Origin of the sequence: Sinorhizobium sp. KGO-5 (assembly GCF_036245905.1) — a bacterium.
GTDB classification, from domain to species: Bacteria; Pseudomonadota; Alphaproteobacteria; order Rhizobiales; family Rhizobiaceae; genus Sinorhizobium; species Sinorhizobium meliloti_A.
In genome coordinates this window covers 57,672-115,342 of the sequence record NZ_BDIZ01000008.1, presented here as the reverse complement: position 1 = coordinate 115,342, position 57,671 = coordinate 57,672, and the positions used below count along the sequence as shown (strand labels likewise).

42 protein-coding genes (2 of these 42 cut by a window edge) are annotated in these 57,671 nt (G+C 64.2%); 14 read left to right on the top strand and 28 right to left on the bottom strand.

Going from position 1 to position 57,671, the window contains the following annotated elements; genetic code table 11:
* On the bottom strand, positions 1–480 hold the 5' portion of the coding sequence (locus BHD07_RS25785) for a beta-ketoacyl-ACP reductase (RefSeq protein ID WP_018097420.1). It extends 246 nt beyond the left edge of the window; only the first 480 of its 726 coding nucleotides appear in the window; the start codon lies at positions 478–480; the stop codon falls past the left edge of the window.
* A gap of 117 nt (positions 481–597) precedes the next feature.
* The gene (locus BHD07_RS25780) at positions 598–1,779 is read right to left on the bottom strand and encodes an acetyl-CoA C-acetyltransferase (RefSeq protein WP_100672683.1); all 1,182 of its coding nucleotides are present in this window, start codon (positions 1,777–1,779) and stop codon (positions 598–600) included.
* A gap of 222 nt (positions 1,780–2,001) precedes the next feature.
* Here BHD07_RS25780 and phaR point away from each other — a divergent pair, with 222 nt between their 5' ends.
* A complete protein-coding gene (gene phaR, locus BHD07_RS25775) occupies positions 2,002–2,580 on the top strand; it encodes a polyhydroxyalkanoate synthesis repressor PhaR (RefSeq protein WP_003535770.1) in 579 nt (192 codons plus the stop codon).
* A gap of 177 nt (positions 2,581–2,757) precedes the next feature.
* Here the strand turns inward: phaR and rpmF are convergent, their stop codons facing one another.
* The 3 genes from rpmF to mtgA all read right to left on the bottom strand — a co-directional run bounded on the left by rpmF (position 2,758) and on the right by mtgA (position 4,569).
* Positions 2,758–2,943, bottom strand: coding sequence for a 50S ribosomal protein L32 (gene rpmF, locus BHD07_RS25770; RefSeq protein ID WP_003535764.1), 186 nt, complete (start codon positions 2,941–2,943; stop codon positions 2,758–2,760).
* A gap of 162 nt (positions 2,944–3,105) precedes the next feature.
* A complete protein-coding gene (locus BHD07_RS25765) occupies positions 3,106–3,750 on the bottom strand; it encodes a glutathione S-transferase family protein (protein ID WP_338283702.1) in 645 nt (214 codons plus the stop codon).
* A gap of 72 nt (positions 3,751–3,822) precedes the next feature.
* Positions 3,823–4,569, bottom strand: a complete 747-nt coding sequence (gene mtgA / locus BHD07_RS25760) for a monofunctional biosynthetic peptidoglycan transglycosylase (protein ID WP_375341885.1) — start codon at positions 4,567–4,569, stop codon at positions 3,823–3,825.
* 191 nt (positions 4,570–4,760) lie between these two features.
* Here mtgA and BHD07_RS25755 point away from each other — a divergent pair, with 191 nt between their 5' ends.
* The 3 genes from BHD07_RS25755 (at position 4,761) to BHD07_RS25745 (ending at position 7,492) form a co-directional block, all read left to right on the top strand.
* Complete coding sequence (locus BHD07_RS25755; RefSeq protein WP_100672680.1) at positions 4,761–5,675, top strand: polyprenyl synthetase family protein; 915 nt, start codon at positions 4,761–4,763, stop codon at positions 5,673–5,675.
* Positions 5,676–5,679: 4 nt separating this feature from the next.
* Positions 5,680–6,735 carry a histidinol-phosphate transaminase gene (gene hisC, locus BHD07_RS25750; protein WP_100672679.1) on the top strand — a complete coding sequence of 352 codons (1,056 nt, stop codon included), beginning with the start codon at positions 5,680–5,682 and terminating at the stop codon, positions 6,733–6,735.
* A gap of 115 nt (positions 6,736–6,850) precedes the next feature.
* A complete protein-coding gene (locus tag BHD07_RS25745) occupies positions 6,851–7,492 on the top strand; it encodes a LysE family translocator (RefSeq protein ID WP_338283700.1) in 642 nt (213 codons plus the stop codon).
* Positions 7,493–7,501: 9 nt separating this feature from the next.
* Here BHD07_RS25745 and ispG read toward each other — a convergent pair whose 3' ends face one another.
* The 3 genes from ispG to BHD07_RS25730 all read right to left on the bottom strand — a co-directional run bounded on the left by ispG (position 7,502) and on the right by BHD07_RS25730 (position 11,000).
* A complete protein-coding gene (gene ispG, locus BHD07_RS25740; RefSeq protein ID WP_338283698.1) occupies positions 7,502–8,755 on the bottom strand; it encodes a flavodoxin-dependent (E)-4-hydroxy-3-methylbut-2-enyl-diphosphate synthase in 1,254 nt (417 codons plus the stop codon).
* A 184-nt stretch (positions 8,756–8,939) separates the two neighbouring features.
* On the bottom strand, positions 8,940–10,130 hold the full coding sequence (locus BHD07_RS25735) for an MFS transporter (protein WP_198516757.1): 1,191 nt from the start codon (positions 10,128–10,130) through the stop codon (positions 8,940–8,942).
* A gap of 72 nt (positions 10,131–10,202) precedes the next feature.
* Positions 10,203–11,000 (bottom strand): DeoR/GlpR family DNA-binding transcription regulator, encoded by a 798-nt coding sequence (locus BHD07_RS25730; protein WP_198516756.1) that lies wholly within the window; start codon positions 10,998–11,000, stop codon positions 10,203–10,205.
* A 252-nt stretch (positions 11,001–11,252) separates the two neighbouring features.
* Between BHD07_RS25730 and BHD07_RS25725 the strand changes: the two genes are divergently transcribed.
* From BHD07_RS25725 to BHD07_RS25715, 3 genes are all read left to right on the top strand, one after another.
* Positions 11,253–12,026, top strand: a complete 774-nt coding sequence (locus tag BHD07_RS25725; protein ID WP_018097439.1) for an amino acid ABC transporter substrate-binding protein — start codon at positions 11,253–11,255, stop codon at positions 12,024–12,026.
* A gap of 145 nt (positions 12,027–12,171) precedes the next feature.
* On the top strand, positions 12,172–12,852 hold the full coding sequence (locus BHD07_RS25720) for an amino acid ABC transporter permease (RefSeq protein WP_003535752.1): 681 nt from the start codon (positions 12,172–12,174) through the stop codon (positions 12,850–12,852).
* Complete coding sequence (locus BHD07_RS25715; protein WP_100672677.1) at positions 12,849–13,610, top strand: amino acid ABC transporter ATP-binding protein; 762 nt, start codon at positions 12,849–12,851, stop codon at positions 13,608–13,610. The genes BHD07_RS25720 and BHD07_RS25715 overlap by 4 nt, the downstream gene beginning before the upstream one ends.
* Before the next feature lie 15 nt (positions 13,611–13,625).
* Here the strand turns inward: BHD07_RS25715 and pyc are convergent, their stop codons facing one another.
* A complete protein-coding gene (gene pyc / locus BHD07_RS25710) occupies positions 13,626–17,084 on the bottom strand; it encodes a pyruvate carboxylase (protein WP_100672676.1) in 3,459 nt (1,152 codons plus the stop codon).
* A gap of 131 nt (positions 17,085–17,215) precedes the next feature.
* Complete coding sequence (locus BHD07_RS25705; protein ID WP_003535227.1) at positions 17,216–17,956, bottom strand: helix-turn-helix transcriptional regulator; 741 nt, start codon at positions 17,954–17,956, stop codon at positions 17,216–17,218.
* A 378-nt stretch (positions 17,957–18,334) separates the two neighbouring features.
* Between BHD07_RS25705 and BHD07_RS25700 the strand changes: the two genes are divergently transcribed.
* Positions 18,335–20,092, top strand: a complete 1,758-nt coding sequence (locus BHD07_RS25700) for a glucan ABC transporter ATP-binding protein/ permease (RefSeq protein ID WP_018098745.1) — start codon at positions 18,335–18,337, stop codon at positions 20,090–20,092.
* Between the two features lie 193 nt (positions 20,093–20,285).
* On the opposite strand, the gene BHD07_RS25695 is transcribed toward BHD07_RS25700, so the two are convergent.
* The 3 genes from BHD07_RS25695 to BHD07_RS25685 all read right to left on the bottom strand — a co-directional run bounded on the left by BHD07_RS25695 (position 20,286) and on the right by BHD07_RS25685 (position 31,555).
* Complete coding sequence (locus BHD07_RS25695) at positions 20,286–21,443, bottom strand: OpgC family protein (protein WP_100672675.1); 1,158 nt, start codon at positions 21,441–21,443, stop codon at positions 20,286–20,288.
* A 287-nt stretch (positions 21,444–21,730) separates the two neighbouring features.
* Positions 21,731–30,229 carry a cyclic beta-(1,2)-glucan synthase gene (ndvB, locus tag BHD07_RS25690; protein ID WP_445190500.1) on the bottom strand — a complete coding sequence of 2,833 codons (8,499 nt, stop codon included), beginning with the start codon at positions 30,227–30,229 and terminating at the stop codon, positions 21,731–21,733.
* Between the two features lie 420 nt (positions 30,230–30,649).
* Complete coding sequence (locus BHD07_RS25685; RefSeq protein ID WP_018098742.1) at positions 30,650–31,555, bottom strand: LysR family transcriptional regulator; 906 nt, start codon at positions 31,553–31,555, stop codon at positions 30,650–30,652.
* Positions 31,556–31,668: 113 nt separating this feature from the next.
* On the opposite strand from BHD07_RS25685, the gene hglS reads away from it, so the two are divergent.
* Genes hglS through BHD07_RS25665 form a run of 4 tightly spaced genes read left to right on the top strand, consistent with a single transcriptional unit; the run spans position 31,669 to position 37,317 of the window.
* Entirely contained in the window at positions 31,669–33,069 is a 1,401-nt protein-coding gene (hglS, locus tag BHD07_RS25680) for a 2-oxoadipate dioxygenase/decarboxylase HglS (protein ID WP_338283690.1), read from the top strand.
* A 10-nt stretch (positions 33,070–33,079) separates the two neighbouring features.
* Positions 33,080–34,501 carry an FAD-binding oxidoreductase gene (locus tag BHD07_RS25675; RefSeq protein ID WP_338283689.1) on the top strand — a complete coding sequence of 474 codons (1,422 nt, stop codon included), beginning with the start codon at positions 33,080–33,082 and terminating at the stop codon, positions 34,499–34,501.
* Positions 34,502–34,535: 34 nt separating this feature from the next.
* Positions 34,536–36,068, top strand: coding sequence for an L-piperidine-6-carboxylate dehydrogenase (gene amaB / locus BHD07_RS25670; RefSeq protein ID WP_338283687.1), 1,533 nt, complete (start codon positions 34,536–34,538; stop codon positions 36,066–36,068).
* A 16-nt stretch (positions 36,069–36,084) separates the two neighbouring features.
* Positions 36,085–37,317, top strand: a complete 1,233-nt coding sequence (locus tag BHD07_RS25665; protein WP_338283685.1) for a pyridoxal phosphate-dependent aminotransferase — start codon at positions 36,085–36,087, stop codon at positions 37,315–37,317.
* 75 nt (positions 37,318–37,392) lie between these two features.
* On the opposite strand, the gene BHD07_RS25660 is transcribed toward BHD07_RS25665, so the two are convergent.
* Positions 37,393–37,941, bottom strand: coding sequence for a cupin domain-containing protein (locus tag BHD07_RS25660; RefSeq protein WP_018098737.1), 549 nt, complete (start codon positions 37,939–37,941; stop codon positions 37,393–37,395).
* A gap of 145 nt (positions 37,942–38,086) precedes the next feature.
* Between BHD07_RS25660 and BHD07_RS25655 the strand changes: the two genes are divergently transcribed.
* Positions 38,087–39,424, top strand: a complete 1,338-nt coding sequence (locus BHD07_RS25655) for an aspartate aminotransferase family protein (RefSeq protein WP_100672669.1) — start codon at positions 38,087–38,089, stop codon at positions 39,422–39,424.
* A 75-nt stretch (positions 39,425–39,499) separates the two neighbouring features.
* Here BHD07_RS25655 and BHD07_RS25650 read toward each other — a convergent pair whose 3' ends face one another.
* The 13 genes from BHD07_RS25650 to BHD07_RS25590 all read right to left on the bottom strand — a co-directional run bounded on the left by BHD07_RS25650 (position 39,500) and on the right by BHD07_RS25590 (position 55,492).
* Positions 39,500–40,771, bottom strand: coding sequence for a glycerate kinase type-2 family protein (locus BHD07_RS25650; RefSeq protein ID WP_338283682.1), 1,272 nt, complete (start codon positions 40,769–40,771; stop codon positions 39,500–39,502).
* A gap of 106 nt (positions 40,772–40,877) precedes the next feature.
* On the bottom strand, positions 40,878–42,533 hold the full coding sequence (locus BHD07_RS25645) for a GMC family oxidoreductase (RefSeq protein WP_324762540.1): 1,656 nt from the start codon (positions 42,531–42,533) through the stop codon (positions 40,878–40,880).
* Between the two features lie 237 nt (positions 42,534–42,770).
* Positions 42,771–43,544 (bottom strand): 3-ketoacyl-ACP reductase, encoded by a 774-nt coding sequence (locus BHD07_RS25640; protein WP_018098734.1) that lies wholly within the window; start codon positions 43,542–43,544, stop codon positions 42,771–42,773.
* Positions 43,541–45,061 (bottom strand): GMC family oxidoreductase, encoded by a 1,521-nt coding sequence (locus BHD07_RS25635; protein ID WP_338283680.1) that lies wholly within the window; start codon positions 45,059–45,061, stop codon positions 43,541–43,543. The genes BHD07_RS25640 and BHD07_RS25635 overlap by 4 nt, the downstream gene beginning before the upstream one ends.
* The gene (locus BHD07_RS25630; protein ID WP_100672663.1) at positions 45,058–46,170 is read right to left on the bottom strand and encodes an ABC transporter ATP-binding protein; all 1,113 of its coding nucleotides are present in this window, start codon (positions 46,168–46,170) and stop codon (positions 45,058–45,060) included. The genes BHD07_RS25635 and BHD07_RS25630 overlap by 4 nt, the downstream gene beginning before the upstream one ends.
* A 3-nt stretch (positions 46,171–46,173) precedes the next feature.
* Positions 46,174–47,055 carry a carbohydrate ABC transporter permease gene (locus tag BHD07_RS25625; protein ID WP_338283678.1) on the bottom strand — a complete coding sequence of 294 codons (882 nt, stop codon included), beginning with the start codon at positions 47,053–47,055 and terminating at the stop codon, positions 46,174–46,176.
* Complete coding sequence (locus BHD07_RS25620) at positions 47,055–47,933, bottom strand: carbohydrate ABC transporter permease (protein WP_018098730.1); 879 nt, start codon at positions 47,931–47,933, stop codon at positions 47,055–47,057. Before BHD07_RS25620 ends, BHD07_RS25625 begins: the two co-directional genes overlap by 1 nt.
* 211 nt (positions 47,934–48,144) lie before the next feature.
* Positions 48,145–49,389, bottom strand: a complete 1,245-nt coding sequence (locus tag BHD07_RS25615) for an ABC transporter substrate-binding protein (RefSeq protein ID WP_018098729.1) — start codon at positions 49,387–49,389, stop codon at positions 48,145–48,147.
* 159 nt (positions 49,390–49,548) lie between these two features.
* Positions 49,549–51,057 (bottom strand): aldehyde dehydrogenase family protein, encoded by a 1,509-nt coding sequence (locus BHD07_RS25610; RefSeq protein WP_338283676.1) that lies wholly within the window; start codon positions 51,055–51,057, stop codon positions 49,549–49,551.
* Positions 51,057–51,836 (bottom strand): enoyl-CoA hydratase/isomerase family protein, encoded by a 780-nt coding sequence (locus BHD07_RS25605; RefSeq protein WP_338283674.1) that lies wholly within the window; start codon positions 51,834–51,836, stop codon positions 51,057–51,059. The genes BHD07_RS25610 and BHD07_RS25605 overlap by 1 nt, the downstream gene beginning before the upstream one ends.
* Entirely contained in the window at positions 51,829–53,451 is a 1,623-nt protein-coding gene (locus BHD07_RS25600; RefSeq protein ID WP_338283672.1) for an acyl CoA:acetate/3-ketoacid CoA transferase, read from the bottom strand. Before BHD07_RS25600 ends, BHD07_RS25605 begins: the two co-directional genes overlap by 8 nt.
* Positions 53,451–54,452 carry a 1,5-anhydro-D-fructose reductase gene (locus tag BHD07_RS25595; RefSeq protein WP_338283670.1) on the bottom strand — a complete coding sequence of 334 codons (1,002 nt, stop codon included), beginning with the start codon at positions 54,450–54,452 and terminating at the stop codon, positions 53,451–53,453. The genes BHD07_RS25600 and BHD07_RS25595 overlap by 1 nt, the downstream gene beginning before the upstream one ends.
* Entirely contained in the window at positions 54,449–55,492 is a 1,044-nt protein-coding gene (locus BHD07_RS25590; RefSeq protein WP_338283669.1) for a LacI family DNA-binding transcriptional regulator, read from the bottom strand. Before BHD07_RS25590 ends, BHD07_RS25595 begins: the two co-directional genes overlap by 4 nt.
* A gap of 277 nt (positions 55,493–55,769) precedes the next feature.
* On the opposite strand from BHD07_RS25590, the gene BHD07_RS25585 reads away from it, so the two are divergent.
* Positions 55,770–56,939, top strand: a complete 1,170-nt coding sequence (locus BHD07_RS25585) for a dihydrodipicolinate synthase family protein (protein ID WP_338283667.1) — start codon at positions 55,770–55,772, stop codon at positions 56,937–56,939.
* 211 nt (positions 56,940–57,150) lie between these two features.
* On the opposite strand, the gene BHD07_RS25580 is transcribed toward BHD07_RS25585, so the two are convergent.
* Positions 57,151–57,671: the 3' portion of a M3 family metallopeptidase gene (locus BHD07_RS25580; protein WP_338283665.1), read on the bottom strand. 1,543 nt of this gene lie beyond the right edge of the window; only the last 521 of its 2,064 coding nucleotides appear in the window; its start codon lies beyond the right edge, outside the window — the gene reads right to left on this strand; its stop codon occupies positions 57,151–57,153.

Below are 57,671 nucleotides of genomic sequence, written 5' to 3'. Positions count from 1 at the left end.
GGCCTTGGTCAGGCCGAGATCGCCGGCCTTGGCGGCGGAATAGTTCACCTGGCCCATCTGCCCCTTCTGGCCGTTGATCGACGAGATGTTGACGATGCGCCCGAAACCGCGGTCGCGCATGCCCGACCAGACCGGATGCGTCATGTTGAACACGCCGGTGAGATTGGTGCCGATCACTTCGCCCCACTGTTCCGGCGTCATCTTGTGGAACATGGCGTCACGGGTGATGCCGGCATTGTTGACGAGGATGTCGACCGGTCCGAGGTCCGCCTCGACCCTGGCGATGCCATCGACGCAGGCCTGATAACTCGATACGTCCCATTTATAGACGGGAATGCCGCTTTCCTGCTCGAAGGCCTTGGCCCTCTCGTCATTTCCGGCATAGTTTGCGGCCACCTTGTAGCCCGCAGCCTTCAACGCCACGCAAATTGCGGCGCCAATGCCGCGGGATCCGCCCGTTACCAGTGCTACCCTGCTCATACTCGCCTCCCGCTCGGTTGATTCAAATTCGCAAAAGCACACCCCTGCAGCCCGGCGAGCCCGGGCCGCTGATCTCCATCGTCTGATCCGAAACTTGCCCGCATTGCAGGCGGCCGGTTACAGGCGTTCCACGCACATGGCGACGCCCATGCCGCCGCCGATGCACAGGGTGGCAAGCCCCTTGGAGACGCCGCGCCGCTTCATTTCGAAAAGAAGCGTGTTCAGCACGCGGGCACCGGATGCACCGATCGGATGGCCGATGGCGATCGCTCCGCCATTGACGTTGACGATCGAAGGATCCCAGCCGAGGTCCTTGTTGACGGCGCAGGCCTGAGCCGCGAAAGCCTCGTTCGCTTCCACGAGCTCGATGTCGGCGACCGACCAGCCGGCTTTTTCGAGGGCCTTGCGCGATGCGGGGATGGGGCCGGTGCCCATGATCTGCGGGTCGACGCCTGCCGTCGCCCAGGAGACGATGCGGGCAAGCGGCTGGATGCCGCGCCGGGTCGCCTCGGCCTCGGTCATCAAGAGCGCCGCGGCGGCGCCGTCGTTGAGACCCGAAGCATTGCCCGCGGTCACGGTACCTTCCTTGTCGAAGGCCGGGCGGAGCTTTGCGATCGAATCGAGCGTGGCACCGTGGCGGATGTACTCGTCCTGATCCACGGTTACGTCGCCCTTGCGCGTCTTCACGACGAAAGGCACGATCTCGTCGGCAAAACGCCCGGCCTTCTGAGCCGCTTCCGCCTTGTTCTGGGAGGCAAGCGCGAATTCGTCCTGTTCCTCGCGCGTCAGCTGCCATTTCCGCGCAACGTTCTCGGCGGTGATGCCCATGTGGTAGCCGTAGAAGGCATCCGTCAGGCCGTCCTTGATCATCGTGTCGATCATCTTGTAGTCGCCCATCTTCACGCCGCCGCGCAGGTGCGCGCAATGCGGCGCCATGGACATCGACTCCATGCCGCCAGCAACGATGACCTTCGCATCGCCGGTTGCGATCTGCTGCATGCCGAGCGCCACGGCGCGCAGGCCCGAGCCGCAAAGCTGGTTCATGCCCCAGGCGGTCTTTTCCTGCGGGAGGCCCGCCTTCATCGCCGCTTGCCGTGCAGGATTCTGCCCCTCGCCCGCCGGCAGCACCTGGCCGAGGATCACCTCGTCCACCTCGCCCGCTTCGACGCCCGCCCGCTCGAGCACCGCCTTGATGGCGGCCGCGCCCAGTTCGTGCGCGGGAGTGTTGCCGAAGGCGCCATTGAAGGAGCCGACGGCCGTGCGGGCCGCGCTGGCGATGACGATCGAGGGATTGCTCATGGGACGTTCCTCATATTTGCTTTGCCTGATGGAGGCAGACTGGCAAAGGGAGGAGCGCGAGTCAAACGGCTAGTTGCACTGCCGCAAAAGCTTCACGGTGACTTGTCGGCGCTTGTTCGCAGCTGCGTCGCCGCATTGCACAAAGAGATTGTCAGTGGCGCTCTTTTGCGGATACTCTGAAAAATACAATAAAGACGGGACCATGGGTAAGAGGAGACCCTGATGGGGAAAAACGAAGGCCAGATCGTCATCAAGAAATATGCGAACCGGCGCCTCTACAATACCGGTACGAGCACTTACGTGACCCTCGACGACCTGGCTGTCATGGTGAAGAGGGGCGAGGACTTCATCGTGCAGGATGCCAAGTCCGGCGAAGACATAACCCATTCCGTGCTGACGCAGATCATCTTCGAGCAGGAGTCGAAGACCGGCAACACGCTTCTGCCGATTTCCTTTCTCCGCCAGTTGATCTCCTTTTATGGCGACCAGATGCAGATGGTCGTACCGAGCTATCTCGAGCACTCGATGCAGGCCTTCACCGAACAGCAGGCGCAGATGCGCGAGCAGATCACCAAGGCCTTCGGCGACACGCCGATCGGCAAGAACCTGAAGGTGCCATTGCAGCTCGTCGAGGAACAGGTCCGGCGCAACACCGAAATGTTCCATCAGGCCATGCAGATGTTTTCGCCCTTCATGGCCGCCCCGCCGGCCAAGGAAACCAGGAAGGCCGAGGCGAAGGACATCGACGAACTGAAGGAACAGCTTCGCGCCCTTCAGACGAAACTGGACAATCTGGGCTGAACTTCCGCGATGCTTCTCCGTGATGGCAGGGGCTCCAGCCCCTCACCCCGCTTGCAGGGAGAAGGTGGGCGGCAGGCCAGATGAGAGGCGCGCTCGTCCAAGCCATCAGACATTCGCACCAAAAGAAAAAGGGCCGGCAATGCCGACCCTTCGAACTTCATCCGCAGGCGGAAACGCTTATGCGTTTTCCTTCGGCGTCAGGACCTGGCGGCCGCGATACATGCCGGTCTTCAGGTCGATATGATGCGGGCGGCGCAGTTCGCCGGAGTTCTTGTCTTCGATGTAGGTCGGAGCCTTGAGGGCGTCAGCGGAACGGCGCATGCCACGCTTGGACGGGCTCGTTTTTCTTTTCGGTACAGCCATTTCATTCTCCACTTATCGGGCAAAACACTGTTCAGCAGCCGAAAATGGCCGGGTCAAACAGATGTCGATCTCGGAATTTCGCGCGCTTATACATGTCGAACCGCACTTTGACCAGTCCCCGCGCGCAAATTTTCGACTCCCTTCGGGAAGCCTCGATCCGCTTCAGGCCTCGTCCTCCGGCACGATCCAGGGTTCGGCTCTTGCGGCCTCCTCCCACCTGCGGAAGGCCGGATGCGCCTTGACGGCATCCATATAGGCGAGCGTCGCCGGGTCCGTCACGAGCTCATAGGTCTCGAAACGGTTGACGACCGGAGCGAACATCGCGTCGGCCGCGGTGAACCGGCCGAAAAGGAACGGACCCCCTGATCGCTCGACCGACTCCCGCCAGATCGTCTCGATCCGCGCCACATCCTCGCTGACGCCATCCGGCAGAGCGATCGACTTTCTCGGCCGGCGGATATTCATCGGGCAGGCGCGCAGCGCCCGGAAGCCGGAGAGCATCTCCATCGAGTAGCTGCGCGCACGGGCACGATCCGCGCGCTCCTCCGGCCAGAGACCTGCATCCGGGAAAAGCTCCGCCGCGTATTCGATGATCGCGAGCGACTCCCAAACGCGGTTTTCGCCATGGTGGAGCACCGGAACGCGCCCTGTCGGCGAGATTTCGCGGAACCGCGGATTGCCGGTCGCGAAATCGAATGGAATAACGACGTCCTCGAACGGAATGCCGCAAGCCGTGAGCGCGAGCCAGGGGCGCATCGACCAGGACGAATAGTTCTTGTTGCCGACATAGAGGACGAGCTTGGTCATGATCTGTCTCCGCTGAAACCGAGGGCAGACTTGCCACATCGGCACCGGACAAACCAATGAATTGGTTTCATCTTAATCATAAAGGCAGGTGATGTAACCGCCGGAGCGGCTGGCACGGCGCTCGATCACGCCGGCGAGCCGCCTGAGACCGCGCCCGGGCTTTCCCGCATTGCGGTCGATCGGGTTGGGCAGCGAAACGGCGAGGAGAGCGGCCTGCCGGCGCGAAAGCTTCGCCGCCGAAACGCCGAAATGATGACGGGCGGCGGCCTCGATCCCGTAGATGCCCTCGCCCCATTCGGCGACGTTCAGGTAGATCTCCATCAGGCGCCGCTTGCTCCAGGCGAAATCGGCTGCGATCGCAAGCGGCAGTTCCATCGCCTTGCGCACGAAGGAACGGCCGTTCCAGAGGAACAGGTTCTTGACCGTCTGCATCGGGATCGTGCTGGCGCCACGCGTCTGTTCGCCGTCGAGCGCGTCCTCGACGACGCCACGCATCTGCGCCCAATCGATGCCGGCATGAGCGCAGAACTGCCCGTCCTCCGACATCATCACCGACTGGACGAGCACCGGCGCGATGTCGTCGAATTCCACCCACTGCCGGTCGTAGCCCCGCAGCAGCACGAGGTCGCGCAGCATCAGTGTCGAGACCGGGTGAATGAACTCCAGGAGATAGAGGACGATCAAGGCATAAGGCAGGATGAGAACGGAGAGGACGACGAGAACGAGCCGACGCCACCGCGAGCGCCACGTCCTGCGCGTGGCTGCCCGGCGACCGGCGGGCAACTCCGCCTCCTCGCGTTCTTCCGAAACGATCTCCACGCCCCGTCCGTCCACCTCTTTTCCGCCCGCCTCTTGTCCCATTCACCCTCTCATATGCGATGGCGAGCGAAAGTTGAACGGCCTTTCTCGCAAAAGGCAAGGCTCTGCAGCGCCGTCGTCCCGGGACCGGCCCTGTGCGCGCGACGCAAAACCCCGTTGAAAGCCGCTCCGCCGCATGTCAAAGAGCCTCTATGACAGACGAAAGATCATCCTTTCCGGCGCGCCTCAGGACCAACGCGGCCGCAGTCGAAGCGCTGCTCGAGACGTTGCTCGGCCCGGCCCCGGGCGCGGGCGAAATCGCCCGCCCGGAAAACCTGCTCGGCGCCATGCGCCATGGCGTGCTCAACGGCGGCAAGCGGCTGAGGCCTTTTCTCGTTGCCGAAAGCGCGGCCCTCCTCGGCGGCGATGCGGAAGCGGCGCTCAGAACAGGCGCCGCGCTCGAATGCATCCACTGCTACTCACTCGTCCATGACGACCTCCCGGCCATGGACGACGACGACATGCGCCGCGGAAAGCCGACGGTGCACGTCGCCTTCGACGAGGCGACGGCGATCCTCGCGGGCGACAGCCTGCTGACCTTCGCCTTCGACATCATCGCGGCGCCGGAAACGGCGCTTTCCGACCGCCAGAAGACGACGCTCGTGCTGGCGCTCGCGCGCGCGGCCGGGCATGGCGGCATGGCCGGCGGTCAGGCGCTCGACCTTGCCGCCGAAAAGAGTGCTCCCGACGAAGCCGGCATCGTCCTCTTGCAGTCGATGAAGACAGGGGCCCTCATCCGCTTCGCCTGCGAGGCGGGCGCAATCATCGCCGATGCGCCGGCAGAGGACCGCCGACGCCTGCGCGCCTTCGGAGAGAAGATCGGCCTCGCCTTTCAGCTCGCCGACGACCTTCTCGACCTCACCGCCGATGCAGCAATCGTCGGCAAGGCGACCGGCAAGGATGCGGCACGGGGGAAGGGTACGCTTGTCTCCCTGCACGGCCAGCCTTGGGCCGAGCGCCGGCTCGAAAACCTGGTGGCCGAGGCGGAAGGCCTGCTCAAACCCTACGGGCCAAGCTCGGCGATCCTTGCCGAAACCGCCCGCTTCATCGCCAATCGCAGGAACTGAGCTCATGAGCAAATTCTGGTCGCCGATCGTGGCCGCGCTGAAACCCTACGTTCCCGGTGAACAGCCGCGCATGGCCGATCTCGTCAAGCTCAACACCAATGAGAGCCCCTATGGGCCCTCGGAAAAGGCGCTGGAGGCGATCCGGGCGGCGGCGGACAAGGATCTCCGCCTCTATCCGGATCCCGTCGCTCTCGGGCTGCGGGAGACGATCGCCGCGCGCCACAAGGTATCGGTCGGGGAGGTCTTCGTCGGCAACGGTTCCGACGAGGTCCTGGCACACGCTTTCGCCGCGCTGCTGAAGCACGACAGGCCGCTGCTTTTCCCGGACATCTCCTACAGCTTCTACACGACCTATGCGGGCCTTTTCGGCATCGAGGCGGTGGAGGTGCCGCTCGACGCCGCATTCCGCATCGACATCGCCGATTATCGCCGTCCCTCGGGCGCGGTCATCCTGCCGAACCCGAACGCCCCGACCGGCATCGGCCTGCCGCTTGCCGATATCGAAAGGCTGGTGGCCGAGCATCCCGATCAGCCGGTGGTGATCGACGAGGCCTATATCGATTTCGGCGGCGCATCCGCAATCGCGCTCGTTCCGAAATACGACAATCTGCTCGTCGTTCAGACCTTCTCAAAGTCACGCGCGCTGGCCGGCCTGCGCGTCGGCTTCGCGATCGGCCAGCGCCCGCTGGTCGAGGCGCTGGAGCGCGTCAAGGACAGCTTCAACTCCTATCCGCTCGGACGCACCGCCCAGGCGGGTGCAACGGCTGCGATGAAAGACGAGGCATGGTTCGAGGCTACCCGCGGCAAGATCATCGCCTCGCGGGCGAAGCTGACGAGCCAACTCGAAAAGCGCGGCTTCGAGGTCCTGCCGTCGCAGGCAAACTTCGTCTTCGCCCGCCACCCCCGACATGCGGGCCAGACGCTGGCGGCGAAACTGCGCGAAAGGGCTGTGATCGTCCGCCATTTCGCCAAGCCCCGAATCGCGGATTTCCTGCGCATCACCATCGGCACCGACGCGGAATGCGCCAAGCTGGTCGCGGCACTCGACGAGATTCTGTAAGGCAGCACAGAATCGGGTGCTGCCGCAAAATGCTACAGGTGGCTACGGCCAAACCTCCCATTGGCATCAACGGAGACCTCGGCTACTGTCCCCGCAGGGACAATCGGACGCCGTCATGCTGGACCTTACGCCCTATCTGCCGCAGCTCCTCGTCGCCTGGACGGCCTATGTCATCGCCGTTGCCTCGCCGGGGCCCGCGGTTCTGGCGATCATCGCGACCTCGATCAGCCGGGGGAGAAGCGCAGGCCTCGCGCTCGCCTTCGGCGTGCTGAGCGGCAGCTACACCTGGGCGATGCTGACGGCTTCCGGCCTGTCGGCCCTTATCCGGACCTATGGCCAGGCGATCATCGTCCTGAAGATCGCCGGCGCCTGCTACCTGTTCTTGCTTGCCTATAATGCGCTCAGAGCGGCGATGCGGGGCGACGCCCGACCGTCCGCCCTTCGTGTGCCCCCGACTTCCTCGCTGAAGAAGCTTTACCTCAAAGGTCTCGGGATCCACCTGACCAATCCGAAGGCGATCTTCGCCTGGATGATGCTGGTTTCGCTCGGGATGCCGGAGGGAGCGCCGGTCGGCGTCACCGCCGCCTTCATCGTCGGCTGCATGCTGATCGGTCTCGTGACCTTCTGCGGCTTCGCGATCGTCTTTTCGCTCGCGCCGGTCCATCGGGCCTATCTGAAATCGCGGCGGATCATCGAGAGCCTGATGGCCGGCTTCTTCGCCTTTGCCGGCTTCAAGCTTTTGACGGCGCGGCTTTGATCCTCGATACTACTCCGCGGCCGCCTGGCCGTGGCCGAAGCGTTTCTCGATATAATCGGCGACGAGAAGCTGAAAGTCCTCGGCGATCTTCGGTCCGCGCAGCGTCAGCGCCTTCTGCCCGTCGATAAAGACAGGTGCGGCCGGCATTTCGCCGGTTCCAGGAAGCGAAATACCGATATCGGCATGCTTGCTCTCGCCGGGGCCGTTGACGATGCAGCCCATTACGGCGACCTTCAGCGCCTCGACGCCCGGATATTTCTCACGCCAGACCGGCATGCTCGCGCGGATATCCTCCTGGATCTTCTGGGCCAGTTCCTGGAACACGGTCGAGGTGGTGCGGCCGCAGCCCGGACAGGCCGCGACCACCGGAATGAACTGACGGAAGCCCATCACCTGCAGTAGCTCCTGCGCCACCTGCACCTCGCGCGTGCGGTCGCCGCCGGGTTCGGGCGTCAGGGAAATGCGGATGGTGTCGCCGATGCCCTGCTGCATCAGAATGCCGAGCGAGGCGGAAGAGGCGACGATGCCCTTGGTGCCCATGCCCGCCTCGGTGAGGCCGAGATGAAGCGCATGGTCGGAACGGGCGGCGAGCATCGCATAGACGGCGATCAGGTCCTGCACGCCCGAGACCTTGGCGGACAGGATGATGCGGTTGCGCGGCAGGCCCAGCTCCTCTGCAAGTTCCGCCGAGAGAAGCGCCGATTGCACGATCGTCTCGCGCATCACCTGCTGTGCCGTCAAAGGGGAGCCATTCGCCTGGTTCGCGTCCATCAGGCGCGTCAGCAGTTCCTGATCGAGCGAGCCCCAGTTCACCCCGATGCGCACCGGTTTGTCGTAGCGGATCGCCATCTCGATGATTTCGGCGAACTGCTTGTCCTTCTTGTCCTTGAAACCGACATTGCCGGGATTGATGCGGTATTTGGCAAGCGCCTCGGCACAGGCCGGATAATCGGCGAGCAGCTTGTGCCCGATATAATGAAAATCGCCGACGAGCGGCACGTCCATGCCGAGGCGCAGGAGCCGCTCGCGGATCTTCGGCACGGCCGCGGCGCTCTCGTCGCGATCGACCGTGATGCGCACCAGCTCCGAACCTGCCTTGTGGAGTGCGGCCACCTGCGCCACCGTCGCATCGATATCGGCCGTATCGGTGTTCGTCATCGACTGGACGACGACCGGAGCACCGCCACCGACGATCACGCCGCCGACATCGACGGCGACCGAGGCGCGGCGCGGCTGTGGCTCGAAATCGAAGGCAGAAGACATGAAGGCCTCTTCTTGGGTCCGTTGCTGCAGAGCGGAACGCGCACGGACCGCCCGATACTTTCACTTTTCAGGTGGCGAAGGAACGCCCGCTTGTCAACGGCAACATCACGCGCTGACGGCGAATTGATGGCAGCGGCTACGCGAGCAGTCGCTTGCGCCAGTCTGCGCCCCGCCCGAAGGACGATCACCCCTTGCCATGATCCGCATGAACGGCGTGATGCGAAAGCAGCAGCACCACGATGAACAGCACGGGGACACAGGCGAAGATGATCGCGAAGCCGCTGTGTTCCGCGATGAAGCCGATCAATGAGGGCGCAAACAGCATGCCGGAATAGCCCATGGTGGTCGCGACCGACAGCCCGATGCCCGGCTGCAGACCCGGCATATTGCCGGCGGCCGAAAAGGCGATCGGCACCATGTTGGAAATGCCGATGCCTGCAAGCGCAAAACCGAGGATCGCGAGAACGGCATTGGGAGCGAGACCGGCCAGCACCATGCCGAAGAGAGCGGTCACGGTGCAGATGCGCAGGGTCAGAGTGGCGCCGAGCCGGTCGCGCACGTGATCGCCGGCAAAGCGCATCGCCGCCATGGTCGCCGAGAAGGCCGCAAAACCGAAGCCTGAAAGCTCGACGGAGGCGCCGAGTTCATCCTTCAGATAAAGTGCACCCCAGTCGAGAACGGCACCCTCGGGCACCATCGAGAAAAGCGCCATGATGCCGATCAGCCAGGGCAGCGGTGTCATCGGCAGCCTGAGCTTCTCTTTGGTTGCCGCAGGATGCGGCCGGTCGGCAAGGATCATCGGCCAGGCAACCGCGAGTATCGCAAGGCACAGACAGGTGACGACGATCGCATGCGGCAGCACGCCGAAGCGGGCCATCAGAAAGCCGCCGATCCCGGCGCCGATCAGCCCGCCGAGGCTCCAATAGGCATGGCACGAGGACATGATTGCACGGCGCATCGACTTCTCGACCTCGACGGCATTGGCGTTCATGGCCACATCCATCGCGCCGACGAAGCCGCCGAGCAGGAACATGCCGAGTGCTGCCGTCCACAGATTCGGCAGAAGCGTCAGGAGGAGAAGCAGCGGTGAAAGGATGATCGCCGTGACCTTGACCACCTTCTGCGAGCCGAGACGGGCGATGAAGCCGCCGGCAATAGGCATCAGCACCAGCGAGCCGATGCCGAAACCGAGGATGAGAAGGCCGAGAACGCTCTCGCCGATGCCGAGGCGTTCCTTGAACTCCGGGATTTTCGGCGCCCAGCTTCCGGTGACGAAGCCGTTCATCAGAAACAGGAGAGACACGGCTAGCCGGTTTTTCGACATATAGCCCTGCCGGCCAACGGCTTTCTGGGCGGAATCTGTACGCTGATCCATGGGTTAACCTTCCGCTGCCGGATCGTCCGGCTCAATTGGTGATTTCGATGAGATTGCCGTCGGGATCGCGGATCACCGGATAGGCTCCTTCGCGAGAACGACGTTCGCCCCCCGCGCCGTGAAGGCCGCGACATGGGCTTCCGGCGCATCCGCCTCGAGAACGAGCGTGGAAGCACCGTCTATGGCGACCACCGGATGCGGCGCAGCGGTACCGAGCTTGTCGGTCGTGACGGCCGCAAGCAGGGCGCGGCTCCTGGAAGCGATCAGCCGCTTGAATTCCGCATCCTCGAAGTGGAACGCGGTCAGCCCTGCTTCGGCATCCGCACCGCAGGTTCCGAGTATCGCGAGATCGGGCCGCAAGAACTCGGCATCGCGCTGCGCCCGCGCACCGACCGCCGCGCCGACAGCGCGGTTCAGCGGCCCGCCCACCAGAATGACTTCGATGCCCGGCTTCTCCATCAAGGCCGCCGCGACCGGCGGCGTATTGGTGATGATCGTCGCGGGGAGGTCCGGTCCGATCGCCTGCGCAATCGCCAGATTGGCGGAGCCGGCGTCGAGGAACACGGTCATGCGCGGCCTTAGAAAGGCGACCGCAACCCGCGCCAGCGCCGCCTTCCGTTCGGGTGCGCGCGATATCCGGGCCACGAGCGAGCCTGCGTCGGGCGCAACCGGCAACGCTCCGCCATAGACGCGCTCGCAAAGGCCGGCGGCGGCCATTTCGCGCAGGTCGCGGCGGATCGTGTCTTCCGACACGCCGAATTCGCGCGCGAGATCGGCCGCAAGCACCCGGCCCTCGGTTCTGAGCCTTTCCTGGATCAGACTCTTTCTCTCTCGCAGCAGCAGATCGATGGACATCCTGAAACCGTGCATAATCGTGCATGAATCGATGGAAACGTGATTATCACTCCCAACCACGGCTTTCAATCCCGCCTGCCGCAAAACGGCAGGCATGCAACGGAACATTTCACGCCGCAGCGTTTTCGGGGGGAATCGGCCATCTGAGGAAAAATCTTCATCGAAACCGTTCGGAATTGGTCTTTTATACGCTTGGAAACTGGCGGGTTTATGCGAAATTCGCTGCAATCCGGATGACAGCCGGAGAACCAGAACTGGAAAACAACCATGAAACTCCTTCCGACGCTTTTTGCTGCCGCCCTCCTGCAACTCGCCGCCTTCGTTCCCGCTGAGGCGGGGCAGAACCTGGACGAGGTCAAGTCCGCAGGCGTGCTGAAGATCGGCACCGAGGGCACTTACGCCCCCTTCACCTATCATGACGCGAGCGGCGCTCTCGTCGGCTTCGACGTCGAGATCGGTCAGGAAGTCGCCAAACGCCTCGGCGTCAAGCCGGAATTCCTGGAAGGCAAGTGGGATGGCCTGATCGCCGGCCTCGACGCAAACCGTTATGACGCGGTCATCAACCAGGTCGGCATCACCGAGGAACGCAAGAAGAAATACGACTTCTCCGAACCCTATATCGCCTCCAAGGCGGTGCTGATCGTCCGCGGCGACGACGAGGAGATCAAAGACTTCGCCGACCTGAAGGGCAAGAAGTCGGCACAGTCGCTGACCAGCAACTTCGGCAAGCTCGCGCAAGCCTCGGGCGCCGAGCTCGTCGGAACCGACGGTTTCGATCAGTCGATCCAGCTCGTGCTGACGGGCCGGGCCGACGCGACCATCAATGACAGCCTTTCCTTCCTCGACTTCAAGAAGCAGAAGCCGGATGCGAATGTGAAGATCGCCGCCGAAAAGCCCGATGCCGATTATTCGGGCATCATCATCCGCAAGGGCGAGCCGGAGCTGCTCGAAGCGATCAACAAGGCGCTGGCCGAGATCAAGGCCGACGGCACCTATGAGAAGATCTCGCAGAAATATTTCGGCGCCGACGTTTCGAAATAGGGCCTGCGGAAGCGCGACCGGTCGAACAACCGCCCCCGCTCTTCAAGTTGCACGGATGTGGGCTTCACACCTTTCCCCATCCTGCTTATGAATCGCGATCCGTCCCGGCATCCGGGACGGATCGCGCGTTTTGAAAGGTTCTCCCTTGCCCCACTGGCTTCAACTGATGGCGGATTCGTTGCCGGCCCTGCTCTGGGCGGGGCTGATCTTCACGATCCCGCTAACGCTCCTCTCCTTCACCCTCGGCCTGGCTCTCGGCCTCGTCACCGCCGTCGTCCGGCTGTTTGCTCCGGCTCCTTTCGCGGCGGTGGCCCGGTTTTATGTGTGGGTGATCCGCGGCACGCCGCTGCTCGTGCAGCTCTTCGTCATCTTCTACGGCCTGCCGAGCATGGGCATACTGCTCGACGCCTTTCCCGCAGCGCTGATCGGCTTCACGCTCAATATCGGCGCCTACAGTTCCGAAATCATCCGCGCGGTGATCTCGTCGGTTCCGAGGGGGCAGTGGGAAGCGGCCTATTCGATCGGCATGAGCTGGAGCCAGGCGATGCGCCGGACGATCCTTCCGCAGGCGGGCCGCGTCGCCGTTCCGCCGCTGTCGAACACCTTCATCTCGCTCGTCAAGGACACCTCGCTCGCCGCCGCGATCACGGTGCCGGAGCTATTCCAGACGGCGCAGCGCATCGTCGCCACCAGTTATGAACCCTTGATCCTCTACATCGAAGCCGCCCTGATCTATCTTGTCATGAGTTCCGTCCTTTCGGCGCTGCAGGGGAAACTGGAGCAGCGCTTCGCCCGCTATGGCGGCTTCCTGGAGGCGCGCGCATGATCGAGCTCTCCCACATCGTCAAGCGCTTCGGCACCAACACCGTGCTGAACGACATCAGCGTCTCGCTCGCGGAAGGCAGCGTGACTGCGCTCGTTGGACCGTCCGGCGGCGGCAAGAGCACGCTGCTGCGCTGCGTCAACCTGTTGGAGATCCCGACGGCGGGGGCAATCCGCCTCGGCGACGACCGGCTCGAATTCGCGGAAGGCCGGAAGGTCGGCTGGCAGGCGATCCAGAGACTGCGCCGTCAGACGGGAATGGTGTTCCAGAACTTCCAGCTTTTCCCGCACCAGACGGCGATCGGCAATGTGATGGAAGGCCTCGTCACCGTCCTCAAGTGGCCGGCCGACCGGGCCCGCACCCGGGCGCTCGAGCTGCTGGAGAAGGTCGGAATGGCGCATAAGGCGGATGCCTGGCCGGCCACGCTATCCGGCGGCCAGCAGCAACGCGTCGCGATCGCCCGGGCACTTGCTCCCTCGCCGCGCGTGCTCCTTTGCGACGAGCCGACCTCGGCGCTGGATCCGGAACTGGCGGAAGAAGTGGTGGAGGTCCTGAGCCGCCTTGCGCGGGAAGGCACCACGATGATCATGGCCACCCACGACCTTCGCCTCGCCTCCCGCGTCGCCGATCACGTCGTCTTCCTGGATGGCGGCGTCGTCGTCGAAAGCGGTCCCCCGCGCAAGATCTTCTCGACGCCGGAGCGCGAGCGGACGAAGCGATTCATCGCCTCCCTGAGCGCGCCGATGAGCTATGACATTTGAGGCATCGGGCGGTGCTTAACCCCCGAACACGACCAGCAGATCTTTCGCATCGATCTGATCGCCGGCCCTTACCAGCACCTCGGAAATCACCCCGTCCTTCTCGGCATGAAGCGCCGTCTCCATCTTCATCGCCTCGATCGAGAGCAGCACGTCGCCGGCCTTGACCGATTGGCCGGAGACCACCGCGACGGTCGAGATCACGCCGGGCATCGGCGCGCCGAGATGGGCGGCGTTGCCGGCTTCCGCCTTGCGGCGGACGGCGGCCGAGGCGCCGCGATTGCGGTCGGGTACCTTGATGGACCGCGGCTGACCGTTCATTTCGAAGAACATCTTGACCATGCCCTTCTCGTCGATCTCGCCCTGCGCCTGATTGAGGATGACGAGCGTCTTGCCCTTTTCGATGTCGGCGAAGAGTTCCTCACCCGGCGCCATGCCGTAGAAATAGGCGGGCGTCGGCAGCACGCTGACCGGGCCGTAGGTTTCGCAGGCCACCGCATAATCGGTGAAGACCTTCGGATACATGAGGTAGGAGGCGAACTCGAAATCGGTCACTTCACGGCCGAGCTTCTCCTCGATGCCCTTGCGCTCGGCGTCGAGATCCGCGTCTTCGAGCAGCGAGCCCGGACGCGCGTCATAGGGCTCTTCGCCCTTGAGCGCCTTCTTCTGCAGCGCCTCCGGCCAGCCGCCCGGCGGTTGGCCGAGATCGCCCTTGAGCATGGAGACGACCGATTCCGGGAAGGCGATGTCCTTGCCCGGATTCTCGACATCGGCGACCGTCAGATCCTGGGAGACCATCATCAGCGCCATGTCGCCGACGACCTTGGAAGACGGCGTCACCTTGACGATATCGCCGAACATCCGGTTGGCGTCGGCATAGGCCTGCGCCACCTCGTGCCAGCGGGTCTCGAGCCCGAGCGAGCGGGCCTGTTCCTTCAGATTGGTGAACTGGCCGCCCGGCATCTCGTGCAGATAGACTTCCGAAGCCGGTCCCTTGAGGTCGCTTTCGAAGGCCGCATATTGATGGCGTACCGCCTCCCAATAGAAGGAGATGCGGCGGATCCATTCCGGATCGAGGCCCGGGTCGCGCTCCGAGCCGGACAGCGCCTCGACGATCGAGCCGAGGCAGGGCTGAGAGGTGTTGCCGGAGAGCGCGTCCATCGCCGCATCGACGATGTCGACGCCGGATTCGACCGCCGCGAGCACGGTGGCCGCGGCAATGCCCGAAGTGTCGTGGGTGTGGAAATGGATCGGCAGATCGGTCGCTTCCTTCAGCGCCTTGAACAGCACCCGGGCGGCGGCCGGCTTCAATAGCCCGGCCATGTCCTTGACGGCGATGATATGGGCGCCGGCCTTTTCCAGTTCGGCGGCGAGCGCCGTGTAGTATTTCAGGTCGTATTTCGGCCGGGCGGAATTGAGGATGTCGCCGGTATAGCAGATCGCCGCCTCGCAGATCCTGTCCTCCTCGGCCACCGCATCCATCGCGACGCGCATGTTCTCGACCCAGTTCAGGCAGTCGAAGACGCGGAAGACGTCGATGCCGCCCTTCGCGGCCTGGCGGACGAAATATTTGACGACATTGTCCGGATAGTTCTTGTAGCCGACGCCGTTGGCGCCGCGCAGAAGCATCTGCAGGAGCAGGTTCGGCGCACCTTCGCGCACCATCGCCAGCCGCTCCCACGGGTCCTCTGTCAGGAAGCGCATCGAGACGTCGAAGGTCGCGCCGCCCCAGCATTCGAGCGAGAAGAGGCTCGGCAGCGCCCGCGCATAGGTGCCGGCGATGCGGGCGATATCGTAGGTGCGCATGCGGGTGGCGAGCAGCGACTGGTGGCCGTCGCGCATCGTCGTGTCGGTAATCAGCACCTCCGGCTGCGCCTTCACCCATTCGGCGAATTTCTTGGGGCCGAGCTGATCGAGGCGCTGCTTCGTACCGGGCTTCACCTCGCCGCCGATGAACGGCACGACCGGCGCGGCGATATCGTCGGAGGGCTTCGGCCGGCCCTTGACTTCCGGATGGCCGTTGACGGTGACGTCGGCGAGGTAGGTGAGAAGCTTGGTGGCGCGGTCCTGGCGCTTGACCTGCTGGAACAATTCCGGCGTCGTGTCGATGAAGCGCGTCGTATAGCTGTTGTCCTGGAACTTCGGGTGGCTGATGATAGCCTCGAGGAAGGTGAGGTTGGTCGCCACGCCGCGGATGCGGAATTCTCTCAGCGCACGGATCATCCGCTGGATCGCTTCGCCCGGATTCGGCGCCCAGGCGGTGACCTTCTCGAGCAGCGGATCGTAGTAACGGGTGATCACCGCCCCGGAATAGGCAGTGCCGCCGTCGAGGCGGATGCCGAAGCCGGTGGCGCCGCGATAGGCGGTGATGCGGCCATAATCCGGAATGAAATTCTGCTCCGGGTCTTCCGTGGTGATGCGGCACTGCAGCGCATGGCCGTTGAGGCGGATGTCCTCCTGGCGCGGCACGCCCGATTCCGGCGCGCCGATGGCGAAGCCGTCGAGGATGTGGATCTGCGCCTTGACGATATCGATGCCGGTTACGACCTCGGTGACCGTATGCTCGACCTGGATGCGCGGATTGACCTCGATGAAGTAGAACTTGCCGGTGTCGGAATCCATCAGATACTCGACGGTGCCGGCGCCGATATAGTTGGTCGCCCGGGCGATCTTCAGCGAATAATCCGCGAGTTCCTGGCGCTGCGCATCATCGAGATAGGGCGCCGGCGCCCGCTCCACGACCTTCTGGTTGCGACGCTGGATCGAGCAGTCGCGCTCGAAAAGGTGGACGACGTTGCCGTGCGTGTCGCCGAGGACCTGGCTTTCGACGTGACGGGCGCGCTCGACCAGCTTTTCGAGATAGACCTCGTCCTTGCCGAAGGCGGCCTTGGCCTCGCGCTTGGCCTCGGTCACCTCGCGGATCAGGTCCTTGGGGTCGCGGATCGCCCGCATGCCGCGGCCGCCGCCGCCCCAGGACGCCTTGAGCATGACCGGATAGCCGATCTCCTCGGCCAGTCGCTTGATCTCTTCCGGATCGTCCGGCAGAGGCTCGGTCGCCGGTACGACCGGCACGCCGATCGAGATCGCCAGGTTGCGGGCCGCGACCTTGTTACCGAGCTGGCGCATCGTCTCCGGCTTGGGGCCGATGAAGGTGATGCCGTTCTGAGCGCAGGCTTCGGCGAATTCCGGGCTTTCGGAGAGCAGGCCATAGCCCGGGTGTATGGCGTCGGCGCCGGACAGCTTGGCGACGCGGATCACCTCGTCGATCGACAGGTAGCTCTCGATCGGGCCGAGGTCGCGGGGAAGGTGCGGTCCGCGCCCGACCTGATAACTCTCGTCCGCCTTGAAGCGGTGCAGCGCCAGCTTATCCTCCTCAGCCCATATCGCGACCGTTTTAAGCCCCAGCTCATTGGCCGCGCGGAAGACGCGGATGGCGATTTCGGAACGGTTGGCAACAAGGATCTTGGAAATGGACAAGTCGGACTCCTCATAGACTTGGACACGCGGGAATGCTGCACCCGCGAAAAGAACTATTAGCGAGTCAAGGAATGAAGCGCAATTTCAGATGCGACACGAATGCTGACCCATTCGGTCAGGAGCGCGGGTCGTCAGGAGATCAGTCCCAGGCGGAAGGCGATCGCCACGACGTGATGCCGGTTCTTCGCCTTCAACTTTTCCTGGATGCCGTTCATGTACCAGTCGACCGTGTGGCTGGAAATGTCGAGGACCTTGCCGATGTCGTTCGATGTCATGCCGTCGGCGAGATAGTGGAGCGCCTCCATTTCGCGCCGCGTCATCTGGACTTCGACGCGCGAGACGAGTTCCGCCATGATCTCCGGATCGGTGAGTTCGAGCAGCTTCCAGAACAGCCGCTTGGCGATGGCGTCGAAAAGGCTCAACTCCACCGGGCTCAGGTCGACCACCCGGCCGCCCACGGTCAGGTTGCCCATGAGCCCGCGCCGGCCGTGCACCGGAAAGATATAGCCGTCGAAGAGGCCGTGATTGCGGGCCTCGACCATCATGCTTTCCATACGCTTGCGGTGCGGGTCCGAGCGGAAGGCCACGAGCGTGTCGCGCCAGCGGAAGCCGCGCTGGGCATGCCCGAGGAAGCGGATAGTCGGATCAATGACGACGTATTTCTTGCGGATGTAGATCTGCGGCCAGCCCTCCGGCCAGCGTCCGGCCAGAAGAAGTCTCAGCGGATTCTCGTGCGGTTTCGGCTGACGCACGATGCCGTAGAAGTCGAAACCGCACCGGTCGAGCAGCCGCTCGAACTCAGGCAGGATCTCCTCGCGCGTCTTCATCTCTTCCAGTAGCGCCAGAAACTGTACGAGCAACGTAATATTCATAGAGCATCCTCGAATCAAAAACGCGCCGCGCAACCCGCCAGGCCATATGAATACGCCGTTCAGAAGCCATTCATGTTGCAACCGCGATAATTCTTCATATCACGCCCGGTCTTGCAGGAAACCTGCAAAAACTCGGAGTCGAGGCATCAAGATAGCCAACGATGGATCATCCCGCCAACCCTCCCATGGTATCGGATGATCCTTCTCGCTGATCCGCCCCGTCTACCGCGTTTTTTGGGAAGAACGCAAAGGCCGTCACCCGCGGCTTTGCCGGCACGCAAGGTGGATGAAAATCATCTTGCCGTCGGTTCAAGACGCAACGCATCGCCGCATCGTGCCGTTGCGGCGCCAATTCCGATACCCGAAAGGGGTGAGACAGTGTCCTTGTTTCAGGTGTATGCAAGAGCGCTTCAGTATCTTGCTGTCCACAAGTTTCGCGTCGGGGCGATCGTCATAGCCAATATCGTCCTGGCTGCCATCACCATTGCGGAGCCGATTCTGTTCGGCCGAATCATCGACGCGATCTCCTCACAGAAGGACGTCGCGCCGATGCTGCTCCTGTGGGCGGGCTTCGGCGTCTTCAATACGATCGCCTTCGTGCTCGTCTCCCGCGAGGCGGACCGTCTCGCCCACGGTCGCCGCGCTTCGCTCCTGACCGAAGCCTTCGGCCGGATCGTCTCGATGCCTCTCTCCTGGCACAGCCAGCGCGGCACTTCGAATGCGCTGCACACGCTGCTGCGAGCCTGCGAGACGCTCTTCGGCCTCTGGCTCGAATTCATGCGGCAGCATCTGGCGACGGCAGTGGCGCTCGTGCTTCTCATTCCGACCGCCTTTGCCATGGACGTCCGTCTGTCGCTCATCCTCGTCGTGCTCGGTGCTGCCTATGTGATGATCAGCAAGGTCGTGATGAGCCGCACGAAGGAGGGTCAGGCTGCCGTCGAGGGACATTACCACACGGTCTTCTCGCACGTGTCCGACTCGATCAGCAACGTTTCGGTGGTTCACAGCTACAACCGCATCGAAGCTGAAACGCGCGAGCTGAAGAAGTTCACGCAGCGTCTGCTGTCGGCCCAGTATCCGGTGCTCGACTGGTGGGCTCTGGCGAGCGGCCTCAACCGTATTGCCTCGACCATCTCGATGATGGCAATCCTCGTCATCGGTACCGTTCTGGTGCAGCGCGGCGAGCTCGGCGTCGGCGAGGTGATCGCTTTCATCGGCTTCGCCAATCTGCTGATCGGCCGCCTCGACCAGATGAAGGCCTTCGCCACCCAGATCTTCGAAGCGCGCGCCAAACTCGAAGATTTCTTCCAGCTCGAGGATTCCGTGCAGGACCGCGAGGAGCCGTCCGATGCCGGGGAACTGAAGGGTGTCGTCGGCGAGGTCGAATTCAAGGACATTTCCTTCGACTTCGCAAACTCCGCCCAAGGCGTGCGCAACGTCTCGTTCAAGGCCAAGGCCGGCCAGACGATCGCCATCGTCGGCCCGACCGGTGCCGGGAAGACCACGCTCGTCAACCTCCTGCAGCGGGTCCATGAGCCGAAGCACGGCCAGATCCTCATCGACGGCGTGGACATCGCGACCGTCACTCGCAAATCGCTGCGCCGGTCGATCGCCACAGTCTTCCAGGATGCTGGCCTCATGAACCGCTCGATCGGCGAAAATATCCGCCTCGGCCGTGACGACGCCTCTTTGGACGAGGTGATGGCAGCCGCCGAGGCCGCCGCCGCGAGCGACTTCATCGAGGACCGCCTCAACGGCTACGACACGGTCGTCGGCGAACGCGGCAACCGGCTGTCGGGCGGCGAACGCCAGCGCGTCGCGATTGCCCGCGCGATCCTGAAGAACGCGCCGATCCTGGTGCTCGACGAGGCGACCAGCGCGCTCGACGTCGAGACCGAGGCCCGCGTCAAGGATGCCATCGACGCCTTGCGCAAGGACCGGACGACCTTCATCATCGCCCACCGCCTGTCGACGGTGCGGGAAGCCGATCTGGTCATCTTTATGGATCAGGGCCGGATCGTGGAAATGGGCGGCTTCCATGAACTCAGCCAGAGCAACGGCCGCTTCGCGGCACTGCTTCGCGCCAGCGGTATCCTCACGGACGAGGATGTCCGCAAGAGCCTTACGGCAGCGTGATCGCCTCACCGGTCACCGGATGATCTACAACGAAATGCCCCGGATTCCGGGGCATTTCTATGTGACCGGGAAGGTCGCGACATCCGCGAGCGTCATGAGCGCCAGGGCAAATCATCGAACGGTTGTGCGGTCTGTGATGACCGCCGCCGCGCCGGGAGGGGGCGACTCTCCTCCCGGCGTGCGGATAAGTCCCTCACGCCGCCTTCAGCGGCGGCGCCACGGAGACCTCCTTCAGCCATTCGAGGTAATAGGCATAGGCGAAGTGCAGGCCGATGCCGCCGATGACGAAGATCGTGCCGATGATCCGGTCCCGGTCGGTGACGAGAAGCAGCACCTGGCCCGCCATTGCGAGGATCGTCCCGAAAATGAAGACGGCAAGCGAATGGCGCCCGATCATCACCAGGGGGTGGTTGCTTCCGACCCGCGTCAGCCGGCTGAAGACGGGGACGGTTGCGAGAATATAGGCAAGCGCCAGCACATGCAGCAGCCGCGTCAGCGACAGGAAGGTCTTGTCGAAGCCGGTCAGCACCGCAGGCAGGCCGAAGGAGAGATCGATGTTCCACCAGGAAAACAGCACCCAGAAGGCGGAAATCGCGAGATAGGCGACGGAAAGGCCGAGAAGCCAGGGGCTCCGCGGGAGACTCCCGCCCCGCCGCACATGGCTCATGCACAGAATGCCGATCACGAACAGGAACTGCCAGGACCAGGGATTGAGGAACCAGTAGCCGTCGTCGAGAAAGTTATAGGGCACCATTTTGAAGCAGCCGGCAGCGAGCCAGAGCGTCGCGGAAAACGCGAACAGCAATCGGGGGCGCACGGCATTCAGCCACAGAAACCCGGGCAGCAGCAGGAACAGCACCGCATACATCGACAGAATGTTGTTGTAGCCGAGCTGGTGCCCGAGCAGCACCATGGCGACGATCCCTTGCTCCGTCTGCTCGACGATCGGCCGGATGTTGATCTCGCCGATCAGCTCCTGACGGCCGAAATAGAGGGCGCCGCCGGCGAAGATCGCAAGCGTCACCACGCTCGTCATGATGTGCGCGACATAGAGCGCCAGGGCGCGCCGCCATATCTTCAGCGTGAGGGCGAGCCGGCCGCCGGCCAGGAACTTGCCGGAATAGGCCGCCCCCACCGACAGGCCGGAAATCAGCACGAAGGCCTCCGCCGAATCGGAAAAGCCGAAGTTCTTGTGGGTCAGATATTCGAGATACTGGCCCGGTACATGGTTGACGAAGATGGTCAGCAGGCAAAGTGCCCGAAAAACGTCGAGGCGTGTGTCGCGCCCGGTCGGCACCGGAGGGGCGACCCCTCTCTGATCGGTGCCGCCCTCAAAGGTCTTCTGCAGCATGCGCGTTGATATCCGGGATTTGGCGCCCCGCCCCACCCCTGTTGAAACCGGCGCCGCCGTGCCGCCCCGATGCGGGCGGCGCCGACGCCATGAATGAATGGCGAACCTGACACGGCAAAGAAAAGCCGGCCTTGCCTCCGAGCGGGACGAGGAAATGTGTGTACCGTTTTACGCCCTGCATTCCGCTCGACTTGTTGGATCGGATCACGATTGCTTTGGGTCGTTCGATCCAAGCCATCGTGATCCAGGAAAACAAAGCCGGTTCAGCTCGTGCTTCAAGCCGGCAGCTACAGCAAAACCCCTTCATGCGCGTTTTCTGTGACACTATTATTTACGCTTACGACCGGTTCGCCGCTTTTTGGATCGCGGCTGACGGAAATCCGGTGCGTGGCGCCGTTCACGCGCACTTCGGCCGAAAAGCCCGGCCATTCGGAGGGTAGGACGGGCCGGATCAAGAGCTTGTCACCCCGCTTGCGGATGCCGAGAATCCCCTCGACACCGGCGCGGTAGAGCCAGCCGGCGGAGCCCGTGTACCAGGTCCAGCCGCCGCGGCCGGCAAGCGCGCCTTCTCCATAGATATCGGCAGCAACCACATAGGGCTCGACACGATAATGTTCGGCGTCCTCCTGGCTGAGAGCATGCGACACGGGGTTGAGCATGCGGAAGGTGCGCCAGGCCTCTTCCGCCCGCTCCTGAGCGGCGAATGCCAGCACCACCCAGGTGGCCGCGTGGGTATACTGACCGCCATTCTCCCGCACGCCCGGGGGATAGGCCTTGATGTAGCCCGGGTCCTGCTTCGTCGTCTCGAGCGGCGGCGTGAACAGCCGGACGATGCGCTTTTCGGGATCTACGAGCTCCGCCATCACCGCGTCCATCGCGCGCAGCGAGCGCTCCTTGTCGCCCTCTCCCGAAAGCGTGCTCCAGGATTGCGCGATCGAATCGATGCGGCACTCGCCGTTCTCCGCCGATCCGAGCGGCGTGCCGTCGTCGTAATAGCCGCGGCGATAGTAATCGCCGTCCCAGCCTGCCTGTTCCAGCGCATCCGTCAGTGCTTCGAGATGCCGCTCCCATAGGGCCAGGCGCGGCTTGTCCTTGCGGGCACGGGCATAGGGCAGGAACGCGCGCAGGGTGCCTGCCAGGAACCAGCCGAGCCAGACGCTCGTGCCCTTTCCGCCCTCCCCGACACGGTTCATGCCGTCGTTCCAGTCGCCGCCGAGAATGAGCGGCAGACCGTTGGCGCCGGTCCGGCGGATGGCGAGATCGACCGCACGGGCGCAATGCTCGTAGACGTCGCCCACCTCGTCGGCCACATCCGGCTTGTAGAAGCTGTCGTGCTGGCCTTCTTCCAGAGCCGGCCCGGTGATGAAAGGAACTTTCTCCTTGAGGATGTCTTCCTCGCCGGTGACGGCGCAATAATGCGCAACCGCATGAGCGAGCCAGACCACGTCGTCCGAGATCATCGTGCGGACGCCCGCGTCCGTGCCGGGCAGCCACCAATGCTGCACGTCGCCTTCGACGAACTGCCGCGCCGCGGCATTGAGGATCTGCGCACGGGCAAGCGCCGGCCGATGGATGAGGAAGGCAAGCGTATCCTGCAGCTGATCGCGGAAACCGAAGGCACCGCTCGCCTGGTAGAAGGCCGAGCGTGCCATGATCCGGCAGCCGAGCGCCTGATAGGGAAGCCAGTGGTTGATCATGTGGTTGAAGGCGCGATCGGGCGTCTCCACCTTCACGACTCCGGTGAAATCACCCCAGAACGCCTTCGCCGCTTCGAGCGCAGCGTCGAAACTGTCCGCCCTGAGTTCCTCCAGCACCGCCTGCACCTGATCGGAATTGTCGGCATCACCCAGGAAGAAGGTGACCTGTCGCTCCACGCCCGCCTCGATGGTCAGATCCGTCGCGAGCGCCGCGCAGGCATCCCCGTCCACATCCGTCGATCCGGTGAGCTCGGCGCCGGCGATCACTGCCTGCGGGGCGAGGATTCCTCCGGCCCGCCCAAGGAATTCCCGCCGGCTCGCCGTATAGCCGGCGATATCGCCGTCGCTGGCGAAGAACGCGCACCGGCCCGGATAGTCGATGCTGTAGGGATTGGTGGCGACGAGCGTCTTCGCGCTTTCGTCCCACTCACTGAGGACGAAGGGCGCGGTACGGCTGCGATTGTTGCCGAGCACCCATTCCGCGTAGCCGTAGATGCGCAACTTGCGCGCGGCCGAACTGCGGTTGCGGATCGTCAGCCGGATGAGCTTGGCCGGAAGGCTCCTGTGGACCGTATGCATGGCCTCGATCTCGAGCTCGTCCTGCGTGCTGAGAAAGCGCGAATAGCCGAGGCCGTGACGGGTCTCGAACTGGGCGGACTTGCGTCGCGACAGTGCGACATAGGGCGTCAGCACCGCGCCGCTTGCCATGTCGCGCACGAAGATCGCCTCGCCCGGACGATTTACGACCGCGTCGTTGGTCCAGGGCGTCAACTGATAGTCGCGCGAATTGCGGCTCCAGGAGAAGGCCGCACCTTCGGCGGAGATATGGAAGCCGAATTGCTCGTTGGAGATGACGTTGATCCAGGGTTGCGGCGTCGCCTCGCCTCCGCGCAGCCGCACGGCATATTCGCGGCCGTCCTCGGCAAAGCCGCCGAAACCGTTCCAGTAATCCAGGTCGCCGCCGTCGAGTTCGACCGCCACCGGCTCGTCGGTCTCCCGTATCACCGGCAGCAGCATCTCGGCGCCCTCCTCCTTCTTTTCGGAAGGTTTGGAGTAGAGCGATGTGGCGCGGGCTATCTGATCCGAGATCGTGCCGTTGCGGGCATGGAAGACGGCCCGCGATGCCGAGATCAGCGTTGACCAGGTTTCCGGTTCCATCAGGTCCCGGCGCACCGCAAAGATGTGTTGGCGCGGGCCGTCCGAAAGGCCGCGAAGCCTCAAATTCTCGCACATGGAGTCGAGCGTGTGCTGCAGATCCTGCGCATAGGAGGAGGCGCGCTCGTTGACCACCACCAGATCGGCGGTGATGCCGCGAGCTCTCAGATATTCCTGCGCCCGCAAGGCCTCGCGGGCGATGCCGAGATCGCCGTCGTCGTTGATCCTGAGGCAGAAGATCGGGAAATCGCCGGAGATCGCCAGCGGCCACAGCGCCGATTGCGAGGCAAGCCCGGTCTTGACGGTCTCCGCGTCGGCGCGAAGGTGCATATCCGGATAGACGAGATAGCGGCCGAGCATCTGGAAGCTCGCGGCCTCCTTCGAGGTGATCCCGACATGGCGCATCTGCACCTGGCTGCGGGTCCAGGCATGGATGAGCTCGTGATTGAAGGTTTCCGGATGCCGGTAACGGTCGATCGCCCGATCGACGCCTTCCCTGTCCGGGGCGGCGATCGTCCAGAAGATGACGCTCACCTTCTTGCCCGCCGGCACGCGTACGACGCGACGGAGCGACACGATCGGATCGAGCGTGAAGCCGTCGGTGCCGGAAAGCGTGGCGCCCGGGTCGAATGCGGCCGCCTCGGCAATCGTGCGGCCCTGGCCGAGGAAGCGCCGGCGATCGGTCTCCGCCTGCGTGTGGCGCTCGCTGCCGGCATTGTCGGTGACGAGATGGGCGACCTCGATGTCCGGATCGCCGGGGCTGCGCTTGTTGCGCGAGACCCATATCACGTCTCCGTGACGGCTGATCTCGGTGCGGATGAACATCTTCGAGAAGGTCGGGTGCGAGCTGTCGGCATCGTCCATGGCAAGCACGGGCTCGGCATAAGACGTCACCTCGATGAACCGGTCTTCCGTACCCGTGTTGAGCAGGATAACCCGACGGCCTTCGGCATCGTGCTCGGTGGCGACGATGCATTCCACCTCGCTTGTCAGATCGCCGACGGTCTTGACGTATTCGGCCTTGTCGTCGCCGAAGCGGGTAACGGTCTTTTCGCCCGGCGCACGCCGGGGTTCGGCCGTCGCCGACCACCAGTCGCCCGTCACCGTGTCGCGAAGGAAGATGAAGGTCCCCGTCCTGTCCTCGACCGGGTCAGGAGTCCATCTCGTGACCGCCTGGCCGTTCCAGCGGGCATAGCCCGCCCCTGTCGCCGTCAGCATGACGGAGTAGTGACCGTTCGACAGCAGAACCGTCTCGCGATCCTGGTTGATCGGGTCTTCGACCACGCGGACTTCGGGGCGCAGGAGATCGGCCTGGCCCTTGCCCAGCGCTTCCGGCTCGCGCTTGGCGGCCATGACCGGGATGTCGCGCGGCGCCTTCTCCTGCAGGAGGAGTTCGGCGGCCTCGATGACGGGGTCGGCATGGAACCACTCGCGCAGCTGCCCGTTGAAGACGACATTTGCGACCGCGGCGACCGACATGCCGTGATGATGGGCATAATAGTTGCGCACGACGGCGCATTTCTGGCCTTCCGGCACGCGCGTCGGCGTGAAGTCGACGGCGTCGTGATAGCCGTAGGCCCCAAGGGCGCCGACCTCCCGGAGCCGCGCCAGGTTGGCGAGCGCCGATTTCGGATCGTACATGCAGGCGAGAATGGACGCGTAAGGTGCGATGACGGCATTCTGCCCGAGGCCGCGCTTCAGACCCAGCGTCGGCACGCCGAAGTTCGTATACTGGTAGGTCAGCTCGTGGTCGCGCGCATTGAACGCCGCCTCGGAAATGCCCCATGGCGTCCCGAGCCGACGGCCGTGATTGATCTGCTCCTGGACCACCAGATTGTTGGTCTGGTTGAGGATGCCGCCCTGCCGCTCCTGCATGACGAGCGGCGGCATCAGATATTCGAACATCGAACCCGACCAGGAGACGAGCGCACCGCGCGCGCCGATCGGCACGATCGGACGGCCGAGCTTGTACCAGTGCTCGGTCGGCAGATCCCCCTTGGCGATCGCGAAAAGACTCGTCAGCCGCGCCTCGGAGGCGAGCAGATCGTAGCAGGCCTCGTCGAGTTCGTTGGCGTTGACCCGGTAGCCGATCGACAGCAGCCGCCGCTCCGGCCGGAACAGGAAGCTGAAGTCCATGGAGAAGGCGATGTCGCGTGCGCGCTCCTTGAGCACCAGCAGACGCTGGCGCAGAGCCTCGATGGCACCGAGGTCGAAGACGCCGTCGGCGATATGTGCCTCGCAGGCGGCCACCAGCGAGCCCGCCCATGTCGCCACTTCGCCGCTGGGGACGGTGCGCACCTCATGGTCGAGATTGACCGTCAGCTTGTGCATGTCGCGTGCGAGCACCGCGAGGTTGATCACCCGGATGGAGGCGAATTCGCGCTCGCGCTTGACCGCCGCAAGCGCATTCTGGAAGCCGGCGATGCGCTCCTCGATCAGGCGCCTCAGCGGCCGTACGGTCTTGCGATCGTCGGGAAGCTCGCTCAATACCTCCTTGAGGATCGCCGCGACGTCGCCGATGCCGTCGAGATTGCCCTGGACGTGGGCGGATGGCGCTTCGGCCCATTCGCGGCACATGGACGAGACCGCGATCAGGTGTCCGGCGAGGTTGCCGCTGTCGACCGAGGAGACATAACGCGGCTCCATCGGTTCGAGCCCGCGCGTGCGATACCAGTTGAAGAGATGGCCGCGATATTTCGGCATGCGGTCGATCGTGGCGATCGTCTGCTCGAGGCGCGTGATCGTCTCCTCGAAACCGATCCAGCCGAAGGAGCGCGCCGACATGACCGACAGGAGATAGACGCCGATATTCGTCGGCGAGGTACGCTCCGCGAGTACCGGCTGCGGCGTTTCCTGGAAGTTGTCCGGCGGCAGGAAGTTCTGCTCGGCGGTGACGAACGCCTCGAAGTAGCGCCATGTCCGCCGGGCGATCTTGCGCATCTCCTCGATCGCCTCCTCGGAAACGGCGAGCTGGTCTTCGGTCTCGGCGGACTGGCTCACGAACCAGGCGACCGCAGGCGAGGCGGCCCAGATAAGGGCAAAGGGCAGCCCGATGAAGGGCAGCCCCGTATCGGAGATGGCGGCAAGCGCCAGCGACACCAGTGCAAGCGCCGGTGCCGTCCACATCGCGCGGAAGTAGTCGCCGATCGAACCGTGGCCGGCGCTCTGCACCTGCGCGGCGGTGCGCCATTCGAGCATCAGCTTGCGGCTGACGAAGGTGCGATAGAGCGAGCGCACGATCGCATCCGCCATCATCGCCGCGTTGTGCGCGATGAAGACGATGCGCAACGCGACCTGCGCGTTGGCGGCGCGGATGTCCGACAGCACGGTGTGGAGATGCGCACGCGCGACGATGTCGTTGCGCCGCGGCATGATCCCGGAGATCAGCGACAGCGTCGGCGCGACGAACAGGCTGAAAATCAGCACGAGCTGCCAGATCAGCGCCGGGGTCGGCTCCATGTAGTACCAGCCCATGACCGAAGCGGCGAGCCAGGCGACGGGAATGAGCGAGCGGCGCAGGTTGTCGTACATCTTCCAGCGCCCGAGCATCGAAAGGCCGTTCTTCGGATTGAAGATATACGGCAGGAGCTGCCAGTCGCCTCGCGCCCAACGATGCTGACGCGACATCTCGACCTCGTAGCGGGTCGGAAAATCCTCGACGAGCTCGATGTCGGTCACCAGCGCGCAACGCGCATAGGAACCTTCGAGAAGGTCGTGGCTGAGCACCGCATTTTCTTCGATCCTGCTCTTGAGAGCAGCCTCGAAGGCGTCGACGTGATAGAGGCCCTTGCCGGTGAAGCTGCCTTCGCCGGCAATGTCCTGATAGACGTCCGACACGGTGAAGACGTAAGGGTCGATGCCGCGATTGATGGTGAAGATGCGCTGGAAGGCCGAGGCCTCGCTGCCGGTGGTGAGCGACGGCGTCACGCGCGGCTGCAGGAGGCTGTAGCCGGTCACGACCTCCTGTGTCCTCGGATTGACGACCGGCCGGTTGATCGGGTGATACAGCTTGCCGACGAGCTTGGTCACCGCGTCGCGCATGAGACGCGTGTCGGAGTCGAGCGTCATCACATATTGCACGCCCTCCGGCACCGTGTTGGCGCCCTGAAGGAAGGAGGTATCGCGGTCGCCGCGAAGCAGCAGATTCAACTCGTGCAGCTTGCCGCGCTTGCGCTCCCATCCCATCCACACGCCCTCGGCCTCGTTGTAGAGCCGGCGGCGGTGCAGCAGGAAGAAGCGCGTCTTGCCGTCATAGGCATAGCGGGCCGAGAGAGACGCGATCTCGCGCTTGGCATATTCGAGAACATCCGTGTCGGCAGGCGCCTCCTCCGACTTGCTGTCGGCCCAATCGCTCAGGAGCGCGAAATAGATCTCGCCGCGCGGATTGGCGAGATAGTGAACCTCGAGGTTGCGCACGAGCTCGTCTACATGATCGCGCTTGGCAATCAGGCAAGGCACCACGACCAGCGTGCGTCCATCCTCGGGTATTCCGTCGAGAAACTCGTAACCAACCAGCCGCGAGGGTTTGGCAAACAGCGTGAAGACCGTGTTGAACAGGCCCATCGCGCCTTCGGAGGCAGGCAGCGCGAAGAGCAGGAGCATGATCAGCTTCGCGCCGCTCGGAATATCCATCGGGCTGACGAAGGCATAGACGACGATCATCGCCAGGATCGTCAAGAGAATGTTCGGCCCGGCTATGGCGAACCAGTCGAGCTTGCGGACCGACCGGATGAGGTGCTGGAAGATCGAGGGCGAATAGCCGATCCTCTTCTCGAGGGCCAGGCGCTGCTTGCCGACGAGGAAGGAGCCGACATTCGGCTCCTGCAGAGGCGCTTCGACGGCCGCGGCGGCTTTTGCCTCCTCGACCATCTCGATCGCGATCTTCGTGACTTCATGCTCGCTGTGACCGGACCGGCGGGCAAGCTTCTCGATCGTGTCGCGATACGTGTTGCGCGATCCGAAATCGAGCGCCGCATAGTCGGACCCTTCGCGCAGCGTCGCATCGATCTTGCTGACGCTTTCGAACCAGACGGCCCAGTCCGTGTCGTCGATCTCGCGCAGGCTGCGGATGATATTGCTCATCGTCGCGTTGCCGGACGAAAGGCGGTTCTGCTCCGCTACCAGCGCCTCCTCGACGTCGGTGCCACGCCTCTCCAGCCTCTCCTCGATCCAGGCGATGACGGCACCCGAACTCTGGGAACCGTCACGCATGCGGTAAAGGAGCTGTGCGATGAAGGTGTTATCGGCGGCAAGCGCCTCGGACTCCACCAGAAGCGTCCGGCAGCCTTCCGGATCGTTCAGCCGGATGAGCTGGTCAGCGACCTCGTTCGCTTTCCGCCGCATGCCGCGCGAGCGCTCGACGCGGATGGCGATGCGCCTCAGATTTTCGATGAGGACGAAACGCAGGATCGACGGCAGCGCCCACAATTCGCCGATCTTGAGGGTCTCGTGCTCCTGGAAGCCCTCCACCATCGCGGTGATGCTTTCCCGCGTGACGGTACTGTGGGTATGGGCAACGTAAAGCCAGGCAAGGGCCATCGTGCGCGGGATGACGGTTCCGGAGACCGATAGCGTCGGCAGTTGCCGGTAGAAACGGCGTGGAAAGTCGCGCCGTACCTCCTGGATCGCCTCTTCGACGACGTGGTGGTTGTCGAGCAGCCATTCGGCTGCAGGCGTGATCGAGGCGCCGGCTTCCACGTCGGCCGCGGTCGCCCGGTAGACGCGCAGGATTTCTTTCTCGTTCTCCCGATGGCGGACGCGAAATTCGAACGGAAAGAAGCCCGGCAGAGCGGAAGTGCCGTGTTCGGCGAGGCTCGCGCCGCATGCTCGCAGGTCGTCGATCGAGAAATAGGTCGAGCGGATCGAATCGTTGTAGTCGATCTGCTTCGCTTCCGGTTCGCGCGGTAAGTTGGACTGCGTTGTGTTCTGGAGCATGGGTACGGATTCTGGTTCCACTCGGGACTGATCGGCCCGGTTGTCGTTGTTCTGCCGGTGTGGCTGCGACCCCGAGGATGCAGACGGCGCCGGCGCGTTTCTAGACACGGTCATGTGCCCTCCTTCGCCGTCATTGTCCCGGGAAGAGAGTATCGGTGAAGGCAGGCGCCGAACGCAAAGCCGGCGGCGCGCTGGATTTCACGGCCGCGTGGTGCATGAAGATGGCATTTTTTAGCCGTGATGTCAGCAGCTTGCAAGGAATGCGAGCATCGCCCGCAGCCGGCTCCGGAGACCCGTAGCGCGAGGGGCCGGGCTTGCCGGCGAGCTCCCTCGATTCGATGGATATCTCTGTCAAAGTCCGCCCCTTCCTGGTGTAAGCCTATCCGCAGGCTGAGATCCGTAGGTCCTCAACCGGACTTGCTACTGCGACCGATCACCGACCTGTTCGGTTATCCACTCCCGGAAAGCGCGACTGATCGGATTTTCGAGCTTGCCTTCCGGAATGGCGAGATAATAGCTGTTCTCCGTCTGCATCGGTCGATCGAGAACGATCCGCAGGGTGCCTGCGGTAAGTTCCTGCTCGATCAGATAGCGAGGCAAAAGGGCAAAACCGAGACCTGCAGTCGCCGCCTCGATTACCATCGAGAATTGATCGAAGCGGTTGCCGCGATAGGCGCCGTCCTGCTCGACGCCGTTTACCTCGAACCATTGCGCCCAGAGCTTGGGCCGCGTCGCCAGATGCAGCAGCGGGCCGCCGCCGATGTCCGCAGGCGCCTCCACCGGATGCATCGAAAGGAGGGTCGGGCTGGCGGCCGGCACGATGACTTCGCTGCAGAGATAGTTGCAAATGGCGCGCGCCCAGACGGGCTGGCCGTAATGGATCGCGAGGTCGAAGTTCTGCTCTTCGAAGTCGAACGGCTCCGAACGGGAGGCGATATTGACGACGGTGCCCGGATGGCGCCTCAGGAAATCGGGCAGGCGCGGCACCAGCCAGCGGCTGCCGAAAGTCGGAAGCGATGCGATGGAGAGGCTCGAGTCGGCCCGCGCCGACGCCATGGCGCGAACCATCAGCTCTTCGGTCTGGTTCAGAAGCCGGCGCACCTCGGGCAGGAATTTCTGCCCCGCATCGGAAAGAATGACCCGCTGGCGAACCCGCTCGAAGAGCAGCACGCCCAGCTGGTTTTCGAGATCCTTGATCTGACGGCTGACGGCGCTCTGGGTGAGATTGAGCTCCGCGGCGGCCTGGGTGAAACTGCCATGGCGCGCCGCGCATTCGAAGGCCTGCAGCGTCGTCACGTCGGGAACCAGTCGGCGGCTCAACTTCATTCCAGCCTCGCATCAACATAGTCAGAAGCAGCGCGATCCAAGCTCACAGCCTTCCGATATGATCAGAATTAAGAATGACCTTGTCCTTCATCCATAGCGCGAGGCGAGCCCCAGTGAAAGAGAATAGTTTCGTATCCGCCGACGATATCCGCTCGGCCTTTTCCGCTGCGATGTCGTTGATGTACCGCGAAGAAGTACCGGCCTACGGCACGCTGATGGAGCTCGTCGCAAGGGTCAACGGCGAAACGCTCTCGGCCGACTCCACCCTCAAGGAGAGGCTGGAGGCGACGGATTCGCTCGAACGCATTTCCGAGGAGCGTCACGGCGCGATCCGTCTCGGCACGCCGGCGGAGCTTTCGATGATGCGCCGTGTATTTGCCGTGATGGGCATGTATCCGGTCGGCTACTACGATCTGTCGACCGCCGGGGTGCCGGTCCACTCCACGGCCTTCCGGCCGGTCGGAGACGCGGCTCTGAAGCACAACCCCTTCCGCGTCTTCACCTCGCTTCTGAGGCTCGACCTCATTGCCGACGAGGCTCTTCGCGCCGAGGCGGAGGCGATCCTGAAAGAGCGCCGGATCTTCACATCCGGTGCGGTCGATCTTACCGAAAAGGCCGAGCGCGACGGCGGCCTCGACAAGGCCGATGCCGAGCGTTTCGTCGCCGAAGTGCTCGAGACCTTCCGCTGGCACGACGAGGCGAATGTCGGCGCCGACATGTACGAGCGCCTGCACGATGCGCACCGGCTGATCGCCGACGTGGTCTCCTTCAAGGGGCCGCATATCAACCATCTGACGCCACGTACGCTCGACATCGACCGCGTCCAGGCGCTGATGCCGGAATATGGCATTGCCCCGAAGGCCGTGGTCGAAGGGCCGCCGACACGCAAGTGCCCGGTCCTGCTTCGCCAGACCTCCTTCAAGGCGCTCGAAGAGCCGGTTTCCTTCCGTAGCGCCGATGGCGGATGGAGGACCGGCTCGCATACCGCCCGCTTCGGCGAGATCGAGCAGCGCGGCATCGCCTTGACGCCGAAGGGCCGCGGTCTCTACGACCGGCTGCTCGACGAATCGCGCAAGATCGTACGTCCGGCCGCCGATGGTTCAAACGCCAGGGAATACGAAGCGGCCTTGACCCAGGTCTTCGAGGCCTTCCCCGACAGCTGGGCGGAAATCCGGCAGGCGGGCCTCGGCTATTTCAGCTACTCCCTGACGGAGAAGGGCCGGCGGACGAAGCTGCCGGGCCGGCGCGATCTCAATTCCCTGATCGCCGACGGCCTCATTCGGTTCGATCCGATCGTCTATGAGGACTTCCTTCCCGTCAGCGCCGCCGGTATCTTCCAGTCGAACCTCGGCGACGGTGCGCAGCAGGAATTCGAGGCGAGCCCGAACCAGAAGCGCTTCGAGACCGATCTCGGCGTCGCCGTACTCAACGAATTCGACCACTATGCCGGCATCGAGCAGGCATCGATCGAAGGCTGCCTCAAGGCGCTTACCGCCGCCATGGCAGCGGAGTGATACGCCGGCGATGATTGACGAGCACCATATCGACGCATTGACGAAGCTCCTTGGCGACAAGGGCGTCGTCACGCGTCGGGAGGACATGGAGGCTTACGAGACCGGCGCACGCTACGACCGCGGCCGCGCGGCGGCCGTTCTGCGTCCGGCAACGACGGAAGAGGTCTCGGCCGCCGTCGGTTACTGCGTCCGCAGCGGCATCGCCCTCATCCCCCAGTCGGGCAATACGGGTCTGGTCTCGGGGTCGACGCCGGACGAGTCGGGCAGCGAGGTCGTCGTCAGCCTCGACCGGCTGACCCGCCAGTTTGCGCTCGACGTCGACAATCGCTCCGTGCGCGTCGACGCCGGCTTTCGCCTGTCCGAGCTCAACCGGCGGCTGGAGGAACACGGCCTGTTCTTCCCGATCGATCTCGGCGCCGACCCTCGGATCGGCGGCATGACCGCCACCAATACCGGCGGCTCGCGCTTCCTCAAATATGGCGACGTGCGCCGCAACATGCTGGGTCTGAAAGTGGTCCTCGCCGACGAAGCGGGCACGGTGCTCGACCTCGGCTCGGACCTGCGCAAGAACAATACCGGCATCGACTGGAAGCAGATCTTCATCGGCACCTCGGGCGCCTTCGGCATCGTCACCGAATGCGTGCTCAATCTCGAGCGCCTGCCGAAGCAGACGGCGACCGCCTTCCTGGTGCCGGCGAGCGGCGCGCATGTCCTGCCGCTCCTGAAGGCCATGGAAGAGCGGCTCGGCGCCTATCTCTCGGCCTTCGAGGGAATGTCGGGGAACGCGATCGCCGCGGCCTTCGCCCATGTGCCGGCGCTGAAGAACCCCTTCCAGGGCGGCAAGGTCCCCGACTACGTCATCCTTGCCGAAATCTCCCGCACCTCGAGCCCGCGCGAGGGCGAGCAGCCGCTCGACGCGGTTCTCGAAAGCGTGCTCGCGGAGATATGGGAAATGGAAGAGGCGCCGCTCGCCGATGCACTCGTCGGCCCGCCGCACGAGATCTGGGCGTTGCGCCATGCGCTTTCGGAGGGCGTAAAACACCTCGGCAAGCTGATCGCCTTCGATCTCTCCTTCCGCAGGGGTGACATCATGGTCTTCTGCGACCATATGAAGGCGGAAATGCCGGAAAAATTTCCGGGCGTCACGGTCTGCGATTTCGGCCATATCGGCGACGGCGGCGTTCACTTCAACCTGGTCGTCGCGAAGGATAGTCCGCTACTGGCCGATGCGACCTTCGAGCAGCGTCTGCGCGATTGGGTCTTTGCGGTCGCGGTCGAGCAATATCACGGCAGCTTCAGCGCGGAACATGCGCTCGGCCGCCGCAATCAGGCTTATTACGATCTCTACACGCCGGAAAAATTGAAGAACATGGCGGCCGGCCTCAAGACGCTCACCTCGCCGGGCAAGCTCGGCAGCGTGCGCTTCGGTTAGGTCATCGCGCCAGCTACAAGACGGGAGTCACCACATGAACATTGCAGCCAAGAAAATCGACGTCGCGAGCGAGGCAGCCGCGCTCCTCGAGAAAATGGGCGTCGCCAAGGACCTCTACACCGGCGGCGACATGCCGTCCTTCAGCCCGGTCACCGGCGAGAAGATCGCCAGTCTCAAGACCGTGTCTGCCGCTGAAGCCGCCAGGGAGATCGAGAAGGCCGACGAGGCTTTCCGCGTCTGGCGTCTCGTGCCGGCGCCGAAGCGCGGCGAGCTCGTCCGGCTTCTCGGCGAGGAACTGCGCTCCTTCAAGGCCGATCTCGGCCGCCTCGTCTCGATCGAAGCCGGCAAGATCCCGTCCGAGGGCCTCGGCGAAGTGCAGGAGATGATCGATATCTGCGATTTCGCCGTCGGCCTTTCCCGCCAGCTCTACGGCCTGACGATCGCCACCGAGCGTCCCGGTCACCGGATGATGGAAACCTGGCACCCGCTCGGTGTCGTCGGCATCATTTCCGCCTTCAACTTCCCCGTCGCGGTCTGGTCGTGGAATGCGGCGCTCGCGCTCGTCTGCGGCGACGCCGTCGTCTGGAAGCCGTCGGAAAAGACGCCGCTCACCGCGCTCGCCTGCCAGGCGATCCTGGAACGCGCCATCGCCCGTTTCGGCGACGCTCCGGAAGGCCTGTCGCAGGTCCTGATCGGCGACCGTGCGATCGGCGAGGCCCTCGTCGACCATCCGAAGGTGCCGCTGGTCTCGGCGACCGGCTCCACCCGCATGGGCCGCGAGGTCGGTCCGCGGCTTGCCAAGCGCTTCGCTCGTGCGATCCTGGAACTCGGCGGCAACAATGCGGGCATCGTCTGCCCGTCCGCCGACCTCGACATGGCGCTGCGCGCCATTGCTTTCGGGGCCATGGGCACCGCCGGCCAGCGCTGCACGACCCTGCGCCGCCTCTTCGTCCATGAAAGCGTCTACGATCAGCTCGTGCCGCGCCTGAAGAAGGCCTATCAGTCGGTCTCCGTCGGCAACCCGCTGGAATCGGCCGCACTCGTCGGACCGCTCGTCGACAAGGCGGCCTTCGACGGGATGCAGAAGGCGATCGCCGAGGCAAAGAGCCATGGCGGTGCCGTCACCGGCGGCGAGCGCGTCGAGCTCGGCCACGAGAACGGCTATTACGTCAAGCCGGCACTGGTCGAAATGCCGAAGCAGGAAGGCCCGGTTCTCGAAGAAACCTTCGCGCCGATCCTCTACGTCATGAAGTACAGCGACTTCGACGCCGTGCTCGCCGAGCACAATGCGGTTGCCGCCGGACTTTCCTCCTCGATCTTCACCCGTGACATGCAGGAATCGGAACGGTTCCTCGCGGCCGACGGCTCGGATTGCGGCATCGCCAACGTCAATATCGGCACCTCCGGCGCCGAGATCGGCGGCGCGTTCGGCGGCGAAAAGGAGACCGGCGGCGGCCGCGAATCCGGCTCCGACGCCTGGAAGGCCTATATGCGGCGCGCCACCAACACGGTGAACTATTCGAAGGCTCTGCCGCTGGCGCAGGGCGTCTCTTTCGACATCGAATAATCGAACAGGATCGGCCATGACCATCAATGCAACGGTCAAGGAGGCGGGCTTTCAGCCCGCCTCACGGATTTCCTCGATCGGCGTTTCGGAAATCCTGAAGATCGGCGCCCGCGCCGCCGCCATGAAGCGCGAAGGCAAGCCGGTGATCATCCTCGGCGCCGGTGAGCCTGGTTTCGACACGCCGGAACACGTGAAGCAGGCCGCCTCGGATGCGATCCACCGCGGCGAAACGAAATACACCGCACTCGACGGCACGCCGGAATTGAAGAAGGCGATCCGCGAGAAATTCCAGCGCGAGAACGCGCTGGCCTACGAGCTGGACGAGATCACGGTCGCGACCGGCGCCAAGCAGATCCTCTTCAACGCCATGATGGCGTCGCTCGATCCGGGCGACGAGGTCATCATTCCGACGCCCTATTGGACCTCCTATTCGGACATTGTCCAGATCTGCGAGGGCAAGCCCGTTCTGATCGCCTGCGACGCCTCTTCCGGCTTCCGCCTGACGGCGGAGAAGCTGGAGGCGGCCATCACGCCGCGGACCCGATGGGTGCTCTTGAACTCGCCCTCCAACCCCTCGGGCGCCGCCTACAGTGCGGCCGACTACCGGCCGCTGCTCGAGGTACTTCTGAGGCACCCGCATGTCTGGCTGCTCGTCGACGACATGTATGAGCACATCGTCTATGACGGTTTCCGCTTCGTCACCCCGGCGCAGCTGGAGCCGGGCCTGAAGAACCGCACGCTGACCGTAAACGGCGTTTCGAAGGCTTATGCGATGACCGGCTGGCGGATCGGCTATGCCGGCGGCCCGCGCGAGCTCATCAAGGCGATGGCCGTCGTCCAGAGCCAGGCGACCTCCTGCCCCTCTTCGATAAGCCAGGCGGCTTCGGTCGCGGCGCTGAACGGACCGCAGGACTTTCTGAAAGAACGGACAGCCAGCTTCCAGAGCCGCCGCGATCTCGTGGTCGACGGCCTGAACGCGATCGACGGCCTCGACTGCCGCGTTCCCGAGGGCGCCTTCTACACTTTCTCCGGCTGCACCGGCGTTCTCGGCAAGGTGACGCCATCGGGCAAGAGGATCGAGACGGATACGGATTTCTGCGCCTATCTTCTGGAAGACGCCCATGTCGCCGTCGTCCCGGGCTCGGCTTTCGGCCTCTCACCCTTTTTCCGCATTTCCTATGCAACCTCGGAGGCGGAGCTGAAAGAGGCGCTCGAACGTATCGCGGCGGCCTGCGAGCGGCTTGCGTAAGCGAAGGGCGGGAGTCGCCTCAGAAGGCCCCCTCCCCAACCCCTCCCCACAGGTGGGAGGGGCGTTCTCTCCCGGTCAAAACGTCGGCGGCGTACAGGCGCTGATCACTTCGCAGGGCACCGGCCCGATACAGCGAAAGCGGTGCGGGCGCCGGCTTTCGAAATAATAGGCATCGCCCGGTCCGAGGATGCGCCTCTCGTCGTCCACGGTCACTTCCAGCCGGCCTGAAAGCACGATCCCGCCTTCCTCGCCCTCATGCACCAGCGGCACCTTGCCGGTATCCGCGCCCGGCTGGTAGCACTCCTTCAGGATCTGAAGGCTGCGGCCGAAAAGGTTGTCGCCGATCTGGCGGTAGGAAATCGGTCCCTTGCCGATCTCCACCAGCTCCTCCGCCGCATAGAAAGCCCTGCGCGGCTTCTCCGGCTCGAAGGAGAAGAACTCCGCAAGGCCAATCGGAATGCCGTCGAGGATACGCTTCAACGCGCCGACCGAGGGGTTCGATGCATTCGATTCGATCAACGAGATGGTGGAGTTGGTAACCCCCGCCCGCTTGGCGAGTTCGCGCTGGGAAAGCTTGTGCCTCAGCCGAACATGCCGCAGGCGGTTGCCGATATCGACGCTCATAGCGAACCCCGGTGTTGACCTTGTTTGAAATAGCGAAATTCTAGCAAACTAACCTATTTAAATACAATGTCTTAGATGGCTCTAGAAAAGGACTTGTTCGGAAATCCAAATCATGGCGTCAATCAGCTAACGACAGGAGGATGCCATGAACGCCCACAACAAGCCCAACGCTCCGGTTCTCGACAGCTACTGGATGCCCTTCACCGCCAACCGTCAGTTCAAGGCGGCGCCCCGGCTGCTCGCCGCCGCTGAGGGCATGCACTATACCAGCGTCGACGGCCGGACGGTTCTCGACGGCACCGCCGGCCTCTGGTGCGTGAATGCCGGGCACGGCCGCCGGCAGATCGCCGCCGCGGTCGAGCGGCAGCTTTCGACCATGGACTTCGCGCCGTCCTTCCAGATGGGACATCCGATCGCCTTCGACTTCGCCGAGCGGCTGGCCGAGATCGCGCCCGGCCCGGTCGGCGCCAAGCTCGACCGGGTGTTCTTCACCGGCTCGGGCTCGGAATCCGTGGACACAGCGCTGAAGATCGCACTTGCCTATCAACGTTCGATCGGCCAAGGCACGCGCACCCGCCTCATCGGCCGCGAACGCGGTTATCACGGCGTCGGCTTCGGCGGCATCTCCGTCGGCGGCATCGTCAACAACCGCCGCGTCTTTCCGCAGCTTCCCGGGTCCGACCATCTGCGCCACACCCATGACCCGGCGAAGAACGCCTTCGTCAAAGGGCAGCCGGAGCATGGGGCCGAGCTTGCCGACGACCTCGAAAGGCTCGTGGCGCTCCACGGCGCCGAGACGATCGCCGCCTGCATCGTCGAGCCCGTCGCCGGCTCGACCGGCGTGCTGATCCCGCCGAAGGGCTATCTCGAGCGGCTGCGCGCGATCTGCGACAAGCACGGCATTCTCCTGATTTTCGACGAGGTAATCACCGGTTTCGGCCGGCTCGGTGCGGCCTTCGCGACCGACTATTTCGGCGTCACGCCGGACATCGTCACCACCGCCAAGGGGCTTACCAACGGCGCGATCCCGATGGGCGCCGTCTTTGCCAGCCGAAAGGTGCACGACGCCCTGATGCACGGCCCGGAAGGCCAGATCGAGCTCTTCCACGGCTATACCTATTCCGGCCATCCGGCCGCCTGTGCCGCCGGCATCGCCACGCTCGACATCTATCGCGACGAAGGCCTGATGACACGCGCCGCCGAAATCGAGGGCGACTGGCACGAGGCGATGCATTCCATGAAAGGCCTGCCGCATGTCATCGACATCCGCACCATCGGCCTCATCGCCGGTATCGAGCTCCAGTCGCGCGACGGCGCGCCCGGCGCTCGCGCCTATGACGTCTTCGTCGATTGCTTCGAGCGGGGCCTGCTAATCCGCGTCACCGGCGACATCATCGCCTTTTCGCCGCCTCTGATCGCGGAGAAGCAGCATTTCGGCGAGATCGTCTCGATCCTTGCCGATGCGTTGAAGCGGGTGAAATAACGGCGCTTGAGATAGTTTAAGGGCCCCCTCCCGACGCCTTGGAGGGGGCATTCTCGCACTCATCCAGGCGCCGCTTCAGCGTATCAGGATCGCGCGCAGATCATTGACATTCGTCCCCGTCGGCCCGGGTACGAACAGGTCGCCGCTGGCCGCGAAGGCCGTCCAGGCGTCATGGCGCGCGAGGTGTGCGCGGGGATCGGCGCCTGCCGCCCGCATCCGGCCGACGCTTGCGCCGTCGGCAAAGGCGCCGGCATTGTCCTCGGATCCGTCGATGCCGTCGGTGTCGGCGGCAAGCGCATCGATACCGCCGATGCCGTCAATGTCGAGCGCGAGCGACAGGAGGAATTCGCTGTTGCGTCCGCCCTTTCCGTAACTTTCGCCGGAGATCGTCACCGTCGTCTCGCCGCCGGAAAGCAGCACGACCGGCTTCGAAAAGGGGCGGTTGCGCGAGGCCACTTCCCGCGCGAGCGCCGCATGCATACGGCCGATGTCGCGCGCCTCGCCCTCGATCGCATCCGACAGGATCATCGCCTCGATGCCGCTTTCCCGCGCCCGTGCCGCCGCCGCTTCCAGCGAAACGGCCGCCGAGGCGATGACGTGCACTTCGTTGCCGCCGAATGCAGCATCGTCGGGCCGGGGTGCGCGCGCCGCTTCGGAAGCGAGATGCGCCGTCACCCGCTCGGGCAGGGCGATGGCGTATCGCGCGACGATCTCGCGCGCTTCTTCGAGACTGGACCGATCGGCCACCGTCGGGCCGGAGGCGACGAAGGCCGGATTGTCGCCGGGCACGTCGGAGACGACGAGGCTCACGACTCGCGCCGGGGCGGCGGCAAGTGCAAGCCGCCCGCCCTTGATCCGCGAGGCATGCTTGCGCACCACATTCATGGCGGAAATCGGCGCTCCGGAGGCAAGCAGCGCCTTGTTGACGGCGATCTCGTCCTCCAGGGTCAAGCCGCCGGGCGGGGCCGGCAAGAGAGCGGAGCCTCCGCCGGAGATGAGCGCCACCACGAGATCATCCGCCGTCAGTCCCCCGACGGTTTCGAGGAGCGCCGAGGACGCGGCAAGCCCCGCCTCGTCCGGCACCGGGTGAGCCGATTGCAGGACCCTGATCCGCTCGCATTTCTCGACGGGACCGTGGCGGGCAACGACGGCGCCTGCAAGCGGCCCGTCCCAGAGCCGCTCGAAAGCGGCCGCCATCTGGCTCGCGGCCTTGCCGGCGCCGACCACGATCGTGCGGCCTTTCGGCCGCGCCGGAAGGTGCGCCCGAATGGCGGCTTCAGGATCGGCCGCGGCAACGGCGGCCTCGAAAAGCGATATGAGAAAAGGGCGCGGCTCTATTGACGTCATGGAATCAGACCGAAGTTTCTGGATAGGGAGGCACCTTGAACGCCGCCTTCAGCCGCCGCAACGTTTTTCGATCGGCCGTCCGAAACTGCAACGCCCGATCGCTCCTTCAGCGGACCTCCGCGCGCGCCCGGGGGCGCGCGTCGTTACGCTCGTGCTGGAACACTGCCGGGGGCAGCGGCGGCAATCCGCGGATGATGTCGGCCCCCTTCTCGCCCATCATGATCGTCGGGCCGTTGGTGTTGCAGGACGGGACCCGCGGCATCACCGAGCTGTCGCAGACGCGCAGCCCCTCGATCCCGCGAACCCTGAGCTCCAGGTCGACCACCGCCGCCGCGTCGGTCCCCATCCTGCAGGTGCCGACCGGGTGGTGGTCGGTCTTGGCGTTGGCGCAGCCATAGTCGAAGAGCTGCTCCTCGGTGCGCACATCCTTGCCCGGCAAACGTTCGTCTAGGACGAAGGGCTTCAGCGCAGGCTGCTGCATGATTTCCCGCGCAATCTTCAAACCTTCGAGCGACATCTGCCGATCGTGCGGATCCTCCCAGTAGTTCGGATCGATCAGGGGCGCGGCCGCCGGGTCGGCCGAGGAGAGCCGGACGGTACCGCGCGAGCGCGGGTGCAGATAGGCGGAATTGAGTGTGACCCCGGCATTCTTGAGCCGCGCGACGCCGGCCTCGATGCCCGAACCGAGGCCGAGATGGAACTGGATGTCCGGCGAGCGGGCATTCGGATCGGCATACCAGAAGCCGCCGGTCTCGAAGAGAGACGAGGCAACCGGGCCGGAGCGGAAGAGCACATATTGCAGCCCGGCCCAGAGCGTGCGGTGCAGCCTGGCGACGCCGTCATAAGTGTGATCGCCGGTGCATTCGGAGATGACGAAGAGATCCAGATGATCCTGGAGATTGCCGCCCACACCGGCGAGATCGTGCCTGACCTCGACGCCGACGGAACGAAGGTGATCGGCCGGGCCGATACCGGACTGCAACAGCAGCTTCGGCGAGCCGATCGCACCCGACGAGACCAGCACCTCGCGATCGGCGCGGATGATCTCGACGCCCCTCCCCGTCGCGACTTCCACCCCGACGGCGCGCCTGCCCTCGAGCACGATGCGCGCGACGCGGGCACCGGTGCGCACCGTCAGATTCGGGCGATCCCTGATCGGCGAGAGATAGGCGAGCGAGGCGGAGGACCGGCGGCGGTTGCGCTGCGTCAGCTGATAGAAGCCGACGCCCGCCTGCTGTTTGCCATTGAAGTCGTGGTTGTAGGGAATGCCGAGTTCCTGCCCGGCTCGGATATAGGCGTCGCAGATCGGCAGCGCCGAAACCGGCATGGAAACGCCGAGCGGGCCACCATAGGAATGATAGTCGTCGGCGAAGCGCTGATTGTCCTCGGCGCGCTTGAAATAGGGAAGCACGCTGCGATAGTCCCAGCCGGCGCAGCCCTCCTCACTCGCCCAGAGGTCGTAATCGGCCGCATTGCCGCGAGTATAGAGCTGCGCATTGATGGAAGAACCGCCGCCGATCACCTTGGCCTGGGTGTAGCGCAGCACCCTGCCCTTCATGTGCTTCTGCGGCACCGTGTGCCAGCCCCAACTGGCGACCCCCTTCGTCATCTTGGCGAAGCCGGCCGGCATGTGGAACAGCGGATTCCAGTCGCCGCCGCCGGCTTCAAGCAGCAGCACCCTGACGTCCGGATCCTCGCTCAGACGATTGGCAAGCACGCAGCCGGCCGGACCGGCCCCGGTGATGATGTAGTCGTAGGTCATTCACATGTCCTCAATGTCACGCGCTTCAGGCGCGGTATCAGCTGTCTCGCCATGCCCCTCATCCGCCTGCCGGCGCCTTCTCCCCGCAGGCGGGGAGAAGGGACTCGCGGTGGCCGCATTCGCAACCATGACCGCCGGCTTTTCGGTGGGCACGTCCCCTCTCCCCGCACGCAGGGAGAGGGTTAGGGTGAGGGGCAAATCTCGACGACCGGGTGACGGGAAACGCCCGCACACAATTCACAAGCGCCCGATCGACAATCCCCCATCCGCCTGGATCACCGAGCCCGTGGCGAAACCGAACTGCCCACCGGCAAGCCCGGCGACGATATTGCCGATATCCTCGGGTTCGCCCCAGCGCCGCATCGGCACCAGGCCACTCGCGATCAACCCGTCGTATTTGCCGGAAACCGCAGCCGTCATGTCCGAGCGGACGATGCCGGGACGGACTTCGAAGACCGCGATGCCGGTCTCGGCGAGCCTCAGCGCCAGGCCCTGGCTGAAGGCCGCAAGGCCTGCCTTGCTCATGCAATAGTCGAGCCGCTCGGGCGACGTCATCGCCGCCGAGACCGAGGTGATGTTGATGATTGAGCGCCGCGCCTGAATCTCGCTCGCGAGCATCGCCTTCAGCACGGCCTGCGTGAAAAACACCGTGCCGCGCAGATTGACGCCGACGATCGTGTCGAAATTCTCCGGCTTCAGATCGAGAAAATCGCCACGCACGATGGAGGCGATGCCGGCATTGTTGACAAGGCAGTCGATCCGGCCGAATTCCGCGACGGCCGCGTCGACGGTCGTCTGATGGCTCGAAAGGTCGGCCAGATCGGCGCGCAGGAAGATCACCCGGGCGCCGAGCCCGTTGAGTTCGGCGATTACGGGAGCGACACCCTCCGCATCGCCAATGCCGGTGATGGCGATGTCGAAACCGGTCGCCGCGAGCGCCCGGGCGATCCCCAGCCCGATGCCGCGGCGGCCGCCGGTGACGATCGCGACGGGGCGTGCCTTATCGGTCATGACCGCAGATCCTGTTTTACGATATGATCGGCGACACGCAGCGCCTGGGCGGCGACGGTCAGCGCCGGATTGACGGCGGCGGAGGTCGGCAGGAAGCCGGCATCGACCACGAAGAGATTCGGATGATCGAAGGCGCGGCAATAAACGTCGAGCGGCGCCTGGCCGGGATCATTGCCGATCCGGACCGTGCCGCACTGATGCGAGGGCGTCCGCTTGTCGAAGGCCCGCGCAAGCACGACCGGGAAGCCGGCTTTCTTCAGCACCGCCTTCAGCTTGGCGACGAGATCGAGATGGGCCTGCCAATTGGTGCGCACCCATTTCAGCACGACGCGCTCGCCGTCGACCGTGACGCGGCTCTCCGGTGACGGCAGGTCCTCGCTCATGGCATAGAAGTCGATGCCGCGGGCGGACATCCGGTTCAGCAGCCATTCCGGCATGGCCGGCATGTTCGCCTTCAGGATCGCGCCGGAGATGCGGCCGAGAAGCTGGATATTGCCGAGCGGCGGCCCGCCCGCACCGTCGGAGAGATAGAAGTCGTTGAGACCGAAGGTCTTCTGATAGACCGAATCGTTGCGGTACCAGGGGCTGAGCGCGATGACGGCGCTCGAATTATGGTTCATGAAATTGCGGCCGACCTGATCGGACCGGTTGGCCAGTCCGGTCGGGTTGCTGTCGTCGGCAGAGCGCAGGAGCAGTACGGCCGACTGCACCGCGCCGGCACTGAGAATGACGAGCTTCGGCGAAAGACGGTGCTCCGCCCCGTCCTTGGCGTAGAGCACGGTTCCGATCGCCTTTCCGTCCGGCCCGGTTGCGAGCCGCGTCACCCGCGAGCCGGTCTGCAGCCGCACGTTCGGGAATTTCAGCGCCGCCGCCAGCGCCGCCGTTTCGGCATCCATCTTGCCGTCGGATGAGTTCGGATGCGCGTCCCACGGCGTCTTGCCTTTGGCGAGCCAGCGCTCGATATCGACGCCGAGCGGCAGCGAATAGGGATGGAGGCCGATCTCGGCCAGGCGCTCACGGACCATGGCGATCGCAGGCTCGTCCGGCACCGGACCGTGGGGATAGCCGCTCGAATGAGCGGGTTCCGTCGGGTCCTCACCCAATTTGCCTCGCACTTGGTAAAGCTGCTCTGCCTTGGAATACCACGGCTCGAGCTCCTCATAGGAAAACGGCCAGGCGGGCGAGACGCCGTCCCGGTGCTGCATTTCCTCGAAATCCTTGCGGCGGTACCGGGTCAGCACCGCGCCGTAGAATTTCGAATTGCCGCCGACATTGTAGTAGTTGCCGGGATTGAAGCCGGGGCCGCCCGCCTCGTACCAGGTCTCCTTCGGGCGGAAATGGCCGCGCTGGAAGATCGCCCGCTGGTCGCGATTGACCGGCAGGTCCTCGATATGTGAGCCCGCTTCGAGGATCAGGATCTCGGCGCCCGAGGCGGCAAGGCCCGCAGCGACGGTTGCGCCGCCGACCCCTGATCCGATAATGACGATATCCGGCTGGCTCTCCATCGTCTTCCTCATGCAATCCGCTTTTCGCTTTGCGGGTCGAAGAAGACGGCCTTGTCGAGATTGAAGGCCAGCCGTGACGTCTGTCCGGGCGCAATGCGCGCATCGGCCCTGAGCCTTGCGACGATTTCCTTGCCGCCGAGCCTCGTGACGGCAAAGGTATCGGAGCCGGCCGGCTCGACCACCTCGATCAGGCATTCGCCTTCGGCGACGAATTGCGCATTGCGATCCGCCCCGTCCGGGTCGGTGAGCGCTTCCGGACGGATGCCGAAGACCACCTCCCTGCCGGCATAGGCGGAGAGCGCGCCGTTATGCGGCACGGCTAGTCTCAGGGGTTCGGCATTCGGCCGCGCCAGCGTCACCGAGACTTGAGAGCCTGCGGTTTCTATCTGCGCTTTGAGCAGGTTCATCGCAGGCGAGCCCATGAAATCGGCGACGAACATATTAGCGGGGTTGTTGTAGATCTCCGCCGGCGTTCCGAATTGCTGCAGGACGCCGTCCTTCAGGACGGCGATCTTGGTCGCGAGCGTCATCGCCTCGATCTGGTCGTGCGTCACATAGACGATGGTCGTCTTCATGCGGTGATGCAGCCGCTTGATCTCGGTGCGCATGTCGACGCGCAGCTTCGCGTCGAGGTTCGAGAGCGGCTCGTCGAAGAGGAAGACCTGGGGATTGCGCACCAGCGCCCGGCCCATGGCGACGCGCTGGCGCTGGCCGCCGGAAAGCTGGCTCGGCTTGCGGTCGAGCAGATGGCCGATCTGCAGCATGTCGGCCACCTGCTTGATCGCCTTCTCGCGTTCCTCCTTCGGCACGCCGCGGATCTCCATGCCGAAGGCGATGTTCCCGGCCACCGTCATGTTCGGATAGAGCGCATAGGACTGGAATACCATGGCGATATCGCGCTTCGACGGGTGCAGCCCCGAAACCGAGCGGCCGTTGATGGCGATGTCGCCCGAGGTGATCGGCTCCAGGCCGGCGATCGTGTTCAGAAGCGTCGACTTGCCGCAACCGGAGGGGCCCACGAGCACGAGGAAGCCGCCTTCTTCGATCTCCAGGTTGATGTCCTTCAAGATCTCGAGAGCGCCGTAGGATTTGCGCAGATTGGTGATCTTCAGAAACGACATGGCTTATCCTTTCACGGCGCCGGACATCAGTCCGCGGACGAAATAGCGGCCGGACACGATGTAGACGATGAGCGTTGGCAGGGCGGCGAGGATCGCGCCCGCGAAGTGGACATTGTATTCCTTGACCCCCGTGGACGAGCTCACGAGATTGTTGAGAGCCACCGTCATCGGCGTCGAATACGGCCCGGAGAACGAGGCCCCGAACAGGAAGTCGTTCCAGATATTGGTGAACTGCCAGATGACCGAGACGACGATGATCGGCCCTGACGATGGCAGCAATATCCGCCGGAAGATCTGGAAGAAGCTGGCGCCGTCGATCTGTGCCGCACGCACCAGCTCGGTCGGGAAGGCCTCGTAGTAGTTGCGGAAATAGAGCGTCGTGAAGCCGATACCGTAGACCACATGCACCAGGATCAGACCCCAGATTGAACCGGCGATGCCAATAATGCCGAGAATGCGCGCCATCGGGATCAGCACGATCTGGAAGGGAATGAAGCACGAGAGAAGCAGCATGCCGAAGAAGATGTTCGCCCCGGGGAAGCGCCATTTCGTCAGCACGTAGCCGTTGAGCGCGCCGATGATCGTGGAAATCGCCACGGCCGGGACGACCATCAGGATCGAATTGATGAAGAAAGGCCGGAGGCCGGTGGGCTGCACGCCGATCTGGGCGGTCGACCAGGCCGAAAGCCACGGTTCGACGGTCCAGGTCCGAGGCAGGTTCAACATGCCGCCCTGCCGGATCTCATCCAGCGGCTTCAGGGAATTCACCAGCATCACATAGAGCGGCAGCAGCGAATAGAGTGCGAAGAGGATCAGCGCCGAATAGATCAGAGCGCGCGTCAGCCGGTTGTGCGAGATGACGTTTTCGGAATTGGGAGCGCCCATCAGCGTTTTCCTCCCCGGACTTCGGAATAGAGATAGGGAACGATGATCGAGAAGATCATCACCAGCATCACGATCGCCGACGAGGCGCCGATCGCCATCTGGTTTCGGGTGAAGGTGTAAGAATACATGAAGGTCGCCGGCAGCTCGGTCGCCTGCCCCGGCCCGCCGCCCGTCAATGCGATGATCAGATCGTAGGCCTTGATGGCAAGGTGGGCGAGTACGACAAAGGCCGAAAGGAAGACCGGCCGCATCAGGGGAATGATGATCCGCCGATAGATGGTTGGGGTCGTCGCCCCGTCGATCTGGGCGGCTTTGATGATCTCGTTGTCGACGCCGCGCAGGCCCGCCAGGAACATCGCCATGATGAAGCCGGTCGACTGCCAGACGGCCGCGATGACGACGCAGTAGATGGCGTAGTTGCGGTCCTTGATCCAATTGAACGAGAAGCTTTCCCAGCCCCAGAGATGCATGGTGTTCTCAAGCCCGATACCGGGATCGAGGAACCACTTCCACGCGGTGCCGGTGACGATGAAGGAAAGCGCCATCGGATAGAGATAGATCGGACGGAGGAAACCTTCGGCGCGGATCTTCTGGTCGAGCAGGATCGCCAGCCCGAGACCCAGCACCGAGCAGACGACGATATAGAGCGTCGCGAAGATCGCCAGATTGCTGACCGCGCGCCACCAGTGCGGCAGGGCCCATAACCGGCTGTAATTGCTCAAACCCACGAAATTGTAGGACGGCAGCATCTTACTGTCCGTCATCGACAGGAAGCCCGTATAGGCTATGAAGCCGTAGACGAACACCAGAACTATGAGAAAGCTGGGGGCGAGCACGAGCTTTGGCAAAAGCTCCTGCAGCCGGTTGCGGCTATCCATGTTTGCTACCACCGTATGTTTCGTTCGTGGAGGGGATTGCCCCTCACCCTAGCCCTCTCTCCGCATGCGGGGAGAGGGGACTGAGGCGTAGCGGCTCAAGCCCTCATCTCAAGGCGAGAGGACGCCGGAGCTCACCGCTTGTCCCTTCTCCCCGCACGCGGGGAGAAGGTCGCGGCAGCGGGATGAGGGGCTTTTCCCCTCCTCGGTGCCTCTACTTCGCAGCCTCGACCGCCGCCACGAGTTCCGTCACCGCCTCTTCCGAGTCGAGTTCGCCGTTGAACTGGCGTGTGACCACGTCGTAGATCGCGTTCTTGACGGCAGCCGGATTGGCATGGCCGTGGGCCATGGAGCCGAAGAGCGTGCCGTTGGTATTTGCTTCCGCGAGGTCCTTGATGCCCTTCTTGCCGCAGGCGTCGAAATCGGTATCCGGAACGTCGGTGCGGGCGGGAACGGAACCCTTGACGACGTTGAAGGCCGACTGGAAGGCCGGGCTCTCGATTGCCGAGGCCATCTGCAGCTGTGCCGGAACCTTGTCTTCCGAAACCTTGAACATCGCGAACTGGTCGGAATTGAAGGTGACCGAACCTTGCGTTCCGGGGAAGCGCATGCAGACAAAATCGGTGCCGGGCACCTTCTTCGCCTTCAGGAACTCGCCCTTCGCCCAGTCACCCATGAACTGCAGGCCGGCCTTGTTCTCGATGACCATCGCCGAGGCGAGGTTCCAGTCGCGGCCGGAGAAGTTGTCGTCCACATAGGAGCGCAGCTTCGTCATGCGGTCGAAGGCTTCCTTCATCTTGTCGCCGCCGAGCGCCGCCGGATCGAGATCGATGAAAGCCTGCTTGTAGAAGTCGTTGCCCAGCGAAAGAACGACGGCGTCGAAGATCGTCGCGTCCTGCCAGGGCTGGCCGCCATGGGCGACCGGCGTGATGCCCTGCTCCTTGAACTTGTCGAGCAGTGCGATCAGCTCTTCCCAGGTGGTCGGTTCCTTGCCGCCGGCCTTGTCGAGGGCGGCCTTGTTGATCCAGACCCAGTTGGTCGAATGGACGTTGACCGGCGCGGCGATCCAGTGTCCGTCATATTTCGAGAACTGCTGCAGTGCCGCCGGAATGACCTTGTCCCAGCCCTCCTTGGAGGCGACCTCGTCCAGGTTGCCCAGCGCGCCTTCCTTGGCCCAGTCGAGAATGTCGAAGCCGAGCATCTGCACGGCCGTCGGCGCGTTGCCCGCGGTGACGCGGGCACGAAGCACCGTCATCGCTTCGGTGCCGCCGCCGCCGGCGACCGGCATGTCGGTCCAGCTGATGCCCTTGCTCTCCAGGTCCTTCTTGAGGACGTCGAGGGCCGCGGCTTCGCCGCCGGACGTCCACCAGTGCAGTACTTCCACATTCTCGGCTGCACGCGCAGCTGTCGCCGCCAACATCAGTGCTGCAACAGCAGTCGTCGTCATGAACTTGCGCATCGTTATCCTCCCGTTTGCAAGTTTCCGAAGCGGAACCTCCTCCGCTCTTTTCCGGTGCCGCCCGGTTCCCGCGGACGGCTGGCCTGCGACTGACGTCACCCGGCCAATTCAAGACGTTACACCCTTTCGGCGATTACGAAACCTCGCCCCTTCCCTTCTTCAGCGCGGCATCCACCAGTTGCTGCGCTGGCCGATATGCATGTTGAGCGTCTTCGTCTCCGTATAGTCCTCGACCGCATGGCGGCCGAGCTCGCGGCCGAGCCCGGATTGCCGGTAGCCGCCGAAAGGCAGCTCCGATGCGCCATCCATGAAGGTGTTCATCCAGACCGTGCCGGCGCGTACGCGCCGCCCGATCGTCAGGCAGGTGTCGAAGTCGCGGCTCCAGACCCCGGCGGAAAGCCCGTAATCGATCGAATTGGCGATCCGGATCGCCTCTTCCGTCTTCTCGAAAGTCAGAACGGAGAGAACCGGCCCGAAGACTTCCTCCCGGGCCACGGCCATTTCGGGCCGAACGGCCGACAGAATGGTCGGGGCCATGAACTGTCCCATCCCGAGATCGAGCGTGGTGCCGCCATGGGCTATTCTCGCGCCTTCGTTCGACGCCGAAGAAACATAGCCGGCAATCTTTTGCAGATGCTGCGGCGTGATGATCGCGCCGACCTGCGTTTCAGGGTCGAGCGGATCTCCGACCTTGACCTTGGCCGAGAGGCTGGCGATGCGCGCCGTCACCTCCTCGGCGATATCGCGATGCAGGATCAGCCGCGAGCCGGCATTGCAGCATTCGCCGGCATTGAAATAGGCGCCGAAGACGGCCGCATCGATGAATTCGTCCAGGTTTGCGTCCGGAAAGACGATCTGCGGATTCTTGCCCCCGAGTTCCAGCGAGACCTTCTTCAAGGTCTGCGCCGCATTGGCCATGGTCAGTCGGCCGATTCCGGTCGAGCCGGTAAAGGAGACCATGTCGACATGCGGGTGGGTGGTGAGCGGCGCGCCGGCCTCCGGCCCCGTGCCGACGATGATGTTCACGACGCCCTGGGGCACGCCGGCCGCTTGCAGGATTTCGCCGAGAACCAGCGTCGAGGCCGAGGTGAGTTCGGAGGGCTTCACCACCGTCGTGCAGCCGGCGGCAAGGGCGAAGGGAAGCTTCTGACTGACGATCAGGAAAGGGAAGTTCCACGGCGTGATGATCGATACGACGCCGATCGGCTCGCGCAGCACGACGCCGAGCGTACCCTCCCCGAGCGTGTTGTAGCTTTCGCCCGAGAGTTCGCGGGCAAGTGCTGCCGCATAGCGCCAGATGTCGGCGGCGCCCGCCAATTCGCCCTTCGCCTGGCTGATCGGCTTGCCGGATTCGACCGCATCGAGAAAAGCGAGCTCATCCGCGCGCGCGGCAATCATGTCGGCGGCCCTGAGCAGGATCAGCGACCGTTCCGATGCGGTCATGCGCGGCCACGGACCCTCGTCGAAGGCGCGCCGTGCGGCGGCGATCGCCCGTTCGGCATCCGCTTTCGCCGCCGCCTGATAGCGGCTGACGACGACGCCGTGACCCGGCGCCACGCGCTCGATCTTGCGGCCCTCGGCGCCATCCACCCACTGACCGTCGATCAGCATCCGGAATTCGCGGACCTCGTAATCGCCGAGCGCCTTCGGCCTCACCACCGCCGTCATCACCATTCTCCCTTGAAGCGAGCTTCACGCTTTTCACTGAAGGCGGCTACGCCTTCCTTGAGATCGCCGGTCTTGGCGACGAGGATCGATCCCAACGCTTCCACCGCCGCGCCCTTGTCTTCGCCGCTGGCCGAGGCGATCATCAGCTTCGATATTTCGAGCGCCGGCGGCCCGCGGCCGGCGACCCGCGCAGCGTAGTCGCGCGCCGCCTGCATGACCGCGCCGGTCTCGACCACTGCGTCGATAAGCCCCTCGGCCTTGGCTTCCGCCGCCGAGAACATCTCGCCGCCGAGCACCATGCGGCGAACGATCTGCGCGCCGAAGCGCGCGACCAGGCGCTGCGTGCCTGACCAGCCCGGAACCATGCCGAGGCTCGTCTCCGGCAGGCCGATCTTCACCTGTTTCTCGGCCAGACGTATATCCGCCGCCGCCGCAAGCTCTAGACCGCCGCCAAGCGCATGGCCGTTGAGTGCCGCGATCACCGGCATGCGCAGCGTGGCGAGCCGTTCGAAAACGCGGTGGCCGAAACGCACCCAGTCATGGCCGAAGGCGGCTGGCTCCATGCCGCCCCACGCCTTGATGTCGCCGCCGGCGGAAAAGGCCTTGCCCTCGCCGGTAAGGATCAGGACGCGCACGTCGCGCTTCGCCTCGGCCGTATCGCAGGCCGCGTCTAGCGCCTTCAGCATGCCGATGTCGAAGGCGTTGAGCTTTTCCGGCCGCGCGACCGTCATGATCGCTATGGGACCGTCCAAATCGATGCGGATGCGTTCGTCAGCCATCGTCGCCTCCCGTGAGCCGGCGCGGCGCCTTGGCGGGCAGCGTCAGGCCGATCGGCCCCTCGCCGAACAGCGCCGGATCCATCGGCTTCAGCGCGTCGGAGACGATCAGCGGAAACTCCGACTGAGCAAGGATATCCGTTTCGAGATCGACGCCCGGGGCGATTTCGGTGAGCACCACGCCTTCCGGGGTCAGTTTCATCACGCAGCGCTCGGTGACATAGGTGATGTCCTGCCCCTGCTCGGCGGCCCGGCGGCCGGAGAAAGTGACGTGCTCGACCGTGTTGACGAGCTTCTTGAGCTTGCCTTCCTTCTCGATCACGAGCCGCCCGTCGGCGACCGCCAGCTTCGCACCCGCATTGAACATGCCGGAGAAGACGATCTTCTTCGCCCGCGCGGTGATGTCGACGAAACCCCCCGCCCCCGCCGTTACATGCGGGCGGAAGCTGAGCTTCGAGACGTTGACGGAGCCGGTGCGGTCGATCTCCAGGAAGGAGAGCAGAGAAGCATCGAAGCCTGCGCCCTGGAAATAGGTGAACTGGTATGGCGACGGCATGAAGGCGTCCGCATTCGAGGCGCAGCCGAAGGCGAAATCGAGGAGCGGCACGCCGCCGACGGCGCCCTGTTCGATGACCCAGGTCACTGCGCCGTGCAGACCCTCTTCGATGAGGATGCGCGGGACGTTCGCGGAAATGCCGAAACCGAGATTGACCGCACTGCCCGCCTCGAGCTCCTTGGCGACGCGGCGCGCGATCACTTTCTGGATATTGAATTCCGGCAGTCGGAAGCTGTCGAGCGGACGGAATATCTCGCCGGAAATGGCGGGGTCGTAGAGCGTCTGCGTCGTCTGCTTCTGTTCGGGGTCCACGACGACATAGTCGACCAGAACGCCCGGTACACGCACATCATGGGGCTTCAGCGAGCCTTCTTTGGCAAGGCGTTTCACCTGGGCGATGACGATGCCGCCATTGTTGCGGGCGGCAAGCGCCTGGTCGAGGCCGCCTAGATAGGCGCCCTCGTGCTCATAGGTGAGATTGCCGCGTTCGTCGGCGGTCGTGGCGCGGATGATCGCCACCTGAGGCGCGATCGCCTTGAAATAAAGCCAGTCCTCTCCCTCGAAGGAGATCTTCTTCACCACCGGTTCGGCGGCGGCTGACGCATTCATGGCGCAGCCTTCGCGCGAGGGGTCTACGAAGGTGTCGAGCCCCACCGTGGTCATGACGCCTGGGCGCTTGGCCGCCGCCTCGCGATGCATGTCGAAGAGAATGCCCGAGGGGATATTATAGGCGGCCACCTCGTTCGCGCCGATCATCTGCCAGATCAGCGGCGGTTCGGCGCTCGACGGGCCTGAGGGATAGGAGCCGCCGATGATCTTTTTCAGGAGGCCCTTCCTGGCGATATGATCCACACCCTTGATGCCGCTCATGTCGCCGGCGGCGATCGGATGCAGCGTCGTCAGATCGCGCGGGTGTCCGGTCGCCTCGAAGCGCTCGCCGATCGCCTTCAGCATCAGGTCCGGGCAGCCAAGCCCGCTGGAGGAGGAGACCGAAACGATTGCGCCGTCCGGAATCAAGCCGGCAGCTTCCGCAAGCGAAATATGTTTGCCCGTCATGCGCATCAAAGTCCCGTTTCGATCTCGACGGCACCGCCGGTAGCCGCCGCCTTTACCACCGCAAGCCCGGTGGCGAGCGACCAGACGCCATCCTCGCCGCTCGCCGACGGACGGCCATTGCCCCCGATCGCGGAATGGAATGCCTCGAGCGCCGTCTCGTAGAGATTGCGGTGGTCGAGCGGCAATTCGCTCTCGCCCTCTTCATTGCGCAGCACGACCGTGCCGACAGGGCGCTGCGTCATCACGTTGCGACCGATCAGCGATCCCGCGGTTCCGTGAACTTCGAGACCCGTCTCGGCAAATTTCGTGGTGAAGGCATCATGAAACTGGGCGATGACGCCGGAGCGGAAGCGGAGCACGCCCATGACCCCGTCCTCGAGTCCTTCCTTGCCCATGCCGGCGCTGTGACTGATCGCGACGGCCTCGATCGGGTCGTCGTTCAGAACGAAGCGCAGCGTGTCGGCGTCGTGCACGGTGATATCGAGAATGACGCCGCCGCCCGCCTCCGGCCTGTCGAGCCGCCAGCCCTGGAGGTGCGGCGGCAGATAGACGGCATGGAAGACCCGTGCCGCGATCGGCCGGCCGATCCGGCCCGCGGAGATCGCTTCCCGCATGGCCCGATGGGTGGCGGCGTTGCGCAAGTGATGATTGGTGCCGAGCACGACGCCGGCCTCGCAGGCCTTGAGCACCATTTCACAGCCGTCATTGAGATTCATCGCCAGCGGCTTCTCGCAGAGAACGTGCTTGCCGGCGCGGATCGCCGCGAGCGCCTGATCGTGGTGAAGCTCGTTCGTCGTGGAGATGTAGACGGCGTCCACGTCGGGATCGCCGACGAGATCGTCGACGCTCGTGACAGCCTTTACGATCCCGTTCTCGGCGGCATAGGCCTCTCCTCGTTCCGCGCTCGAACTCATCACCGAGACGACGTCGCCGCCTGCGGCGCGGATGGCGCCGATCACCCATTCGCGCGCGATCGTGCTCGCGCCGATCAGTCCCCAGCGAATCATGACGAAATCTCCTTCACTCTGCGTCCGACGGCAGCACCGCAGCTCTGACGAATGGCGAGCCGGACCGGGCTGACGATCGCTTCCGGCTCGACACGGCCGCTATTGATCTGTTTCAAGAGCAATTCCGCCGCACGCTCGCCCATGCCATGCGGATCGACCGAGACCGTGGTCAGCGCCGGCACCGCGGTCTTGGCCTCGATCACGTCATCGAAACCGATCACCGCGAAATCCTCGCCGGGCTCCAGCCGGCGCGCACGCAGCCCGTCGCAGACGCCGAAGGCGACGGCATCGTTGAAGCAGAGGGCCGCGGTCGGCCGCTCCTTCAGCATCATCGCCTGCTCGATCGCCGTCACCCCACCGGCGCGCGAGGGCGCCGAACCGATGACCAGGTCGTCTGAGACCTGGAGGCCGGCCTCCCGAAGGGCATCGCCATAGCCGCGCATGCGCGCTTCGAAGACCGCGGTATCGGCGAAGCCTCCGAGGAAGGCGACGCGGCGATGGCCACGCTCGACCAGATGGCGCACGGCGGCAACGGCGCCGGCATGATTGTCCGAAGTCAAAGAGGATACACCGGCGCCGGCAATGTCGCGCACGACGAGCACGACCGGAATGCCGGCGGCAACGAGCGGCGCGAGATCCGCGGCTTCCGTTCCGCGCGCCGGGGATATGATGAGCCCCGACACCCCGTGCTCGCGCATCGAGGCGATGACCTCGCGCTGGCGGTCGAGCTTCTCGCTCGTATTGGCGAGGAACTGCACGAAACCGGCGGCCTGCACGACCTCATCGACGCCGACCGCGAGCTCCGCAAAGAAGCTGTTCGTGAGATCGTTGACGACGATGCCGATGATCTTCGATCTCGCCTGGCGCAGATTGGCGGCGCTGCGATTATACACGTAGCCGAGCTCACGGATCACTGCATTGACTTTAGCCCTCGTCGATTCGTTGACGAGCGGACTTGCCTGCAGGACGAGCGACACGGTCGACTTCGACACGCCGGCGGCGCGCGCGATGTCGACAACCGTCACCCGCTCCTTCCCCATGAACATCCTCCCCGAAATTTCATCTCTCTCGTCCTTAATAATTGGAACGTTCCAATTTCGTCAAGAGGCTCCTGTTCACATTTTTGCCGGCGCCTTGGCAACGCATGGCACTGTATTTCTCCCCGTAAGCGGCTGTTATAGCTAATTCGAGAGGATTACCTCATTCCGGACTCCACAGGGGAGCGCTGCTGCTGCGAGGAGAGAGTTTGATTTTCGTCTTGAAATTTGGAACGGTCTAAATTATTCGATGCGATGAGGTAGAGGAGGACATAAGCCGATGACCAGCGTTTTTCTGCCGCGCCAGGACGGTTCGCTCGAAGAGTACCGGCTTCGGGGCGAACCGATCACCCGACCCGGAGCGGCCCCGACCTTCAACCGCATCGCCTATGCGGCCGCGCATGTCGTTTCCGATCCGCTTCGCGACAGCGACCCTTGGGGCAATCCGGCAATCGACTGGGAAGCGACGATGGTCTTCCGCCATCACCTGTGGGGGCTCGGCTTCCGGATCGCCGAGGCGATGGATACGGCGCAACGCGGCATGGGACTTACATGGGCGGCGGCGCAGGAACTGATCCGTCGCTCGCTCGCTGAAGCGCGAAGCGTCCCGGGCGCCGATCTCGCCTGCGGCGCCGGCACCGACCACCTTTCGCCGGCCGACGCGCGCTCGATTGACGATGTCATCGCGGCCTACGAGGAGCAGGTCGGCTTCGTCGAAGCCGAGGGCGGCCGGGCGATCATGATGGCGAGCCGGGCGCTCGCGCGCGTGGCGCGCTCCCCCGACGACTACCGGCGTGTCTACGGCCGCATCCTGTCCCAGACCAGGGACAAGGTCGTACTCCACTGGCTGGGCGACATGTTCGACCCGCAGCTCAAAGGCTATTGGGGCTCGGAAAACTTCGGGCAGGCGCTCGAAACCGTGCTGGCCATCATCGGCGAGAACAGCGCCAAGGTAGAGGGAATCAAGATTTCGCTGCTCGACAACGGCAAGGAATTGGCGCTGCGCAGCCGGCTCCCCGAGGGCGTGCTCTGCTTCACCGGCGACGATTTCAACTATGCGGAACTGATCGAGGGCGACGGCAAGAAGTACAGCCACGCACTGCTCGGCATCTTCGACGCCGTCGCGCCGTCGGCCTCGAAGGCGCTCGCGGCCCTCGCCGAGGGCGATCTTGCGACCTTTCGCGGCGTCATAGAGCCGACCGTGCCGCTCTCGCGCAAGATCTTCGAGGCGCCGACGCAATACTACAAGGCCGGCGTCGTCTTCCTGGCCTGGCTGAACGGCCACCAACGGCATTTCACCCTGCCGGCCGGCCTGCAATCGGCTCGCGGATTGCTCCACTATGCCGATATCTTCCGCCTGGCGGATCAGGCCAATGTGCTCGACAAGCCGGAGCTGGCTACTGAGCGGATGCACAATCTGCTGGCTGTGCTGGGGGTGGAGCAGGCGTAGATCTCACCTGTCTTCATCGGGCAGGTTATGCCCCCTCATCGCCTTCGCGACCTTCTCCCCGCAAGCGGGGCGAAGGGGCGACGGCGCGCGCGGTCCCCCTCCACACCACAGGCGTAGCCGCAATGAGATCGCCCGTGTGGCGCGTCCCCTCCCGCCGCTTGCGGGGAAAGGATCGGGGGCGATCACCCCCTATATTTTCAAAGACAAGACCCTAAGCCGCCAGCCCCTTCTTCGCCAGCATCGCATCCGGGCTCGGCAGCTTGCCGCGGAAGGCCTTGTAGGCGTCTTCCGGATCGACGGAGCCGCCGACCGAGTAGATATTGTCCTTCAGTCTGGCCGCCATCGCCGGGTCGAAAGGATCGCCGGTCTCCTCGAAGGCCGCGAATGCATCGGCGTCGAGCACCTCCGACCACATGTAGGAGTAGTAGCCGGCCGAATAGCCGTCGCCGGAGAAGACGTGAAGAAAATGCGGGCTGCGGTGGCGCATGACGATCGACTGCGGCAGGCCGATCTTCTCGAGCGTCGCCGCTTCGAGCGCCATCGGATCGCCGACCTCTTCCGCCGTGTGATAGGCCATGTCGACGAGCGCCGAGGCGGTGAACTCGACCGTCGCGAAACCGGAATTGAACGTCCGCGCCGCCAGCACCTTGTCGAGCAGCGCCTGCGGCATCGGCTCGCCGGTCCTGTAGTGCACCGCATATTTCCTGAGAATGTCCGACACCGTCAGCCAAT

Coding starts and splice junctions, on each gene's coding strand:
- rpmF (WP_003535764.1), bottom strand. CDS start 2,943: ATGGCTGTACCGAAAAGAAAAACGAGCCCGTCCAAGCGTGGCATGCGC.
- ispG (WP_338283698.1), bottom strand. CDS start 8,755: ATGTCTTCTGCCTTCGATTTCGAGCCACAGCCGCGCCGCGCCTCGGTC.
- BHD07_RS25645 (WP_324762540.1), bottom strand. CDS start 42,533: ATGACCTACGACTACATCATCACCGGGGCCGGTCCGGCCGGCTGCGTG.
- BHD07_RS25635 (WP_338283680.1), bottom strand. CDS start 45,061: ATGAGGAAGACGATGGAGAGCCAGCCGGATATCGTCATTATCGGATCA.
- amaB (WP_338283687.1), top strand. CDS start 34,536: ATGAACATTGCAGCCAAGAAAATCGACGTCGCGAGCGAGGCAGCCGCG.
- BHD07_RS25650 (WP_338283682.1), bottom strand. CDS start 40,771: ATGACGTCAATAGAGCCGCGCCCTTTTCTCATATCGCTTTTCGAGGCC.
- BHD07_RS25600 (WP_338283672.1), bottom strand. CDS start 53,451: ATGCGCATGACGGGCAAACATATTTCGCTTGCGGAAGCTGCCGGCTTG.
- BHD07_RS25585 (WP_338283667.1), top strand. CDS start 55,770: ATGACCAGCGTTTTTCTGCCGCGCCAGGACGGTTCGCTCGAAGAGTAC.
- BHD07_RS25755 (WP_100672680.1), top strand. CDS start 4,761: ATGACAGACGAAAGATCATCCTTTCCGGCGCGCCTCAGGACCAACGCG.
- BHD07_RS25715 (WP_100672677.1), top strand. CDS start 12,849: ATGATCGAGCTCTCCCACATCGTCAAGCGCTTCGGCACCAACACCGTG.
- BHD07_RS25630 (WP_100672663.1), bottom strand. CDS start 46,170: ATGTCGTTTCTGAAGATCACCAATCTGCGCAAATCCTACGGCGCTCTC.
- BHD07_RS25620 (WP_018098730.1), bottom strand. CDS start 47,933: ATGGATAGCCGCAACCGGCTGCAGGAGCTTTTGCCAAAGCTCGTGCTC.
- BHD07_RS25705 (WP_003535227.1), bottom strand. CDS start 17,956: ATGAATATTACGTTGCTCGTACAGTTTCTGGCGCTACTGGAAGAGATG.
- hisC (WP_100672679.1), top strand. CDS start 5,680: ATGAGCAAATTCTGGTCGCCGATCGTGGCCGCGCTGAAACCCTACGTT.
- BHD07_RS25730 (WP_198516756.1), bottom strand. CDS start 11,000: ATGCACGGTTTCAGGATGTCCATCGATCTGCTGCTGCGAGAGAGAAAG.
- BHD07_RS25625 (WP_338283678.1), bottom strand. CDS start 47,055: ATGGGCGCTCCCAATTCCGAAAACGTCATCTCGCACAACCGGCTGACG.
- BHD07_RS25655 (WP_100672669.1), top strand. CDS start 38,087: ATGAACGCCCACAACAAGCCCAACGCTCCGGTTCTCGACAGCTACTGG.
- BHD07_RS25695 (WP_100672675.1), bottom strand. CDS start 21,443: ATGCTGCAGAAGACCTTTGAGGGCGGCACCGATCAGAGAGGGGTCGCC.
- BHD07_RS25615 (WP_018098729.1), bottom strand. CDS start 49,389: ATGCGCAAGTTCATGACGACGACTGCTGTTGCAGCACTGATGTTGGCG.
- BHD07_RS25665 (WP_338283685.1), top strand. CDS start 36,085: ATGACCATCAATGCAACGGTCAAGGAGGCGGGCTTTCAGCCCGCCTCA.
- BHD07_RS25745 (WP_338283700.1), top strand. CDS start 6,851: ATGCTGGACCTTACGCCCTATCTGCCGCAGCTCCTCGTCGCCTGGACG.
- BHD07_RS25610 (WP_338283676.1), bottom strand. CDS start 51,057: ATGACGGCGGTGGTGAGGCCGAAGGCGCTCGGCGATTACGAGGTCCGC.
- BHD07_RS25685 (WP_018098742.1), bottom strand. CDS start 31,555: ATGAAGTTGAGCCGCCGACTGGTTCCCGACGTGACGACGCTGCAGGCC.
- BHD07_RS25780 (WP_100672683.1), bottom strand. CDS start 1,779: ATGAGCAATCCCTCGATCGTCATCGCCAGCGCGGCCCGCACGGCCGTC.
- BHD07_RS25660 (WP_018098737.1), bottom strand. CDS start 37,941: ATGAGCGTCGATATCGGCAACCGCCTGCGGCATGTTCGGCTGAGGCAC.
- BHD07_RS25590 (WP_338283669.1), bottom strand. CDS start 55,492: ATGGGGAAGGAGCGGGTGACGGTTGTCGACATCGCGCGCGCCGCCGGC.
- BHD07_RS25595 (WP_338283670.1), bottom strand. CDS start 54,452: ATGATTCGCTGGGGACTGATCGGCGCGAGCACGATCGCGCGCGAATGG.
- BHD07_RS25765 (WP_338283702.1), bottom strand. CDS start 3,750: ATGACCAAGCTCGTCCTCTATGTCGGCAACAAGAACTATTCGTCCTGG.
- BHD07_RS25675 (WP_338283689.1), top strand. CDS start 33,080: ATGATTGACGAGCACCATATCGACGCATTGACGAAGCTCCTTGGCGAC.
- BHD07_RS25605 (WP_338283674.1), bottom strand. CDS start 51,836: ATGGCTGACGAACGCATCCGCATCGATTTGGACGGTCCCATAGCGATC.
- BHD07_RS25735 (WP_198516757.1), bottom strand. CDS start 10,130: ATGGATCAGCGTACAGATTCCGCCCAGAAAGCCGTTGGCCGGCAGGGC.
- ndvB (WP_445190500.1), bottom strand. CDS start 30,229: ATGCTCCAGAACACAACGCAGTCCAACTTACCGCGCGAACCGGAAGCG.
- phaR (WP_003535770.1), top strand. CDS start 2,002: ATGGGGAAAAACGAAGGCCAGATCGTCATCAAGAAATATGCGAACCGG.
- BHD07_RS25725 (WP_018097439.1), top strand. CDS start 11,253: ATGAAACTCCTTCCGACGCTTTTTGCTGCCGCCCTCCTGCAACTCGCC.
- BHD07_RS25640 (WP_018098734.1), bottom strand. CDS start 43,544: ATGACCGATAAGGCACGCCCCGTCGCGATCGTCACCGGCGGCCGCCGC.